This is a genomic window from Pantoea sp. X-Soil-YNGN-775 (assembly GCF_059730575.1).
In genome coordinates this window covers 345818-402488 of record NZ_AP035945.1, presented here as the reverse complement: position 1 = coordinate 402488, position 56671 = coordinate 345818, and the positions used below count along the sequence as shown (strand labels likewise).

General features: G+C 57.3%; 53 protein-coding genes, 1 tRNA gene and 1 pseudogene (2 of these 55 cut by a window edge). 27 read left to right on the top strand and 28 right to left on the bottom strand.

Going from position 1 to position 56671, the window contains the following annotated elements; genetic code table 11:
- Together rplM and zapE are read right to left on the bottom strand one after the other, a co-directional pair.
- Positions 1–169: the 5' end (the start) of a 50S ribosomal protein L13 gene (rplM, locus tag AC6I8I_RS01800; protein WP_008925400.1), read on the bottom strand. 260 nt of this gene lie to the left of the window's left edge; 169 of the gene's 429 nt are visible here — the first part of the coding sequence; the start codon lies at positions 167–169; the stop codon falls past the left edge of the window.
- 227 nt (positions 170–396) lie between these two features.
- On the bottom strand, positions 397–1524 hold the full coding sequence (gene zapE, locus AC6I8I_RS01795; RefSeq protein ID WP_312055308.1) for a cell division protein ZapE: 1128 nt from the start codon (positions 1522–1524) through the stop codon (positions 397–399).
- A 179-nt stretch (positions 1525–1703) separates the two neighbouring features.
- On the opposite strand from zapE, the gene zapG reads away from it, so the two are divergent.
- The 3 genes from zapG to degS all read left to right on the top strand — a co-directional run bounded on the left by zapG (position 1704) and on the right by degS (position 4740).
- Entirely contained in the window at positions 1704–2105 is a 402-nt protein-coding gene (gene zapG / locus AC6I8I_RS01790; RefSeq protein ID WP_031375461.1) for a Z-ring associated protein ZapG, read from the top strand.
- Positions 2106–2215: 110 nt separating this feature from the next.
- A complete protein-coding gene (gene degQ, locus AC6I8I_RS01785; RefSeq protein ID WP_312055309.1) occupies positions 2216–3589 on the top strand; it encodes a serine endoprotease DegQ in 1374 nt (457 codons plus the stop codon).
- Positions 3590–3678: 89 nt separating this feature from the next.
- Entirely contained in the window at positions 3679–4740 is a 1062-nt protein-coding gene (gene degS, locus AC6I8I_RS01780) for an outer membrane-stress sensor serine endopeptidase DegS (RefSeq protein WP_312057679.1), read from the top strand.
- 160 nt (positions 4741–4900) lie between these two features.
- Here the strand turns inward: degS and epmA are convergent, their stop codons facing one another.
- Complete coding sequence (epmA, locus tag AC6I8I_RS01775; RefSeq protein WP_031375464.1) at positions 4901–5878, bottom strand: elongation factor P--(R)-beta-lysine ligase; 978 nt, start codon at positions 5876–5878, stop codon at positions 4901–4903.
- Between the two features lie 135 nt (positions 5879–6013).
- Here epmA and AC6I8I_RS01770 point away from each other — a divergent pair, with 135 nt between their 5' ends.
- Positions 6014–6538, top strand: a complete 525-nt coding sequence (locus AC6I8I_RS01770; RefSeq protein WP_312057682.1) for a lipocalin family protein — start codon at positions 6014–6016, stop codon at positions 6536–6538.
- A 54-nt stretch (positions 6539–6592) separates the two neighbouring features.
- Here the strand turns inward: AC6I8I_RS01770 and AC6I8I_RS01765 are convergent, their stop codons facing one another.
- The 3 genes from AC6I8I_RS01765 to efp all read right to left on the bottom strand — a co-directional run bounded on the left by AC6I8I_RS01765 (position 6593) and on the right by efp (position 7578).
- Positions 6593–6727 (bottom strand): entericidin A/B family lipoprotein, encoded by a 135-nt coding sequence (locus AC6I8I_RS01765; RefSeq protein ID WP_031375466.1) that lies wholly within the window; start codon positions 6725–6727, stop codon positions 6593–6595.
- A gap of 103 nt (positions 6728–6830) precedes the next feature.
- Complete coding sequence (locus tag AC6I8I_RS01760) at positions 6831–6962, bottom strand: entericidin A/B family lipoprotein (RefSeq protein WP_031375467.1); 132 nt, start codon at positions 6960–6962, stop codon at positions 6831–6833.
- Between the two features lie 49 nt (positions 6963–7011).
- Positions 7012–7578 (bottom strand): elongation factor P, encoded by a 567-nt coding sequence (efp, locus tag AC6I8I_RS01755; RefSeq protein ID WP_031375468.1) that lies wholly within the window; start codon positions 7576–7578, stop codon positions 7012–7014.
- A gap of 43 nt (positions 7579–7621) precedes the next feature.
- Here efp and epmB point away from each other — a divergent pair, with 43 nt between their 5' ends.
- Positions 7622–8650: an EF-P beta-lysylation protein EpmB gene (epmB, locus tag AC6I8I_RS01750; protein ID WP_312056999.1), complete on the top strand. Its 1029-nt coding sequence runs from the start codon at positions 7622–7624 to the stop codon at positions 8648–8650.
- Between the two features lie 53 nt (positions 8651–8703).
- On the opposite strand, the gene AC6I8I_RS01745 is transcribed toward epmB, so the two are convergent.
- From AC6I8I_RS01745 to AC6I8I_RS01730, 4 genes are all read right to left on the bottom strand, one after another.
- Positions 8704–9051 (bottom strand): DUF4156 domain-containing protein, encoded by a 348-nt coding sequence (locus tag AC6I8I_RS01745; RefSeq protein ID WP_031375470.1) that lies wholly within the window; start codon positions 9049–9051, stop codon positions 8704–8706.
- 313 nt (positions 9052–9364) lie between these two features.
- Positions 9365–11014, bottom strand: a complete 1650-nt coding sequence (groL, locus tag AC6I8I_RS01740) for a chaperonin GroEL (RefSeq protein WP_003848314.1) — start codon at positions 11012–11014, stop codon at positions 9365–9367.
- 48 nt (positions 11015–11062) lie between these two features.
- Positions 11063–11356 carry a co-chaperone GroES gene (locus AC6I8I_RS01735; protein ID WP_022625257.1) on the bottom strand — a complete coding sequence of 98 codons (294 nt, stop codon included), beginning with the start codon at positions 11354–11356 and terminating at the stop codon, positions 11063–11065.
- A 240-nt stretch (positions 11357–11596) separates the two neighbouring features.
- Positions 11597–12058, bottom strand: coding sequence for an FxsA family protein (locus AC6I8I_RS01730; RefSeq protein WP_031375471.1), 462 nt, complete (start codon positions 12056–12058; stop codon positions 11597–11599).
- A gap of 328 nt (positions 12059–12386) precedes the next feature.
- Here AC6I8I_RS01730 and aspA point away from each other — a divergent pair, with 328 nt between their 5' ends.
- The 6 genes and pseudogenes from aspA (at position 12387) to AC6I8I_RS01700 (ending at position 18119) form a co-directional block, all read left to right on the top strand.
- Positions 12387–13823 (top strand): aspartate ammonia-lyase, encoded by a 1437-nt coding sequence (gene aspA, locus AC6I8I_RS01725; protein ID WP_312057002.1) that lies wholly within the window; start codon positions 12387–12389, stop codon positions 13821–13823.
- Between the two features lie 111 nt (positions 13824–13934).
- On the top strand, positions 13935–15236 hold the full coding sequence (locus AC6I8I_RS01720) for an anaerobic C4-dicarboxylate transporter (RefSeq protein WP_312057004.1): 1302 nt from the start codon (positions 13935–13937) through the stop codon (positions 15234–15236).
- 63 nt (positions 15237–15299) lie between these two features.
- Positions 15300–15615, top strand: a pseudogene (cutA, locus tag AC6I8I_RS01715) (divalent cation tolerance protein CutA).
- On the top strand, positions 15591–17294 hold the full coding sequence (locus AC6I8I_RS01710; protein ID WP_312057005.1) for a protein-disulfide reductase DsbD: 1704 nt from the start codon (positions 15591–15593) through the stop codon (positions 17292–17294). Before cutA ends, AC6I8I_RS01710 begins: the two are co-directional and overlap by 25 nt.
- Before the next feature lie 63 nt (positions 17295–17357).
- On the top strand, positions 17358–17936 hold the full coding sequence (gene dicD / locus AC6I8I_RS01705) for a division control transcriptional repressor DicD (protein ID WP_312057006.1): 579 nt from the start codon (positions 17358–17360) through the stop codon (positions 17934–17936).
- 107 nt (positions 17937–18043) lie between these two features.
- Positions 18044–18119: transfer RNA gene (locus tag AC6I8I_RS01700), tRNA-Phe, on the top strand.
- Positions 18120–18364: 245 nt separating this feature from the next.
- Here AC6I8I_RS01700 and AC6I8I_RS01695 read toward each other — a convergent pair.
- The 3 genes from AC6I8I_RS01695 to AC6I8I_RS01685 all read right to left on the bottom strand — a co-directional run bounded on the left by AC6I8I_RS01695 (position 18365) and on the right by AC6I8I_RS01685 (position 21644).
- Positions 18365–19534: a Gfo/Idh/MocA family protein gene (locus tag AC6I8I_RS01695; RefSeq protein WP_312057008.1), complete on the bottom strand. Its 1170-nt coding sequence runs from the start codon at positions 19532–19534 to the stop codon at positions 18365–18367.
- 10 nt (positions 19535–19544) lie between these two features.
- Entirely contained in the window at positions 19545–20468 is a 924-nt protein-coding gene (locus AC6I8I_RS01690) for a TIM barrel protein (protein ID WP_312057009.1), read from the bottom strand.
- Between the two features lie 150 nt (positions 20469–20618).
- Positions 20619–21644, bottom strand: a complete 1026-nt coding sequence (locus AC6I8I_RS01685) for a LacI family DNA-binding transcriptional regulator (RefSeq protein ID WP_312057023.1) — start codon at positions 21642–21644, stop codon at positions 20619–20621.
- A 335-nt stretch (positions 21645–21979) separates the two neighbouring features.
- Here AC6I8I_RS01685 and AC6I8I_RS01680 point away from each other — a divergent pair, with 335 nt between their 5' ends.
- The 4 genes from AC6I8I_RS01680 to AC6I8I_RS01665 all read left to right on the top strand — a co-directional run bounded on the left by AC6I8I_RS01680 (position 21980) and on the right by AC6I8I_RS01665 (position 25316).
- On the top strand, positions 21980–23017 hold the full coding sequence (locus tag AC6I8I_RS01680; RefSeq protein ID WP_312057010.1) for a Gfo/Idh/MocA family protein: 1038 nt from the start codon (positions 21980–21982) through the stop codon (positions 23015–23017).
- A gap of 24 nt (positions 23018–23041) precedes the next feature.
- A complete protein-coding gene (locus AC6I8I_RS01675) occupies positions 23042–23926 on the top strand; it encodes a sugar phosphate isomerase/epimerase family protein (protein WP_031375479.1) in 885 nt (294 codons plus the stop codon).
- Between the two features lie 221 nt (positions 23927–24147).
- Positions 24148–25011 carry a glutathione-dependent disulfide-bond oxidoreductase gene (gene yghU, locus AC6I8I_RS01670; protein WP_031375480.1) on the top strand — a complete coding sequence of 288 codons (864 nt, stop codon included), beginning with the start codon at positions 24148–24150 and terminating at the stop codon, positions 25009–25011.
- 11 nt (positions 25012–25022) lie between these two features.
- The gene (locus tag AC6I8I_RS01665; protein WP_312057012.1) at positions 25023–25316 is read left to right on the top strand and encodes a DUF1330 domain-containing protein; all 294 of its coding nucleotides are present in this window, start codon (positions 25023–25025) and stop codon (positions 25314–25316) included.
- A 59-nt stretch (positions 25317–25375) separates the two neighbouring features.
- On the opposite strand, the gene AC6I8I_RS01660 is transcribed toward AC6I8I_RS01665, so the two are convergent.
- Positions 25376–26470: a YncE family protein gene (locus AC6I8I_RS01660; protein WP_312057013.1), complete on the bottom strand. Its 1095-nt coding sequence runs from the start codon at positions 26468–26470 to the stop codon at positions 25376–25378.
- 184 nt (positions 26471–26654) lie between these two features.
- Positions 26655–27593 carry a LysR family transcriptional regulator gene (locus AC6I8I_RS01655; RefSeq protein ID WP_312057014.1) on the bottom strand — a complete coding sequence of 313 codons (939 nt, stop codon included), beginning with the start codon at positions 27591–27593 and terminating at the stop codon, positions 26655–26657.
- A gap of 64 nt (positions 27594–27657) precedes the next feature.
- On the opposite strand from AC6I8I_RS01655, the gene AC6I8I_RS01650 reads away from it, so the two are divergent.
- Positions 27658–28728, top strand: a complete 1071-nt coding sequence (locus AC6I8I_RS01650; protein ID WP_312057015.1) for a tartrate dehydrogenase — start codon at positions 27658–27660, stop codon at positions 28726–28728.
- A gap of 1 nt (position 28729) precedes the next feature.
- Here the strand turns inward: AC6I8I_RS01650 and AC6I8I_RS01645 are convergent, their stop codons facing one another.
- From AC6I8I_RS01645 to AC6I8I_RS01630, 4 genes are all read right to left on the bottom strand, one after another.
- The gene (locus AC6I8I_RS01645; protein ID WP_312057024.1) at positions 28730–30061 is read right to left on the bottom strand and encodes a glycoside hydrolase family 28 protein; all 1332 of its coding nucleotides are present in this window, start codon (positions 30059–30061) and stop codon (positions 28730–28732) included.
- Positions 30062–30164: 103 nt separating this feature from the next.
- Positions 30165–30980, bottom strand: coding sequence for a carbohydrate ABC transporter permease (locus AC6I8I_RS01640; RefSeq protein ID WP_312057017.1), 816 nt, complete (start codon positions 30978–30980; stop codon positions 30165–30167).
- Positions 30980–31852 (bottom strand): carbohydrate ABC transporter permease, encoded by an 873-nt coding sequence (locus AC6I8I_RS01635; protein WP_031377781.1) that lies wholly within the window; start codon positions 31850–31852, stop codon positions 30980–30982. The genes AC6I8I_RS01640 and AC6I8I_RS01635 overlap by 1 nt, the downstream gene beginning before the upstream one ends.
- A gap of 57 nt (positions 31853–31909) precedes the next feature.
- On the bottom strand, positions 31910–33241 hold the full coding sequence (locus AC6I8I_RS01630) for an extracellular solute-binding protein (RefSeq protein WP_312057018.1): 1332 nt from the start codon (positions 33239–33241) through the stop codon (positions 31910–31912).
- A 551-nt stretch (positions 33242–33792) separates the two neighbouring features.
- Between AC6I8I_RS01630 and AC6I8I_RS01625 the strand changes: the two genes are divergently transcribed.
- Both AC6I8I_RS01625 and AC6I8I_RS01620 read left to right on the top strand, forming a co-directional pair.
- Entirely contained in the window at positions 33793–34392 is a 600-nt protein-coding gene (locus AC6I8I_RS01625) for a GNAT family N-acetyltransferase (protein ID WP_312057019.1), read from the top strand.
- A gap of 13 nt (positions 34393–34405) precedes the next feature.
- Positions 34406–35497 (top strand): ABC transporter ATP-binding protein, encoded by a 1092-nt coding sequence (locus AC6I8I_RS01620; RefSeq protein ID WP_312057020.1) that lies wholly within the window; start codon positions 34406–34408, stop codon positions 35495–35497.
- A gap of 56 nt (positions 35498–35553) precedes the next feature.
- Here the strand turns inward: AC6I8I_RS01620 and AC6I8I_RS01615 are convergent, their stop codons facing one another.
- Both AC6I8I_RS01615 and AC6I8I_RS01610 read right to left on the bottom strand, forming a co-directional pair.
- Positions 35554–36669, bottom strand: a complete 1116-nt coding sequence (locus AC6I8I_RS01615) for an ROK family transcriptional regulator (protein WP_312057021.1) — start codon at positions 36667–36669, stop codon at positions 35554–35556.
- 45 nt (positions 36670–36714) lie between these two features.
- Positions 36715–37623, bottom strand: a complete 909-nt coding sequence (locus tag AC6I8I_RS01610) for a glucosamine kinase nucleotide-binding domain-containing protein (RefSeq protein WP_312057022.1) — start codon at positions 37621–37623, stop codon at positions 36715–36717.
- Positions 37624–37901: 278 nt separating this feature from the next.
- Here AC6I8I_RS01610 and AC6I8I_RS01605 point away from each other — a divergent pair, with 278 nt between their 5' ends.
- Positions 37902–39059: a Gfo/Idh/MocA family protein gene (locus AC6I8I_RS01605; protein ID WP_312056373.1), complete on the top strand. Its 1158-nt coding sequence runs from the start codon at positions 37902–37904 to the stop codon at positions 39057–39059.
- Positions 39060–39394: 335 nt separating this feature from the next.
- Here the strand turns inward: AC6I8I_RS01605 and AC6I8I_RS01600 are convergent, their stop codons facing one another.
- The gene (locus AC6I8I_RS01600; protein ID WP_312056372.1) at positions 39395–40636 is read right to left on the bottom strand and encodes an MFS transporter; all 1242 of its coding nucleotides are present in this window, start codon (positions 40634–40636) and stop codon (positions 39395–39397) included.
- A 398-nt stretch (positions 40637–41034) separates the two neighbouring features.
- On the opposite strand from AC6I8I_RS01600, the gene AC6I8I_RS01595 reads away from it, so the two are divergent.
- Complete coding sequence (locus AC6I8I_RS01595; RefSeq protein ID WP_497828252.1) at positions 41035–41634, top strand: hypothetical protein; 600 nt, start codon at positions 41035–41037, stop codon at positions 41632–41634.
- Positions 41635–41910: 276 nt separating this feature from the next.
- Positions 41911–44301: a glucose/quinate/shikimate family membrane-bound PQQ-dependent dehydrogenase gene (locus tag AC6I8I_RS01590; protein WP_312056368.1), complete on the top strand. Its 2391-nt coding sequence runs from the start codon at positions 41911–41913 to the stop codon at positions 44299–44301.
- Positions 44302–44357: 56 nt separating this feature from the next.
- Here AC6I8I_RS01590 and AC6I8I_RS01585 read toward each other — a convergent pair whose 3' ends face one another.
- The 4 genes from AC6I8I_RS01585 to AC6I8I_RS01570 form a co-directional block, all read right to left on the bottom strand.
- Positions 44358–45563: an MFS transporter gene (locus tag AC6I8I_RS01585; protein ID WP_312056366.1), complete on the bottom strand. Its 1206-nt coding sequence runs from the start codon at positions 45561–45563 to the stop codon at positions 44358–44360.
- A gap of 118 nt (positions 45564–45681) precedes the next feature.
- Positions 45682–46578, bottom strand: a complete 897-nt coding sequence (locus tag AC6I8I_RS01580) for a LysR family transcriptional regulator (protein WP_312056365.1) — start codon at positions 46576–46578, stop codon at positions 45682–45684.
- Between the two features lie 161 nt (positions 46579–46739).
- The gene (locus AC6I8I_RS01575; RefSeq protein ID WP_031377916.1) at positions 46740–47108 is read right to left on the bottom strand and encodes a helix-turn-helix domain-containing protein; all 369 of its coding nucleotides are present in this window, start codon (positions 47106–47108) and stop codon (positions 46740–46742) included.
- Between the two features lie 76 nt (positions 47109–47184).
- On the bottom strand, positions 47185–47505 hold the full coding sequence (locus AC6I8I_RS01570) for a hypothetical protein (RefSeq protein WP_312056364.1): 321 nt from the start codon (positions 47503–47505) through the stop codon (positions 47185–47187).
- Between the two features lie 302 nt (positions 47506–47807).
- Here AC6I8I_RS01570 and AC6I8I_RS01565 point away from each other — a divergent pair, with 302 nt between their 5' ends.
- The 3 genes from AC6I8I_RS01565 (at position 47808) to AC6I8I_RS01555 (ending at position 50960) form a co-directional block, all read left to right on the top strand.
- The gene (locus tag AC6I8I_RS01565; RefSeq protein ID WP_312056362.1) at positions 47808–48467 is read left to right on the top strand and encodes a response regulator; all 660 of its coding nucleotides are present in this window, start codon (positions 47808–47810) and stop codon (positions 48465–48467) included.
- Positions 48464–49816: a sensor histidine kinase gene (locus tag AC6I8I_RS01560; RefSeq protein WP_497819546.1), complete on the top strand. Its 1353-nt coding sequence runs from the start codon at positions 48464–48466 to the stop codon at positions 49814–49816. The genes AC6I8I_RS01565 and AC6I8I_RS01560 overlap by 4 nt, the downstream gene beginning before the upstream one ends.
- 277 nt (positions 49817–50093) lie before the next feature.
- Positions 50094–50960: a nucleoside-specific channel-forming protein Tsx gene (locus tag AC6I8I_RS01555; RefSeq protein WP_031377761.1), complete on the top strand. Its 867-nt coding sequence runs from the start codon at positions 50094–50096 to the stop codon at positions 50958–50960.
- A 91-nt stretch (positions 50961–51051) separates the two neighbouring features.
- Here the strand turns inward: AC6I8I_RS01555 and yjdN are convergent, their stop codons facing one another.
- Together yjdN and AC6I8I_RS01545 are read right to left on the bottom strand one after the other, a co-directional pair.
- Entirely contained in the window at positions 51052–51489 is a 438-nt protein-coding gene (gene yjdN, locus AC6I8I_RS01550; RefSeq protein ID WP_312056359.1) for a VOC family metalloprotein YjdN, read from the bottom strand.
- A 75-nt stretch (positions 51490–51564) separates the two neighbouring features.
- The gene (locus AC6I8I_RS01545) at positions 51565–52401 is read right to left on the bottom strand and encodes a LysR family transcriptional regulator (protein ID WP_497828630.1); all 837 of its coding nucleotides are present in this window, start codon (positions 52399–52401) and stop codon (positions 51565–51567) included.
- Between the two features lie 178 nt (positions 52402–52579).
- Between AC6I8I_RS01545 and AC6I8I_RS01540 the strand changes: the two genes are divergently transcribed.
- The 3 genes from AC6I8I_RS01540 to abgT form a co-directional block, all read left to right on the top strand.
- Positions 52580–53893, top strand: a complete 1314-nt coding sequence (locus tag AC6I8I_RS01540) for an amidohydrolase (RefSeq protein ID WP_497828251.1) — start codon at positions 52580–52582, stop codon at positions 53891–53893.
- Positions 53890–55332 carry a M20 family metallopeptidase gene (locus AC6I8I_RS01535; RefSeq protein ID WP_497828250.1) on the top strand — a complete coding sequence of 481 codons (1443 nt, stop codon included), beginning with the start codon at positions 53890–53892 and terminating at the stop codon, positions 55330–55332. Before AC6I8I_RS01540 ends, AC6I8I_RS01535 begins: the two co-directional genes overlap by 4 nt.
- 165 nt (positions 55333–55497) lie before the next feature.
- Positions 55498–56671, top strand: the 5' portion of a protein-coding gene (gene abgT / locus AC6I8I_RS01530) for a p-aminobenzoyl-glutamate transporter (RefSeq protein ID WP_312056354.1). It continues 344 nt past the right edge of the window; the window shows 1174 of its 1518 coding nt (coding positions 1–1174); the start codon lies at positions 55498–55500; its stop codon lies off the right edge, out of view.

The following is a 56671-nucleotide window of genomic DNA, read 5'->3' as shown; positions in this document are numbered from 1 at the left end:
GAACGATGATGTAATCACCCGTATCAACGTGCGGAGTGTATTCCGCTTTATGCTTACCACGCAGACGGCGCGCCAGTTCAGTCGCCAGGCGACCCAAAGTTTTGCCCGTTGCGTCAACTACAAACCAGTCACGTTGGACGGTTTCTGGTTTAGCTGTAAAAGTTTTCATCGAAAAGCTTACCCAAATTAAGTTACACGTTGGTGAAATCCCAAACGCTTAAGTAAACGATTGAGGCTCACACGACCATTTTGACCAGCAAGCCACCCCTTCGGATAGAGTTACTGGAACACAGAGGATTTGGGAAAAAAATCCTTTGCTGTAACGTGGGGTCGCAAGATTATAGAGAAGTCAGTTACAAAAATCGAACCCTATTTCACTATTTATCTGCTTTATTCTCACGGCAGGTGCGGCAGGCGCAGATACTCCTCGCTCTGCATCTCCTGCAGGCGCGACAAGCAGCGCTGGTATTCAAATTTCAGCCGCGTGCCCTGATAAATCTCGGTCAGCGAGGTTTCCGCTGCTACCACCAGTTTCACATGACGTTCGTAGAATTCATCGACCAGCGCCAGAAAACGACGCGCCTGATCTTCGGTCTTGTAAATCATCACCGGCACATCGTGCAGCAGGACGCTGTGGAAGCGACGCGAGAGCGCAATATAGTCATGCTGGCTGCGTCCTTCGCCGCACAGCGTGGTGAAGTTGATCGCCAGCACCCCGTCGCTGACGCCGAGCGTCGGCATCTGGCGATGATTAATCTCCAGTACCGGTGCCTGTTCCGGTTTACCGCCTGCCAGCGCCTGAAACATCCGCCCCATTTCAGCGTGGGTCTTGTCATTCAGCGGGTAGTTCCACAGATGAGCCGAGGTCAGCGTCCGCAACCGGTAATCGATGCCGGCATCAACGTTCATCACATCACAGTGGGTTTTGATCTGCTCAATCGCCGGCAGGAAGCGCGCACGCTGTAACCCGTTGCGATAGAGATCGTCTGGCGGAATGTTGGAGGTGGCAACCAGCGCGATACCGCGTTCAAACAGCGCTTCCATCAGGGTGCCAAGCAGCATCGCATCGGTGATGTCAGACACGAAAAACTCGTCGAAACAGAGGATATCGGTTTCGGCTTTAAAGCGGTCGGCGATGATCAGTAGCGGATCGCTCTGTCCCTGCAGTTGCGTTAGCTCTTCGTGTACCCGCAGCATAAAGCGATGAAAGTGCAGCCGCAGTTTGCGATTGCCAGGAATAGACTGAAAAAACAGATCCATTACCCAGGTTTTCCCGCGACCCACACCGCCCCACATATATAAACCGCGTAGCGGTGGCAGGGGGTCGTTTTTCTCTTTGCCGATCAGTTTCGACAGGCGACCCAGCAGGCCAGATGTCGCAGGCGCAGCAGTTTGCTGACGTGCGGCCAGTGCGTGCTGCAGCGCGTCTAAACGGGTAATGGCTTCACGTTGTACGTCATCGGGCTTGAATTCGCCCTGCGACAGCGCCTGCTCATAGCGGGCAAGCGGAGATGAGGTTTGCATTGTTCTCTCAGAGTCCCTGAATTTTGTCTGATTCATACAGCAGTTGTCGAAAAAAAGGCCGTTCTACACTAAGCCATGCCGCTCCAGAGTTCCACATCCATAAGATTAACGGGTATAGTGGCTACTAGTTGGAATGGTGCAATGCCCTACGGAACAACGGAAATAACACGGGAGTCATTATGACCTGGGAATACGGGCTAATTGGTTTAGTGGTAGGCATTATTGTCGGCGCAGTAGCCATGCGTTTTGGCAACAGGAAATTGCGTGAGCAGCGCAGCATGCAGTACGAACTGGAAAAATCGAAAGCGGAACTGGCGGATTACCGTCAGGAACTGACTAACCACTTCGCGCAAAGCGCGGAACTGCTGGACAACATGGCGCGCGACTATCGTCAGCTCTACCAGCATATGGCGAAAGGGTCGAATGATCTGCTGCCTGACCTGCCAGGCGAGAAAAATCCATTTGCTTATCAGCTGACTGAGGCTGAAGCCGATAACGACCAGGTCCCGGTACAGATGCCGCGCGACTACTCTGAAGGGGCATCTGGTTTACTGCGCGGCGAGCGCCCTGCCCGCGACTAATCTTTTTGGGGCGCAGCCGGTCTGCGCCCACGGTTTTTGCGAACCCTGACCTCAAACGACTGTCACACTGAGTAATTCCCCCCACTTTTTGCAGCGAGAGCGTTGTAGCAATGAAAAAACAAGCACGACTGTTTAGCGCATTAGCCTTGAGTATTGGGATGAGCCTTGCCGCCGCGCCAGACGCGATGGCGACGCTGCCAGCACAAATTGCCGGCCAGCCGCTGCCAAGCCTGGCACCCATGCTGGAGAAAGTGCTGCCCGCCGTGGTCAGCGTTCACGTTGAAGGTACCGAATCGGCCGATCAGGCGCAGGATATTCCTGAGCCACTGAAACGCTTCTTTGGCCAGATGCCCGGCGGCAATAATCAGCCACAGCCGTTTGAAGGACTGGGGTCGGGCGTCATCATCGATGCGGCCAAAGGATACGTGCTGACCAATAACCACGTGGTCAACGGCGCGGATAAGATCAACGTGCAGTTGGGCGACGGCAGTGAATATGAAGCCAAACTGATCGGTCATGATGAGCAGACTGACATTGCGCTGATTCAGATCCAGGGCGCAAAAAACCTGACGCAGGTTAAAGTGGCCGACTCCGATCAGCTGAAAGTGGGTGATTTTGCGGTAGCAATCGGCAACCCGTTTGGGCTGGGTCAGACTGCAACCTCCGGTATCATCTCGGCATTGGGCCGTAGCGGCCTGAATCTGGAAGGGCTGGAAAACTTCATTCAGACCGATGCTGCGATTAACCGTGGCAACTCAGGCGGCGCGCTGGTTAATCTCAACGGCGAACTGATTGGGATCAATACCGCGATTCTGGCCTCTAGCGGCGGTAATATCGGCATCGGCTTCGCCATTCCCAGCGACATGGCGATCAACCTCGCACAGCAGCTGATCAAATATGGTGAAGTGAAGCGCGGCCAGCTCGGCATTAAAGGAACCGAAATGACCGCCGACATGGCCAAGGCGTTTAACGTCGATGCGCAGCGCGGTGCGTTTGTCTCTGAAGTGTTGCCGCAGTCAGCAGCCCAGAAAGCGGGCGTGAAATCCGGCGATATCATTACTTCAGTGAATGACAAACCGATCACCAGCTTTGCCGAACTACGGGTGAAAATCGGCACCACCGCGCCAGGCGAGCAGGTTAAACTCGGTTTGCTGCGTGAAGGTAAGCCAGTCACGGTCACCGTTACGCTGGAGCAAAGCGCACAAACCACCGCCAGTGCCCAGTTGATGTCGCCTGCGCTGCAGGGTGCCACCCTGAGTGATGGCCAGACCAAAACCGGTGACAAAGGGGTTAAGGTCGATACCATTGAGAAAGGCACGCCGGCTGAACAGGTTGGTCTGCAAAAAGATGATGTGATTGTTGGCGTTAACCGCAATCGCGTTCAGTCGATCGCTGAAATGCGTAAAGTGCTGGAAGGGAAACCGCCGGTACTGGCGCTGAATGTGGTCCGCGGTGATGAAAGTATCTATCTGTTGTTGAGATAAACCTCGCATTATGGCGGACACAAGCACGTGTGTGTCCGCCGCTCTCATGCTATTCTGCCCAGCGATCTCCCCTGGCGTGATTTAACACCATGTTTCTTAAACTTTTGCGTGCCGTGGTGCTGGGCCTGATTGTGGCGGGTATTTTGCTCGCAGCACTGCCTGCACTGCGTATGGGCAGCGACGCCCTCTATAACCACGATGACAGTAACGACGAAACACCCTTTAGCTTTAATCAGGGGGTGCGCCGCGCCGTGCCTGCGGTCGTCAACGTCTATAACCGTAGCGCGCACGGTAATAACAATCGTGGCATCACCACCCTGGGTTCCGGGGTGATCATGAACGCAAAAGGCTACATCCTGACCAATAAGCACGTCATCAACAATGCTGACCAGATTATTGTGGCGCTGCAGGATGGCCGTTTCTTCGAAGCAACGCTGGTCGGTTCAGACGCAATGACCGATTTGGCGGTGCTGAAAATCACCGCCTCCAGCCTGCCGGTTATCCCGATCAATTCTAAACGTCTGGCTCATATCGGCGATGTGGTGATGGCGATCGGCAATCCCTACAATCTCGGCCAGACGGTTACCCAGGGCATTATCAGCGCCACCGGACGGGTTGGCTTAAGTTCGTCGGGCCGGCAGAACTTCCTGCAAACCGATGCCTCGATCAACCAGGGTAACTCTGGCGGCGCGCTGATCAACTCGCTGGGCGAATTGATGGGCATCAACACCCTGACCTTCGACAAAAGCAATGACGGCGAAACGCCGGAAGGCATTGGATTCGCTATTCCAACCGCGCTGGCCTCAAAAATTATGGATAAGCTGATTCGTGATGGCCGGGTAATTCGCGGCTACATCGGCATTACCGGCCGCGAACTGCCGCCGCTGCACGGTCAGGGCAGCAATCTGGATCGGGTTCAGGGCATTATCGTTAGCGTGGTGACCCCGGACGGTCCGGCCGATAAAGCCGGTATTCAGGCCAATGATGTGTTGCTGAGCGTCAACGGCAAGCCTGCGGTTTCCGCCCAGGAGACGATGGACCAGGTGGCTGAGATTCGCCCGGGGTCAGTGATTGATGTGCAGGTACTGCGAAATGATCAGAAGCTGACGCTGCCGGTAACGATTCAGGAATTCCCGGACAGTAGCCAGTAGCACAGCACATAACAGTCAGCGCCCGGTCAGGGGTGGTCCAGCCAATCGCAAAGAAGGCCGGCATCCCTGCCGGTCGGCCTCGCCATCCTGGCTCGGACGCTTTGCTCTTCGACCGGGCCACCCCTTCCCTGTCAAGTCAGCTGCCGTTGTTCCTGAATGGTTAACAGCGATCGACCGGGAAGGCGATCACTTCACTCAGTGACTCCGCTTTCAGCGCCAGCATAATCAACCGATCAACGCCCAGCGCCACCCCGGAACAGGCTGGCATACCGTGCGCCAGTGCATCCAGCAGGTTGGTATCAATCGGATGCTGTGGCAGGCCGCGCGCCGCGCGCCGACGGTTATCCTGCTCGAAGCGCTGACGCTGTTCGCGGCTGTCAGTCAGCTCACGGAAACCGTTCGCCAGTTCGATGCCCTTGTAGTAGACCTCGAAACGTTCTGCCACGCGGTGATCCTCGGTGCTGATCTCCGCCAGCGCCGCCTGGCTGGCCGGGAAGTGGTAAACGAAGCAAGGCTTATCCTGACCAATCTTCGGTTCCACGCCCAGCATAAACAGCAGCATCAGCAGGGTATCGCGATCCTCTTCCGCCCGCGCCAGTTCGCCTTCACCCAGCTTTTCCGCCGCTTCACGCAGCTGGGCCTTGTCTGCCGACAGCGGATCAATCTCCAGATGACGGATAAACGCCTGCTGATAAGAGAGCGATTCCGCGCTGTCGCACTCCAGCACCTGCTGCATCAGATCGTCGACTTCGTTCATCAGACGATACATGTCGTAGTGCGGCCGGTACCACTCCAGCATGGTGAATTCCGGGTTATGGTGACGGCCCGCTTCTTCATTACGGAAGCTGCGTGCCATCTGGTAAATCGGCCCGCTGCCCGCGGCCAGCAGGCGTTTCATGTGGTATTCCGGGCTGGTCATCAGCCAGAGATCGCGCCCTTGCGCGGCACCGGGTCCGACAAACCGTGTCTGGAACGGTACCAGATGAATGTCGGTAATGGTTGCCTGACTCATCGCTGGCGTATCGACTTCCAGTACGCCACGATCGGCAAAGAAACGACGCACTTCGGCTAAAATCGCCGCGCGTTTTAACAAATTGGCGATGGATGCGCTTGGTTGCCAGCTTGCCGTTTCGCTCATGGTGATGACTCCTGATACAAATAAGGGATGGAAGTCTACCTGCAATGCCTGCGGCAAACAATCTCGCGCCCGCGCTGCCAAAAACAGCGTTTCGGCTTCTATACTTAAGCAGTTAAATCACAAAGGAATCCCACTATGTCTCCATGGAAAACCGTTGTTGCCAGCCTGAGCGCCTTTCTCTCTGTCGCCTGTAGCACCACGCCGCCAAAGAACGTCACGGTGATCGAAAACTTTGACAGCCAGCGCTATCTCGGCCAGTGGTACGAAATTGCCCGTCTGAATCACCCTTTCGAACGCGGTCTTGAACAGGTGACGGCGAACTACAGCCCGCGTGAAGATGGCGGCCTGAAAGTGATCAATCGCGGTTACAACGTGAAGAAACAGCGCTGGCAGGAGAGCGTCGGCAAGGCCTACTTTACCGGCGACCCGCAACGAGCGGCGTTGAAAGTCTCCTTTTTCGGCCCCTTCTACGGCGGCTATAACGTGATTGCTCTTGATTCGGACTACCGCTATGCGCTGGTCTGTGGACCGAATCGTCACTATCTGTGGATTCTGTCGCGCACGCCGCAGCTGGAGCCAGGCGTAAAAGAAAAGCTGGTCAATCAGGCGCGTCGGGATGGCTTCCCGGTTGACGAGTTAATCTGGGTAAAACAGAAATAGTGCGGAAGCGAACAGCCGGTACGAAAAAGGTTTCGTACCGGTTGGAATAACGGGTTACTTCGTGCTGTTTTGAATCGCCTGACCACCCGCTTCTACGTCTTCGCCCACGCCACGTGTGGTATTACAAGCCGTCAGCAGTGAAGAGAGCACCAGTACAGAGAAGAAAGTGACAATACTTTTCTTTAACATAACAATGTCCTTTTTGATGGATGTAAAAGTACAGCGTTTTAAGCATAGCCGGATTTCCGCCGACTGCCGCTGACGATTCCACAAAATAGACGAAGGTTAACAGTCAGTTTGCCGCACGTGAAATGGCACCACCTAAGTGGGAGACATCTTCGCCAAAACCGTGGAAAGTGTTGCAGGCGCTCAGCGCAGAGGAGACCAGCAACGCGAATGCGATTAATTTTGCCAGTTTTTTCATTTTTTCACTCACACAAGAAAAAGGCGCATCTGAGATGCGCCTGCGGCACTTATTTTACGCGTGACACGTATTCGCCAGAGCGGGTGTCAACTTTGACCACTTCGCCCTCTTGCACGAACAATGGCACTTTCACCACTGCGCCGGTAGACAGCTTGGCTGGCTTACCGCCGGTACCCGCGGTGTCACCTTTCAGACCAGGATCGGTTTCAACGATTTCGGCTTCGATAAAGTTCGGCGGCTGAACGGCGATTGGACGGCCATTCCACAGCGTAACGATACATTCAGCGTTATCCTGCAGCCATTTTGCGGCATCGCTGACGGTTTTCTCTTCAACCTGGAACTGCTCGAAGCTTTCCGGGTGCATGAAGTGATAGAACTCACCGTCGTTGTACAGGTAGTTCAGGTTGGTATCCATCACGTCTGCGCCTTCGGCGGAGTCGGTGGATTTAAAAGTTTTCTCAACGCGAGAACCCGTCAGCAGGCGACGCATTTTAACGCGCGCGAATGCCTGACCTTTACCCGGTTTAACGAACTCACTGGATTCGATGGCATACGGCTCGCCTTCGAACATGATTTTAAGACCGGGACGGAAATCGTTGCTAGAATAAGTCGCCATGAAGGCCCTCTACGAAAATTGATACTGGTACTAAGCCAAAAAAATGGCACACATTGTAACCCTAAAAACACCTTCCAGAGAAGATTGGTTGCAGCAACTTGCTGATGTTGTCACTGAACCTGATGAATTACTGCGGATTTTAGCCCTGGATCAGCACACTGAGCTGGCCGACGGGGCGGAGGCGCGGCGTCTTTTCGCCTTGCGCGTTCCCCGTGCATTCATCAACCGGATGAAGAAAGGTGATGCGCACGACCCGCTGCTGCTTCAGGTACTGACTCAACGCCAGGAATTCATCGATGCGCCAGGTTATAGCACCGATCCGCTGGATGAACAAAGCAACGTTGTCCCTGGTTTGCTGCATAAATACCAAAACCGCGCCTTATTGCTGGTGAAAGGCGGCTGTGCGGTCAACTGTCGCTACTGCTTCCGCCGTCATTTTCCTTACCAGGATAATCAGGGAAATAAGCGTAACTGGCAGGCGGCACTGGACTATATCGCCGAGCATCCGGAGCTGGATGAGATCATCTTCTCCGGCGGCGATCCGCTGATGGCAAAAGATCATGAACTCGCCTGGCTGATTGCGGCGCTGGAGAAAATCCCGCACCTGAAAAGGCTGCGTATCCATAGCCGTTTACCGGTGGTGATCCCGGCGCGGATTACCGACGCACTCTGCCAGATGCTCAGTGAAACACGGCTGCAGGTGCTGATGGTGACGCACATCAACCACGCGCAGGAGATTGACGATGCGCTGCGTGAGGCGATGAGAGAGCTGAAGCGTGCAGGCGTGACGCTGCTCAATCAGAGCGTGCTGCTACGCGGCGTCAACGACAATGCCCGGACGCTGGCAACGCTGAGCAATGCGCTGTTCGATGCGGGCATTCTGCCCTACTACCTGCACGTGCTGGACAAGGTGCAGGGTGCCGCCCATTTCTTTGTCTCAGATGATGAAGCCCGTCAGCTGGTAAGGGCCTTACTGTCACAGGTTTCCGGCTATCTGGTGCCGAAGCTAGCGCGGGAAATTGGCGGCGAGCCGAGTAAAACGCCGCTGGATCTACAGCTGCGTCAGGAATAAAAACGGCCGGCGCAAGGCCGGCCGTCTGAAGAAGGCATGATGCCGGATTCACCTTACGGGCACTTGTAAACCTGGCCAGACATTTTACTGTCGAGTGGTGCGAACGCGGACAGCAGGTTCTGCGTCGGGCTGGTTGCGCCGTAAATCACGTTACCGCCCATTTCCGCTGCACGGTTGCGCAGGTCATTTGCTGCACCGCGCAGCGCGCTGGTTTCACCGCCTGCCCCGCTCAGCCAGTTACTCTGTGAGCCGGTGAGATTCCCCAGAAGCTGACACTCACTGCCGGGCTGCTGATCGGTAAAAGTCACGCGCTGGCCTGCCGAGGAGAGTTGAGTAGAGCTGCTACAGCCCGCCAGCAATAACGCGCCAGCCGTCAGTCCGAGCAAGAGGTTAATCCGCATTGTAATCCCCATTTATTATCATCAGAGTCGGGTGGCAGCGTAGCAGAAAAAAGTTTTTTCTTTCTGCACATTCATTGCCCTTATCCCGTTATATCGTCTCAATATTTCATGCCGCTTGCAGGCTGACAAGCATGCCGATCCTGATGGGCTGGTTTAAGCCAGTGGATCCGGCGGCGCAGCAGCAGACAGCGTGACATATCAAGAGGAAAGACGAACGATTGCGCCACTACTTATACTATTTTCCGCCCCAAAAGAAAAACCCCCGACCGTTTCCGATCGGGGGTTCCTGATGACTTAAGCAGTCAACGGCAAATTACATCATGCCGCCCATACCGCCCATGCCACCCATACCGCCAGCGCCGCCGCCTAAATCAGGTGCGTCGCCTTTTGGCAGGTCAGTGACCATACATTCGGTGGTGATCATCAGACCGGCCACAGAAGCCGCGTACTGCAGAGCAGAACGGGTTACTTTGGTTGGGTCCAGGATACCGAAGTCGATCATGTTGCCGTACTCTTCAGTCTGCGCGTTGTAACCGTAGTTACCGTCGCCCGCTTTCACGTTGTTAGCGACTACAGATGGCTCTTCACCGGCGTTAGACACGATCTGACGCAGTGGAGATTCCATTGCGCGCAGTGCAACTTTGATACCGACGTTCTGATCTTCATTCTGACCACGCAGATCGGCCAGCTGAGCTGCAACGCGAACCAGCGCCACACCACCACCAGCAACCACACCTTCTTCTACCGCAGCACGGGTTGCGTGCAGGGCATCTTCAACGCGGGCTTTCTTCTCTTTCATTTCAACTTCAGTTGCTGCGCCCACTTTCAGAACGGCAACGCCGCCTGCCAGTTTAGCGACACGCTCCTGCAGTTTTTCTTTGTCGTAGTCAGAGGTTGCTTCTTCGATCTGCTGACGAATCTGGGTAACACGGCCCTGAATCGTCGCTTCTTCACCCACACCGTCGATGATGGTGGTAGTGTCTTTGTTGATCACAACGCGTTTTGCCTGACCCAGATCTTCCAGAGCCGCTTTTTCCAGCTCCATGCCGATCTCTTCAGAAATCACAGTACCACCGGTCAGGATAGCGATATCCTGCAGCATGGCTTTACGACGGTCGCCGAAGCCTGGTGCTTTAACCGCAGCCACTTTCACGATGCCGCGCATGGTGTTAACCACCAGGGTAGCCAGCGCTTCGCCTTCAACATCTTCCGCGATGATCAGCAGTGGTTTGCCGGCTTTCGCCACGGCTTCCAGCACTGGCAGCATTTCACGGATGTTAGAGATTTTCTTGTCAGCCAGCAGGATGAACGGAGATTCCAGTTCAATCGCACCGGTTTCTGGTTTGTTGATGAAGTAAGGTGACAGGTAACCGCGATCGAACTGCATACCTTCAACCACATCCAGCTCGTCCTGCAGGCCGGTGCCTTCTTCAACGGTGATCACGCCTTCTTTACCGACTTTCTCCATCGCCTGAGCAATCAGCTGGCCCACGGTTTCATCGGAGTTAGCAGAGATGGTACCAACCTGCGCAATCGCTTTAGAGTCGGAGCACGGTACAGACAGCGCTTTCAGTTTCTCAACCGCAGCGATAACCGCCTGGTCGATACCGCGCTTCAGGTCCATCGGGTTCATACCCGCGGCAACGGCTTTCAGGCCTTCGGTGATGATAGACTGCGCCAGTACGGTAGCGGTGGTGGTGCCGTCGCCCGCAGCGTCGTTCGCTTTAGAGGCAACTTCTTTCACCATTTGCGCGCCCATGTTCTCGAACTTGTCTTCCAGTTCGATTTCACGTGCTACAGAAACACCATCTTTAGTGATGGTCGGTGCACCAAAAGATTTATCCAGAACCACGTTACGGCCTTTCGGGCCCAGGGTAACTTTTACTGCATCTGCCAGTACGTTCACGCCACGCAGCATTTTTACGCGTGCGTCATTACCGAATTTTACGTCTTTAGCTGCCATTTTAAATATCCCTTAAATTCGTTTCGTTCAGTGAATTACGCGAAAAAATTACGCTTCAACAACCGCCAGGATGTCGCTCTCAGAGATGATCAGCACCTCTTCGTTATCGATTTTCTCGGTTTTCGCGCCGTAACCTTCGCTGAAGATCACGATGTCGCCAACCTTCACGTCCAGCGGCTTAACGTCACCACTCTCAAGGATGCGGCCGTTGCCGACAGCCAGCACTTCACCACGGGTGGATTTGCCGGCTGCAGAACCGGTCAGCACGATGCCGCCAGCTGATTTAGCTTCAACTTCTTTACGCTTGACGATAACGCGATCGTGCAATGGACGAATTTTCATTTGATAGCTCTCCTTTGAGAAGTCCAATCATTCAGTTTTGGGGTTGAACACCGGGCTGCATGGCTTCCGGCCTCGTGACCTGAGAGATAGGGCCGCTACCATCTCCTTTCAAGGGGGCGGACAACAAATTTTTTACGCAGATGTGATGAGTGATGGCTTTTTGAGCAATCGGCAAAAAGATCGCCAGCCGAAACAAAAAACGCAACCCGAAGGTTGCGTTTTAACGTGGCGATAACGCCATTAGCGATCTTTCGGATCGTCATGGTGCTCAAGGCGATCGCTATTTTTGCGCTCGAATTCGCCATCCATGGTATAGCCGCTGTCGGGTCCGGCTCCCGGACCGCGCCAGACGCGCAAATGCGGCATCAGCTTCAGCGTCAGATGCTTCTGCACCGGTGGCAACAGCAGCAGCAGGCCCAGCAGGTCGGTAAAGAAGCCGGGCAGCAGCAGTAAAAAACCGGCGATGATCAGCGACACGCTCTTGATCATCTCTTTCGCCGGGCTCTCGTTACGCGCCAGCTTCTCCTGCATCAGCATGAAGTTTTTCATGCCCTGATTTTTGACCAGCGACACCCCGATGCAGGAGGTGAAGACCACCAGCAGCATGGTAAGCAGCACGCCCATGACGTGGGCGACCTGAATAAACAGTGAAATTTCAATCCAGGCCAGGACAAAAAAGACTAATAACGGTATCCAGCGCACCGTACTCTCCTGTAAGTGTGGGCCGATCGGCAGCGCGCCGCTCAGCAGAAAGCGTTCATCTTAATGATGATAAGAAAAGAGATGGGCACCCGTGTCACCATTTTCAACCGATCCTGTCAAATTTATCCCGCAGGGTTAATTTTGTAACCTGTTTCACATATCGTTAACCTGACGGCAGCGTTAAGTGATCTGCATGCGTGCATTTCTGATGCATCAGAATATGATCGTGCTCACCAGTATGAAGACGGATAAAATGTCGGTACGGGTGCACCACGACAAAATAAACACATCATCTGTGATGGTTAGCGGCGACAACAAGAAGGTTATCATGGCGAACAACATTCGTATCGAAGAAGACCTGTTAGGTATGCGCGAAGTGCCGGCGGATGCCTATTATGGCGTTCATACTCTGCGTGCGATTGAAAATTTTTACATCAGCAACAGTAAAATCAGCGACATACCCGAATTTGTCCGCGGGATGGTCATGGTAAAAAAAGCGGCGGCAATGGCCAACAAAGAGCTGCAAACGATCCCCCGCAACATTGCCGATACCATCATTCAGGCCTGCGATGAAGTGCTCAATAATGGCCGTTGCATGGATCAGTTCCCGGTGGATGTCTATCAGGGCGGTGCCGGCACCTCGGTCAACATGAACACCAATGAGGTACTGGCAAACATCGGTCTGGAACTGATGGGCCACCAGAAAGGCGAATATCAGTACCTCAACCCTAACGATCACGTCAACAAATGTCAGTCGACCAACGACGCCTACCCGACCGGTTTCCGCATCGCGGTGTACAGTTCGCTGCTGAAGCTGCTGGATGGCATCAGCCAGCTGGCCGACGGTTTTGAGCGTAAGGCTGACGAGTTCCAGACCATCCTCAAAATGGGCCGCACCCAGTTACAGGATGCGGTGCCGATGACGCTGGGTCAGGAATTTCACGCCTTCAGCGTGCTGCTGAATGAAGAGACCAAAAGCATTCTGCGCACCGGCGAGCTGCTGCTGGAAGTGAACCTCGGCGCGACCGCCATCGGTACCCGCCTGAATACGCCGGACGGTTATCAGCACCTTGCCGTGCAGCGTCTGGCGGAAGTCAGCAACCTGCCGGTGGTGCCGGCGGAAGATCTGATCGAAGCGACCTCAGACTGCGGTGCCTACGTGATGGTGCACTCGTCACTGAAACGCCTGGCGGTGAAGCTCTCTAAGATCTGTAACGACCTGCGCCTGCTCTCTTCCGGTCCGCGCGCTGGCCTGAATGAAATCAACCTGCCGGAGTTACAGGCCGGTTCGTCGATCATGCCAGCCAAAGTCAATCCGGTGGTGCCGGAAGTGGTTAATCAGGTCTGCTTCAAAGTGATCGGCAACGACATTACCGTCACCATGGCTTCCGAAGCCGGTCAGCTGCAGCTGAACGTGATGGAGCCGGTGATTGGCCAGGCGCTGTTTGAATCGATCAGCATCCTGACCAACGCCTGCTACAACCTGCTGGAGAAATGCGTCAACGGCATTACCGCCAACCGCGCGGTGTGCGAAGCCTACGTCTTTAACTCAATCGGCATCGTCACCTACCTTAACCCGTATATCGGCCACCATAACGGCGATATCGTCGGCAAAATCTGCGCCGAAACCGGTAAAAGCGTACGTGAAGTGGTGCTGGAACGCGGCTTGCTGACCGAAAGCGAGCTGGACGATATTTTCTCGGTCCAGAACCTGATGTATCCGGTTTATAAAGCAAAACGTTATACCGACGAAAACGAGCAGTAAGGTTTAACCGACGCTGGTTGACTAAAGGCACACCGCGATCAACACGGTGTGCCTTTTTCTTTGGTAAACAGCACAACTGATTTTCTCAGGTTAAATACTCAGGAGTGATGCATGTTTGTGGTTGAGCTGCTGGTCGTCTTACTGGCGATCTGGTTGGGTGCGCGCCTTGGCGGCATTGGCATTGGGTTCGCTGGCGGCATGGGCGTGCTGATCCTGACGCTGGGCTTTGGCCTGCCGCCGGGCATGATTCCGTTCGACGTGATCGAAATTATCATGGCGGTCATTGCGGCTATCGCGGCCATGCAGGTGGCTGGCGGGATGGATTATCTGGTCAGCCTCGCCGAACGGCTGCTGCGCCGCCATCCGCGTCACGTCACGCTGCTGGCACCGCTGGTGACCTATCTGATGACGCTGCTGGCCGGTACCGGTCATACGGCCTTCTCGACGCTGCCGGTGATCGCTGAAGTGGCGAAAGAGCAAGGCGTCCGCCCTTCGCGCCCGCTGTCAATCGCCGTGGTCGCTTCACAGATCGCCATTACCGCCTCGCCCATTTCAGCCGCGGTGGTGTTCTTCGCCACTCTGCTTGAGCCGCGTGGCATCAGCTACATTACGCTGCTGGCTATCGCCATCCCCTCGACCATGGTCGGCCTGTTTCTGGCCGCGCTGGTGACCAACTTCCTCGGCAAAGAGCTGAAGGATGATCAGATCTACCAGGCGCGGCTGGCAAAAGGTGACGTCACGCTGCGCGGTGCCAGCGTCTACCAGCCCACGCCGGGCGCGAAAAAATCGGTGCTGCTGTTTCTGCTCGGCATCATCGCCGTGGTGGTCTACGCCACTCTCACCAGCGCCAGCGTTGGGCTGATCGCCAACCCGCTGCTGCCGCGTAATGAAGCGATTGTGGTGTTTATGCTGACTATCGCCACCCTGATCAGCCTGACCTGTAAGCTGGATACCAGCGAGATCCTCAGCGCCAGCACCTTCAAGTCCGGCATGAGTGCCTGTATCTGCGTGATGGGTGTCGCCTGGCTGGGCGATACCTTTGTTAAAGCCCACCTGGCAGAGATCCAGATGGTGGCCGGCGATATGCTGAAAACCTACCCGTGGATGCTGGCGCTGGTGCTGTTCTTCGCCTCAATGCTGCTCTACTCGCAGGCGGCGACCACTAAGGCGCTGATGCCTGCCGCCTTACTGCTGGGCGTGTCGCCACTTACCGCCATCGCCTCGTTTGCCGCGGTTTCGGCGCTGTTCGTCCTGCCGACCTACCCGACTTTACTGGCGGCCGTGGAGATGGATGACACCGGATCGACCCGGATTGGCAAGTTTGTTTTCAACCATGCCTTTATTATTCCCGGCGTGATCGCCATTACGCTGTCGGTGATGGCGGGCTTTGTCTTTGGCGGGATGCTGTTATAGCCCGATAACCGCGTCGCTGACTGAGCGTGCTATCATCGGGCTCTTTTAAACAGGAGCATTACGATGAATGCCATCGTTGTCCTTTGCACCGCGCCCGATCAGGCGACGGCGCAACGTCTGGCCGCCCTGGCGCTTGAGGCCAGACTGGCGGCCTGCGTTACGCTGCTTGCCGGGTGCCACCTCGTATTACGTCTGGCAGGGCCAGCTCGAACAGAGCAGCGAAGTACAGATGCTGCTGAAATGCGATAGCGATCACCAGCAGGCACTGTTCGATCTGCTCAGGCAGGCGCACCCCTACGATGTGCCTGAACTGCTGGCGCTTCCGGTTCAACATGGAGACAGTGAATACTTGTCATGGCTGCACGCATCTCTCGCTTAATTACGCTGCTGCTGGTGCTGTTTATCAGCCTGCAGGCGCACGCATCGCTTTTTTCCAACCCCGCCAGCAGCCGCTTTGTCCCGGTCGATCAGGCGTTTGGTTTTGATTTCGACCAGCAGGGGGCGCAGCTCAACCTGCACTGGAAAGTAAAATCGGGTTACTACCTCTATCGTCAGCAGATCCACCTCACGCCGGCCAACGCCACGCTGGCACCGCTGACGCTGCCCGCCGGTCAGCCACATGAAGATGAATTCTACGGCAAGAGCGAGATCTATCGGCAGGATCTGACGGTGCCGGTGACGCTACAGCAGGCCGCCCGTGGTGCCACGCTCAGCGTCACCTATCAGGGCTGTGCTGCCGCCGGATTCTGTTATCCCCCTGAAACCCGCACCGTGCCGCTGAGTCCGGTAACGGCCAGCACTGCTGCGCCGCCGGTGAATACCGCGCCTGCACCCGCCACTCCGCTGCCGTTTTCGCCGCTGTGGGCGTTGCTGATCGGTATTGGCGTCGCCTTCACGCCCTGCGTGCTGCCGATGTACCCGCTGATTTCCGGCATTATTCTCGGCGGCCAGCGCCACTATTCGATCGGCCGGCTGTTCGCGCTGGCGATGGTCTATGTGCAGGGCATGGCGCTGACCTATACCCTGCTGGGTCTGGTGGTGGCCGCTGCCGGTCTGCGTTTCCAGGCGGCTCTGCAACATCCGTGGGTGCTGTCGGCGCTGTCGGTGCTATTTATCGTGCTGGCGCTGTCGATGTTTGGTCTGTTTACGCTGCAACTGCCAGCCAGCCTGCAAACCCGTTTAACCTTGTGGAGCAATCGCCAGCAGGGTGGCTCGCTGCCAGGGGTATTTTTGATGGGCGCGCTGGCCGGTTTAATCTGCTCCCCCTGCACCACCGCGCCGCTCAGCGCTATTCTGCTGTATATCGCCCAGAGCGGTAATTTGTGGGCCGGTGCCGGCACCCTCTGGCTCTATGCGGTCGGGATGGGCTTACCGCTGATCGCCGTGACCCTGTTTGGCAATAAGCTGCTGCCGAAGAGCGGACCGTGGATGCAGACGGTAAAAGAGGGCTTTGGTTTTGTTATCCTGGCGCTGCCGGTTTTTCTGATGGAGCGGGTGCTGGGCGACCTGTGGGGGCTGCGGCTGTGGAGCCTGCTGGGCGTGGCCTTCTTTGGCTGGGCGTTCAGCGTCAGCCTGCGCGCCAGCAGCGGCAAGTGGCGCGTGGTGCAGATTATCGTGCTGGCCGCCGCACTGATCAGCGCCCGTCCGCTACAGGACTGGGCATTTGGCAGCGCAGCGCAGCAGCAGCAGGCTGTCGCCCACCTGCCGTTCCAGACCGTTCAGACTCCGCAGCAGTTGCAGACGGCGTTACAACAGGCCAACGGCCGCATCACCATGGTCGATCTGTATGCCGACTGGTGTGTTGCCTGTAAAGAGTTTGAAAAATACACCTTTAGCGACAGCGCGGTACGCGATAGCCTGAGTCGGGTGCAGCTGTTACAGGCCAACGTGACCGCCAATAGCGCCAGCGATAATGCGCTGTTGCAGCATCTTCAGGTGCTGGGATTACCGACCATTTTATTCTTTGATGCGCAAGGCCACGAGATCGCTGACTCGCGCATTACCGGGTTTCTCAATGCCGCCGATTTCCGGGCGCATTTGCAGAAACTCACCCCGTAAACAACACTGGAGTCAGGCTTGTGCCCGGTGAACAGCCGGGCCTGCATACCAGAGGAGAGTCACTTGCAGCGTGAACAAATACTCGAGCATGCACTGAATGTGCTTGAACAGAACGGCCTCGCCGCCACCCTCTCATTGGAAACCCTGGCGGGCCAGACCGACCTTTCTCTCGATCAGCTCCGGCTGTTCTGGCCCGATCGTGACGCCCTGCTCTACGATGCGCTGCGCTATCACGCTCAGCAGATTGATACCTGGCGGCGTCAGATCATGCTGGATGAGACGCTGTCGCCGGAGCAGAAGCTAATGGCGCGTTATGAAGTGTTAAGTGAACATGTCAGCAAAGGCCGCTTCCCCGGCTGTCTGTTTATCGCCGCCTGCAGTTTCTATCCGCAGCCGGATCAGCCAATTCATCAACTGGCGGAACAGCAGAAGCGCGCATCATGGCAGTTTACGCATGAAATTCTGCTAGACCAGGCGCTGGATAACCCGAGCATGGTGGCCGATCAGATGGAGCTGATTCTGGAAGGCTGCCTGAGCAAGCTGCTGGTGAAGCGCAACGTGCAGGATGTCGCCACGGCTCAGCGGCTGGCGGAAGATGTTTACAGCATTGCGTTGTGCCGTAAAAACGGCGCGCTGGCCTGAGGCTTTACCCGCTTTGACTGAAAATCAGGCAATCAGTCACGTTTCCCGTGGTTTTTTGGTGAAAGCCGTTGACGCCCGGCGGCCTTTACGGTTTAATGCGCCCCGTTGCCCGAATAGCTCAGTCGGTAGAGCAGGGGATTGAAAATCCCCGTGTCCCTGGTTCGATTCCGGGTTCGGGCACCATCTTTAAAGAACCCGCCTCTGGCGGGTTTTTGCTTTTCAGAGCAACGAACCCGGCTTCGAAGGTTCGATGTACTCGCCACTTCCCTGTGGCTCGCCCTGCGGGTCTGCACGCCAGCGTGCGATGAAAAAATGCTCCCGGCATTTTTTTCCGGGTTCGGGCACCATATTTAAAGAACCCGCCTCTGGCGGGTTTTTGCATTTCAGCGCGGCGAACCCGGCTCCGAAGGTTTACTCCACGCCTTGCCTCAGCACTCAACCCATACCGCACCGGCATCCGCTGATTTCACGCACTGCGCCACCCAGCGCACGCCCATCAATCCGGCATGCACATCGGGATACCAGAAATCCTGCAGGAAGGCGCTGTCGCCACGATCGCTGGCGTCCATTGCCAGCGCGAAGCGACGGTAAAGGTTCGACCAGGCTTCGAACAGCCCTTCGGAATGACCGCCGCCGATACGGTCCTCCTCCAGTGCGCGCGGGCTGAGATACCCCATGCCACGCTCCAGAATCCGCACCGGTTCGCCCTGCACTTCATAACGCAGCTGATTTGGCTGCTCATCCCACCACTCCAGGCTGGCTTTAGCGCCCACCACCCGAATCTTCTGGCCGTGCATTGAGCCGGCATTCACCGCCGAGGCCCACAGCGTGCCAACCGCGCCGTTGTCATATTCCATCATCACAAAGGCGTTATCTTCCAGCGGCGCGCGGGTGGCGACAAAACTCTGACGAGAACAGAGCAGCCGCGTCACTTTCAGCTGTGGCAGCATCGTTTCTGCAATAAACAGCGGATGCGTAGCGAGATCGCCCAGTACATAGCTCGGGCCGACAAAGCGCGGATCGACCCGCCAGCGGGTGCTTTCACTCTGTAACTCCACCGCCTCGTTGTGGAAGCCGTGAGCAAACTGCATATTGACGATGCGGATCTCACCCAGCGCACCGGCGGCGATCATCTCGCGCGCCTGATGGACCAGCTGATGCCCGGCATAGCCGTAGGTCACGCCGACCACCTTCTGCTTTTGCCGGCTCAGCTGTTCCAGCTCATCCGCCTCTTCGACGGTAAAGCAGAGCGGCTTCTCGCACACCACGTGCAGTCCGGCGTTCAGCGCCGCGCGACAGATAGCGAAATGGGTGTTATTGGGCGTGGCGATCGAGACCGCTTCAATCCCGTCCTCCCGTTCGGCTTCTGCGGCAAACAGGCTGGCATAATCGGGATAACAGCGTTCTGACGCCACGCCAAGCGCATTGCCAAATTCACGCCCGCGTGCGGCATCAATATCAAACGCGCCCGCCAGCAACGAAAAGTTGCCGTCACGCAGCGCCGCTGAACGGTGGATATACCCAATCTGGCTGGTCCCGCCGCCGCCAACCATGCCCCAGCGCAACGAGCGATTCAGTGCTTTTTTACCGTTAATCATGATGCTCTCCTCAGAATCCGATTGAGCGCAGGTAGTGCAGGCTGGCGGTAACATCAGCCAGGCTGGTGTCGGCCTGGCGCGGGTCACGCTCCTGTTCGATGGTGATCCAGCCCTGATAGTCACGCTCTGCCAGCAGAGCGCGCACCGCCGGATAGTCGATCGCGCCCAGCCCCAGTGGGCACAGCACGCCTTCAGCGCAGGCGCTAAAGAAGTCGAGTCCGCGCGTAATGGCGTCGCGCCACCGTTGATGATGAACGTCTTTGAAATGCAGGTAGTCGATGCGCGCCCAGTAACGTTGCAGCGCGTCAATCGGGTCCATCCCGGCATAGTAGAGATGGCCGGTGTCGAGACATAAACCGGCCACCTGATGCGGAATATCGTTCACCAGCCGCGCCAGTTCATCGGCGAACTCAATACAGCCGCCCGCATGCGGATGGATCACCGCCCGCACGCCATACTCCTGCCAGGCGATCTGACTCAGAATGGTGATGTGCTGCATCATGCGTTGCCACGCCTCATCGTCGAGCCGCGGCGATTTTTCCGGCTGGCCGGCATATTTCGCCCGCTGCGGATTGCCAAAATCGATGATCACCAGATAAGGCGGCGGCGCGTTAACGCCTGCGGTTTTTGTTGCAGTCGGGACCTGCGCCAGGTTGCGGCACAGGTTGTGGGTTAGCGTCACCAGCGCCGGAAAATGCGCTTCACTGACTAAATCATCAAAAATGGTGCCCGCCACCAGCGACAGGCCATGGTAATTAAGCTGCCGCGTCAGCTCATCGGGATCGGTTGGCAGATAGCCCCAGGGACCCAGCTCGATACTGCGGTAGCCCGCCTGCGCGGCCTCCGTCAGCACTTTCTGGCAGGGCGGCAGCCATGGATTATTCGGATCGTCTACGCCCCAGCTGCAGGGCGCGTTTGCAATGTGTAGGGTCATGATACCTGCCTGTGCGATGAGAACTGCTGGCAGTATCAAATAAAAATTTCATCACAGACAACAATGAAAGTTTCATTTTTTGATAGCGATCGCGTTTAATACCTTCATTTTATGATAGGTTTTTATCATACGCAGATTAAGACTGCCGTTTTACAGGTTTTCGCGCGTCACCAGTTCGAACGGTACGGTCACCTGGGCGAAGTAATCGCGCTGTTCGCTCCCGCCGTTCAGGCAGGTGGCAAGCACCGCATCGGCCATCACATCAATCCGGTGCCGCAGCATCAGCGAGATGGTGCCGTCAATCAGCGCCAGCTCATCGCCCGGCAGCGGACCGTGGCACAGCAAATCAATCTGTCGGCGGCCGCTGTCTCGCAGGGCCTGCACCACCCCCTCAATACCGCCGCAGGGCGCATAAATCATCACCAAATCATCATGCTGCTCGAGTAACTGCCGGGTGGCCTGATAGCCACCTTCATTTGATTCATGGGTTTTTAACGGTTCAAGCACCCGCTGGCTGACGCCCGCTTCACGCAGATAGGAACGGAAGCTGATCTCGCTGCTCTCCTGACAGGTAAAGCGGTGGTCGCCAAGCAATACGCCGACGCAGCCCGGCTGACGCAGCAGATGTTGCGCCATCCAGGCGGCGGTTCGCCCTGCCTTCTGATTATCAATGCCAATAAAACCGGCGTGCTCGCAGGGCGAAAAATCTGACAACAGAGCGTAGACCCGCACGCCCAGCCGCGACACATCCTGGATAGCGTGACGGATTAAGGGATGATCCAGCGCCACCAGGCCAATCACATCGTTCCGCTGCGCGAGCTGGCGCAGAGAGCGGGCGACCACCTCCACTTCGTGAATGTCGTGCCAGCAAAATTCGGTTTCGCTGCCCGCTGGCTGATGCCCGCGCGCCCGCTGTTGCAGCGCCTCACCCAGCTGCTGATAAAATGAATAACGGGCCGGCAGCAGGATAAAACCAAAGCGCAGCTGAGCCGTAGCGGGTTGTGTCGCGGGCAGACTGTACGCCGCAGGCAGCCGATAACCGAGCTGTCGGGCCGCCGCCAGCACCTTCTGCTCGGTTACGCCGCGCACGGGTGCCCGGCGGTTAAGCACCCGATCGACCGTCGCCACTCCTACGCCTGCCGCGTCTGCAATTGCCGTCATGGTTACTTTTGACATCATTCTTCTCCCGCTATCGATCCTCAATTGCCGAAACGGGCGGTTCCCCTTCAGCGTTTCCCCTGCCGTGGTGCGACAGCAGTTAATCCTGTCACCACCCGGCGTATTTTCTCTCATTTTTTTGATAGAAAATACTTCATTACTTTGATCACCTTCGCAAAATGAAATTTTCATTTCTTTTTTGATTCTTTTTAAAACGTGCATTTGCTAAAACGGGTAAAAATCTGGCGTTAACTTCCCTGATGGAATCGCATCATCAAATGATTAGAGCGGTGGCAGCAGGCTTTCTATAGTGGGGTTCTGACTGGACCCTGCACGTAAAAGAAGGAATGGGTATGTTTCCCTCAACGCTTCCCACCCCACGCTTACCCGATGCCCGAACCCTGCCGTCGCTGCGCTGGGGCATTATCGGTCCCGGCTGGATTGCCGACCATTTTGCGCAGGCGCTGCGCCACCATACCGACCAGCAACTGACGGTTGTGGCGGGCCGTAATCCGGCTAAAGCCCAGGCGTTTGCCGAAAAGTGGTCAATTGCTTATGCCACCAGCAGCATGGATGCGCTGCTGGCGCGTGAGGATGTCGACGCGGTCTATATCGCCACGCCGCATAATCACCATTTTCCGGATGGCCTGCGCGCTATCGCGGCGGGAAAGCACCTGCTGATTGAGAAACCGCTGGCGCTGAATGCGCAGCAGGCAACCCAGCTGAAGCAGGCCGCTGCGGCCCGCAATCTGCTGTGTATCGAAGCAATGTGGTGCAACTTCGCAGCGAAATATGACGTCATCCGGCAGTTACTGGCGGATGGCGTGCTCGGCGAGGTTCACACCCTGATTGCCGACCACGGCGAATTTTTTACCGCGGATCACCGCATCTTTAACCACGATCTGGCGGGTGGGCCGATGCTCGATCTCGGCAGTTATCTGGTGGCGCTCAGCGTGTTTATCGGCGGTGGCGCGCCCGACAGCATCATTGCCAGAGGCCAGCCGGTGCCCGGTGGCAGCGTAAACGGTCAGACCTCAATGCTGCTGACACATCGCCACGGCATGCATTCGCTGCTGAATACCACGTTGTTCAGCAACACGCCCGGCGGCGCGGTGATTGCCGGCAGTGAAGCCAGCCTGGTGCTGGAGGGGCAGTTCTATGCGCCAGGCAATTTCCGCCTCACCTCCAGCGAGGGTCGCCACAGCCTGTACTGGGAAGAACCCGCCAACCGCTATCTGCAGCTGTGTCATGAAATCAACCACTTCGCCTGGTGTATCGGGCAGAACCTGACTGACTCGCCGATCCATCCGCTCGACCAGGCGATTACTACCCTGGCCACGATAGACAATATCAGGCAGCAGATCGGCGTCACTTTTAATGAAGAACAGTAACGTTAATGTTTCCGGAGCAGACAGATGAAAATCGCTTTTGATGTGGATGTGATTAAAGACCTCGGCATCACCCGTATGGTCCATCAGGTGGCTGACTGGGGGTATAAATATATCGAACAGTCGCCGCATCCGCAGATCAACCCGTTTTATAAGCATCCCAAAGCCAGCCGCGAAATCATGACTGAATATAAAAACGCGCTGCGTGCCACCGGGCTGGAGATCTCCTCGTTTATCGTGGTCTATCGCTGGTCCGGTCCGGACGAACTGCGTCGCCAGGCCGCGGTGAAGAACTGGAAACGGATGATTGAAATTGCGGTTGAGATGGGCGTGCAGGTGATCAACACCGAACTCTCCGGCACGCCTAACGAGCCGGAGATCTGTGAAGAGATGTTTTATCGTTCGATGGAGGAGCTACTGCCGATTATCGAACGTGAGGGGATCCGGGTCGAGATTCAGGCGCACCCGTGGGATTTCTGCGAAGAGAACAATGAAACGGTGGATATCGTGAAGTCGTTTCGCAGCGATAACGTCAAGTATATCTACAGTGCGCCGCACACCTTCTTCTATGACAAAGGCAAAGGCGATGTAAAACCGATGCTGGAGTATGCCGGAGACGATCTGTCGCACATGCTGATCGCTGACACCATGAACCACACCAAACATTGCCGCTACATCGTTAACCCGCCCGGCGTTGATGCCACGATTCACCAGCACGTCGGCGTCGGCGAAGGCGAAGTCGATTTCGATACCCTGTTCCAGACGCTGCGCGACACTAACTTTGCCACACGCAGTTACAAAGTGGGTGGCGAGCCGATTATCGCCGCCTCGCTGTTTGGTTATCCGGAGAAGATGAAGGTTCAGGCAGTCCAGACCCGCGAATTGATCGAACGCGAGTTACTCAGCAAATAACCTTGCGCAGCCGCAGCCGGCCGCGCTTTGCCGCCTCTCTGCCCGCCTCGCCGCCTGCGCGGCGGGCACGGTTTACCCTTTCGTCTATCGCAATTCCCGCAGCCTACCCCCCGCATCGCCGGTCATTCACCTGGCCGCGATCACCGCCAGCAGAGTTAAACCGGCTTTTATCCACCTGCTACACTCCAGACAAACATCACACCACAAGGCGAACCTTCACTATGTCGGAAAATGCATATCAGCCCGCAAAAGTCTGGAGCTGGGATCCCGAAGCAAAAGGCAACGGCGCAAAAACCAATCGCCCGTTCGCTGGCCCTACCCATGAAAAAGCGCTGCCGGTCGGCAAGCATCCTTTGCAGCTCTATTCGCTCGGCACGCCGAACGGCCAGAAAGTAACCATCCTGCTGGAAGAGCTGCTGGCGCTTAACGTGATTGATGCCGAATATGATGCCTGGCTGATCCGCATCGGCGAAGGCGATCAGTTCTCCAGCGGTTTTGTTGAGGTTAACCCTAACTCCAAAATCCCGGCGTTGAGTGATCACTCCGCCACGCCGCCGATTCGGGTGTTTGAATCGGGCAATATCCTGCTCTATCTGGCGGAAAAATTTGGCTACTTCCTGCCAAAAGATCTGGCGCAACGCACCGAAACGCTCAACTGGCTGTTCTGGCTGCAAGGCTCAGCGCCTTATCTCGGCGGCGGTTTTGGCCATTTCTATCACTATGCGCCAGAGAAAATCGAATACGCCATCAACCGCTTTACCCTTGAGGCCAAACGTCAGCTCGACGTGCTGGATCGTCAGCTGGCTGACAATCGCTATCTCGCCGGTGAGGATTACACCATCGCTGACATCGCGACCTGGCCGTGGTACGGCAATCTGGTGCTGAATGACCAGTATGGCGGCGCCGAATTCCTTGATGTGCAGTCCTATAAAAATGTGGTGCGCTGGGCGAAAGAGATTGCTCAGCGTCCTGCCGTGATCCGTGGCCGCAAGGTGAACCGTGTAATGGGCGACCCGGCCGATCAGCTGCATGAGCGTCATGATGCATCTGACTTTGATACCCAGACCCAGGATAAAAAAGCTTAAGGAGACACTCTGTGAGTGCATACGTTGTATTTATTCGTGATAACACCCTGAACCAGGACGAAATGGCGATCTACGCCGAGAAAGCGGGCCAGGCACGCGGCGATCATCCGATCAACCCGCTGGCTTTTTATGGCGAACTGGAAACGCTGGAAGGTCAGGAAGCGGAAGGCGTGGTGATTCTGGAATTCCCGAGCCGTGAAGCAGCACACGCGTGGTATGACAGCCCGGAATATCAGGCGGCCAAAGTGCATCGCCTGAAAGGGGCAAACTATCGCGCGATCCTGGTTCAGGGTATCGACAAATAAAAAAAGGGACGCTGCGGCGTCCCTGAACTTTCAGGCGGCAGCCCTGCCGCCTGCGTCGGTTATTCCAGTCCGATCCGCACCACGCTGTCCGCTCCCTGGCTGCTGTGATCCGCATTAAAGCCCTGCTTCACCGTCACATACAGGGTCTGACCATCGGGTGATACCAGCAGGCTGTTGGGATGACTGTCAAACGACCAGCTGTTTTTCACCGCATAGCTGGTGCCATCCAGCTGCAGCACTTTCTTCGACTCACGCTGACTGATGTAGATCTCATTGCGCTTGCCGTTAAATTTAATCCCCAGTGAATCCCCGAGATCCAGACGCTTAATCACCTTGCCGCTGCGCTCATCAAACACCAGCGTATTTTTAGCTTTTGAATTATCGGTGACAAACAGCCGGCCGGTCGCCGGATCTTCGGCCATATTAAGGAACAGATACTCTTTGCCATCGCCCGCGGTCAGGCGCTGTTCAATTTTGTTATTGCGCGGATTGATCACCAGGATTTCGCCGCTGCCGTTGGCCGCATAAATCCGATCGCTGACCGGAGAATAGATGATGCCGGTGACCCATTTGCCGGCATTTTTAATCCGGGTTTTCAGCGTCAGGGTTTTCGCATCGACCACCCAGATCAGGCCGGGATCGCCGACGCCGCCGACATACAGCAGCCCGTCGTGCAGGAAAATTTCACGCGCGCCGAACGGTAGCCCTTTTTCATTTTTCTCACTGAACATCAGGCGTTTCAGCACTTTGCCACTTTCCGGATCGATGGCCGAGATGCCGCCATCCAGCGAATTGGTGGTGTAGAGCACGCTGCCATCAGGCGCACTGATCAGACCGAAGTTCTTCAGGTCATAATGTCCTTCGCCGGTGGTCTTCAGCGTGGTGGCATCCAGCCGATAGATCATCCCGCCGCTGACGTCTTTAAAGCCCTGCGCACTGGCTACATACAGCGCATTTTTTGCCGGCAGGTAAGCCATTTCATACAGGCCTTCACCCAGTTCGCGCTGGGTCAGATGGCCCTGGCCGGTGGTTTCTACCGTAACCGGCGTGCTGGCGTCTGCTTTTCGGGCCGGCAACTGACACGCGGTCAGGCTGAAGGTGGTGACAATCGCCAGGGCGAGTGCCGCTTTGCGCGGGCTGAATAAGGTTTTCATTCTTAACTCCAGTAAGGGGCGAACGGCTTCCATCAGGCCGCAGCACGGCGGGAAGACACAGAATAAAAAGAATGAGAATCATACTCATTAGTAAAAAAGATGTAAACGCAGCGGTAAACAGGTGCTGGCTCAGCGCCGCGTGTCGCAGGCTATCTCCGGCCGTCGACGACTAGGCTGTCAGAGATCACGGCCCGACCTGCAAATGCTGTTGCAGAAAGGTGACGAAGGCGCTGATGCGTACGGGCAACTGCCGTTGCGCCTGCCAGACGGCAAAAATATCGCCATCCGGTGCCTGCCAGTCCGGCAGCACCGGCAGCAGATCGCCTGCGGCAATGCTGTGCTGCGCATCCCACCATGAACGCAGCAGAATGCCGTGTCCATCCATCGCCAGCCGCATCGCCACTTCACCATCATTGGTAATCAGACTGCCCCGCACCTTCTGACTGACGCTCTGCTCACCGCGCGTCAGCCGCCACAGGGTGAAATCGCTGTCGTGCTGACGCAGCAGAATGCAGTTGTGCTGCGCCAGATCGCGCAACGTCTCCGGCAGACCATGCCGGGCGGCGTAGGCCGGAGAGCAGCAGAGGATGCGCGGATTGGTGCGTAACTTGCGCGCCACCAGCCGGGAGTCAGGCGGTTCGCCGACCCGGATATCGATATCCATGTGCGCATCCAGAAAATTAAGCGGCTGACTGGTGAGCTGCAGTGACAGGGAGAGCTGCGGATGCAGCGCGGCAAATGCCGACACGCAGGGAGCGATATGACGGCGGCCAAAACCAAACGAAGCGTTAATGTTAAGCGTGCCGCGCAGCTGCGCCGTTTCGCCGCTCACCGCCTCTTCCAGCGCCGCCAGCTGGTCCAGCAACGGACGCGCGCCCGCCAGATAGCGCCGCCCTTCCGGCGTCAGCTCCAGCCGGCGGGTGGTACGGCGCAGTAACTGCACGCCGAGCCGCTGCTCCAGCTGGCTCAGTCGTTTGCTGACGGCCGCCAGCGACAGCCCGAGTTCACGGGCGGCGGCGGTCAGGCTGTCCAGTGCGGCAAGCCGTACGAAGAAAGCGAGGTCGTCGGTTGAGGTGCGTGATTCTCTACTTTGATTCAACACTGGATTGCGTTTCAGGCTCATTATTTCCCCGGAATCGACAGTTATACTGCCTGCACAATTCGAACATCAACCGGAAAGGTGCCCTGTGACTAATAAAATCCATCGTATTGCGGTAATTCCTGGCGACGGTATCGGCAAAGAAGTGATGCCGGAAGGCGTGCGCGTAATGAATGCGGCGGCGGAAAAATTCAATATTCCACTGCGCTGGGAGTGGTTTGACTACGCCAGCGCCGACTACTGGCAGCAGCATGGCAAGATGCTGCCTGACGACTGGTTTCCGCAGCTGAAAGCGTTTGATGCTATCTACTTTGGTGCGGTTGGCTGGCCGGACGTGGTACCCGACCACGTTTCCCTGTGGGGCTCGCTGTTGCAGTTCCGCCGCGAGTTCGATCAATATGTCAATCTGCGTCCGGTGCGCCTGATGCCCGGTGTTAAAGCGCCGCTGGCCAACCGTCAGCCGGGCGATATCGACTTCTACGTAGTGCGCGAAAATACCGAAGGCGAATACTCCAGCGTGGGCGGAACCATGTTCCCGGGCACCGAGCGTGAGGTGGTGATCCAGGAAACGGTAATGACCCGCACCGGCGTCGATCGCATCCTGAAATTTGCTTACCAGCTGGCGCAGAGCCGCCCGAAAAAACACCTGACCTCCGCCACCAAATCGAACGGTATTGCGATCACCATGCCTTACTGGGATAGCCGGGTTGAGGCGATGGCTGGCCAGTTCCCCGAGGTGAAGGTCGACAAGTATCATATCGATATCCTCACCGCCAATTTCGTGCTGCATCCGGACTGGTTTGATGTGGTAGTCGCCAGTAACCTGTTTGGCGATATCCTGTCGGATCTCGGTCCGGCCTGTACCGGCACCATCGGCATCGCCCCCTCCGCTAATATCAACCCGGAAGGCCACTTCCCAAGCCTGTTTGAACCGGTGCACGGCTCTGCGCCAGACATTGCTGGTAAAGGCATCGCCAACCCGATTGGACAGATCTGGTGCGGCGCGATGATGCTGGAGCATCTGGGCTATAAAGAGGCAGGTGATGCGGTGTTAGCGGCGATTGAGCGTACGCTGGCCGCAGGTGAGCACCTGACGCGCGACCTCGGCGGCAGCGCCAGCACCGAACAGCTCGGCAGTGCCATCGCCGCCGCGCTGTGAGTTATTCCGGCAGCGCTACCACGCTGTCGGGGTGCCAGCCTGGCGGTAACGGCTCCGGCCGCACGATGGCCAGGTTGTGCAGCTGCAGATTCTCAACGCCGCGCGCAAACAGTCCCGGCAATCCGCCGGGATAGCGCTCAACTCCATATGCCTCACCGGTTTTTGGATCGAGCTTATAGGCGTTATCCAGCCCCATGCCGGTCGGTGAGTCAGGGTTACACGGCGGCCGGATGTCATACTGCCCCTGCGCCACCGACGCCACACTTTGCCGCAACTGCACCTGACTGATTAACACGTCGCGGATCGCGCCCGGCTGCGCCGCATGCAGGTTAATCGCCCCTTCCGCTACGCCCGTCACGTTAGTGAACTGCACCTGCTCTACGCGGCCCGGCGCAATCGCCGGATCGCGACTGCGCACCGAGATAAACAGCGGATCGGCTTTGCCCCAGTGGCACGGCGGCGCATGGTGGCAGGCAAAGGTCAGATTGCTGAACAGCAGCCGCCGCATCGCCCCGCCGTCGCGTGACAGAATGCCGATGGCGCGGTTGGAATCGAAAATGGTGCAGCCGGTGACCGTCACATCTTCCACATCATCCCAGCTTTCGGTGCCGATTTTAAAGGCGCAGCTGTAACTGCGTAGCAGACAGTTGGTGATCATAATCTGGCGGGCCGGACGTCGCAGCGCCGCAGGCTTGTGGGTGGTTTTAATGCAGATAGCATCATCGGCGGCGCTGAGGTAGCTGTTGCTGACAAACACGGCTTCGCAGCTGTCGATGTCCAGCGCATCGGTGTTCGGCATGGTCATGGCGTTATCAATGGTGAGATGGTCGATATGCACATGACGGCAGCTCACCAGATGTACGGTCCACATCGGGGCCTGCACGATGGTAAAATCTTGCAGCCTCACCTGCTCGCAATCTTCAAAAACGATGATGCGCGGTCGGTCGGCGCGCGGCAGACGATAGCCCTGCTCATCACGTTCGGTGGCAAACCAGGCTTCGCCCTCGCCATCAATGCGGCCGGTGCCGCTCAGGGTGATATTGCGCTGACCAAGGGCGTAGAGCAGCACGTTGTGTGACTTCTCGGCGCTGCTCAGCGCCTGGACCGGCTGGTAATCGGCCAGCCGCTGGCTGGCGATCAACACCGCCCCCGCCTCCAGGTGCAGTTCAAAATCAGAGGGCAGATTCAGGCAGCCGCTGCGGTAGCGCCCGGCAGGCAGCGTCAGGCGGCCTCCGCCGGCGGCGGCAATCTGATCCATCGCGCGTTGCAATAGCGCGGTATCCAGCGTTTCGCCGTCGGCGGCAGGATGAAAATCGGCAAGGGAAAGGTGCATCATGCGTCTCCCGCAAGAGTGAGGAGGAACAATTGCAGCACGTTCCGGTGCCGCAAACCTTTGTCTGGTCGCCACTGCCCCGTTCCGTGCCGGCGATCACAGATTACTTCACGGCGCCTTCGGTCACGCCGCTGATAAACTTGCGCTGGAAAATCAGGAACACCGCCACCAGCGGCAGGATGACAATCATCGCGCCCGCCATCAGCACCGGAATGTCGATAGTGTTTTTATTCTGAAAGAACATCATGCCGATCGGTAAGGTACGCAGCTCATCTTTATTGACCAGAATCAGCGGGATTAAAAACTCATTCCAGGTCCAGATAAACAGCAGCAGCCCGAGCGTCGAGAGCGTCGGCCAGATGGCCGGCACCAGGATGCCCCACAAAATTTTGACCCGCGAGGCACCATCCATCACCGCCGCTTCCACCAGCTCTTTGGGCACCTGCTGAAAGGCACTGGCGATCATCAGGGTTGTAAACGGCAGCGACAGGGCAATCTGCGGCAAAATCAGCGCCAGATAGGTATTGGTCAGCCCCATCCAGCGCAGCTCGTGGTAGAGCGGGATGATAAACGCCTCGCTCGGCAACACCATGCCGAGCGCCAGCATCGCCGCGATCGCTTTTTTACCGGGGATCTTCAGCCAGGCGAAGCCAAATCCGGCCAGAATCCCCAGCAGCACGCTGCACAGCACCACCGGGATGACCACCAGCACCGAGTTGAGGAAGTAGACGTTAAAATGTCCCTGCTGCCAGGCGGTGAGGTAGTTTTTAAAATTCAGCGAGGCGGGCAGCGTGAATACCCCCTGGAACAGCTCCATCTGGGTTTTGAACGAGGTCATCAGCGCCATCAGAAACGGCAGAATGGTCATCAGCGCCACCATCCAGATCAGCGTGCGTGAAATCACCGGCGTACTACGCATCAGTATCGCTCCTTTAAGGCCAGGTGAATCAGGTAGTTAATCCCTAACACAATCAGCATGCTGAACACCGCCACTGACGACGCATAGCCAAAGTAGTGCAGGTCAAAACCCTGCTTATACATAAAGATATTGGTCACCATGGTGGAGGTGCCCGGCCCGCCCTGGGTCATCACATAGACCAGGTCAAAGGCTTTCAGGCTGGCAATCACCGTCAGCAGCAGCGCAATCCGCACCTCAGGCCGCAGGGCCGGCAGGGTAATCCGCATAAACTTCTGACGACGCGACGATCCATCCAGGTCGGCCGCTTCCAGCAGCGAGGGATCCATTCGCTGCAGGCCCGCCATAAACAGCACCAGACAGAAACCGAAGAAGTACCAGGTGGCGACCAGGCCGACAGCCGGCAGCGCCCAGGTAAAATCGCCCAGCCATGACATCGCCAGCTGCGGTAAGCCAATGGCGCGCAACAGCTGATCGATCGGGCCAAACGCCGGGTTATATAACCAGCGCCACACCACGCCCAGCACCGCCATCGGCATGATATAAGGCAGAAAGAAGAGGATGCGCAGCACGCTGCGTTCGCTGTTGTTGCGCGTGTCATACAAAAAACTGCACAGCAGCAGACCGATGCTAATCGGCAACAGGGTGTAGAACAGCATCAGGATGGCGTTATTGCCCAGCGCTATCCAGAACACCGGATCGCTGAACATCCGCAGATAGTTGCTGACGCCGCTGAATACCGGCAGCGAGGTGCCGTCCCATTCGGTAAAGCTGATACCGAGCGAGGCCAGCAGCGGCAACAGCAGAAATACCGCATAGACCAGCACCGCCGGCAGAACATAAAGGAAATTACGCCAACCGCTTAAATTCAACATAACCGTACTCGTGGCTCAGAACGACGCTCAGGCCCGGCGATGCGCCGGGCCACCGGCTTAATGTTTCAGGGTTTTCAGGTAACGCTGATAGTTGTTGTCGAAATTGGTGACCATCTGATCGGCAGTCTGACGGCCGGCCAGCAGCAACTGGACGTTCTGATTCAGTTCGGCATTCATGGTCGGCGTTGCCCAGTCTACGTAGTGGCCTAAACCGTCATAGTCATTAAGCGTCAGCCACACCTGATACGCTTCGGCCAGCAGCGGATTGTCCGCCGGCATTTTCGCCGCTTTGTTGGTGCTGGCCGGCAGGAAGCCGACCTTCAGCCAGCGGTCAGCCATCGCATCTGACACCATATAATTGATGAATTTCGCCGCCGCATCCTGCTGCTCTTTGCTCTTCGCGGTGCTGGTCACCGAGAAGGCCAGATCGGTGCCACCGACCATCAGCGGTTGTTTCACCCCCTCGCCGGCCGGCATCGCGGCAAAGTGGATATCTTTGTTATCTTTAAACTGGCCGAGATACCAGGTGCCGCTCACCAGGAACGCCGCCTGATTGTTCTGAAACAGCGTTGCGGCATCATCGTGACCGATGCCCTGGAAGCCAGGGAAGAAGTAACCTTTATCGGTCCAGCTCTTCATCATACTGGCGGCCTTGACCAGTTTGTCATCTTTGAAACTGCCGCCAACGTCGTAGATCAGATTATCCAGCGTCTTGCGGTCATGGCTTTCAATCTGCGCCTGCCACAGCGTGCTGAGCAATTGCTGGCCCATGTTGCCATCCAGCAGGCCGAGCATCATCGGCGCGGTGCCCTGCTGCTTTAGCTTCGCCATCGCGCTTTCCAGCTCGGCCAGCGTTTTGGGAACCGCAATGCCGGCTTTATCCAGCAGAGCCTTGTTGTAGTAAAGCCCGACCATCTCTCCGAGGCTGGCAACGCCGTACAGTTTGCCGCTGCCGAACTCGCCGCTGTCTGACCAGCGGTTACGCTTGAGGATCGAGTCGGGGAAGCGCGTGGTCCAGCCATCGGCGCTGGCGTAGCTATCCAGCGGTAGCAACAGCTTATCTTTTACCAGCGATCCCATATCACCGCCGCCCTGGTTTACCTGGGCAATCTGCGGACCGTCGCCGGCGGTCAGCGCCAGCTTGAGCGGAATACGTGTATCTTCAAACGAGTGAACCGAACGGTTAATCACGATGCCCGGATTCTGCTGCGTGAACGCTTTGATACCTTCATCCACCGCCGCGGTCTGCTGCGGATAGTTATAGATATCCCACTCATTCAGGCTAACGGCAGCCTGCGCGGCGTGGGCAACGCTGCCTGCCAGCAAGCCCGCCGCCAAAAGCCGACCCAGACTGCGAACCCGGAACGAACCAACTGAGGAAACAGACATTATGCTCACCTTCTTCAGACCAGCATCGGCATCCCTTCATCTCACCGCCTGCCATCCCGCAGACTGAAGCCGCATAAAAATGCACTCACTCATACTTACTTTAATAAAAAAATAAAGTCAAACAGGCCGCCGGTGAAATTGCAACGCTGTGAGCACGCGCAAATAAACAGCGACCTGCGGGTAAAAACAGCAGACTTCGCTGGACAGTCGGCTGGCCACCGCGGCGGAACAGCCTGAACCGGCGCTTCCTCAGCACGATCTGCCAGACCGATTGTCGCAAAATAACCCCCTGATAAAACATATGAAAATCCTATTACGCTCACAGTTTGTCGTTTTTTCTGGCGGTAAGGAGCGAGGCAAGCGGCGTGCGCCGCGCGTGTTGGCGATCACAGTTGTGAAACGAGAAACCGGTAAAGATTGCTGAACCGCCGGGGTTAGTGCAATAAGGTAATTATTCTATCTTGAAAACTAAGTCCACTTTCATTAACGTAACTTTTCATCGGCGGACCGCGTCAGTGACGGTCCCCTCCATCCACTCACGAGAATTCACCATGGCGAATCAAGGTGTCATTCGTCCGGCGACCCCGGCGGACTATCCGGCGCTCTACCGCATCTGCCTGGAAACGGCGGATGCCGGCGGGGATGCCCGGGCGCTCTACTCTGATCCTGACTATCCCGGCCAGCGGTTTGCCGTGCCCTATGCGCGTTTCGCCCCGGATTTTGCTTTTGTGCTGGAGATAGACGGTGAAGTGCTGGGCTATGTGGTGGCCGCGCCGGATACCCGTGCCTTTGAAGCGCAGTTAGCTGCGCAATGGTGGCCACAGTTACAGCAGAAATATCAGCAACGCAGCGCCGACGCGCCGCTCGACGACAAGATACTCGACGCCATTCGCCACCCTGACGCTGCGGCTGAGGCGCTGGTGAGCCGCTGGCCGGCTCATCTGCATATCAATCTGCTGCCGGCGGCGCAAAAAGGTGGCTGGGGCCGCAAAATGATTGAGCACCAACTGGCGGCGCTGCGGGCAGCGGGCGTCAGCGGCGTTCACCTTGGCGTCAGCCTGCAAAACGAGCAGGTCTGCGCCTTTTATCAGCGCATGGGTTTCACCCCGATCCTGCGCAGCAACGCCATTTACATGGGCCAGTTACTCTGAGTGAGGTAGTCCGATGACCAGCCTGCGCTTGCAGAATGTGAAGAAGTCTTACGAGCACGTTAACGTGATTCATGGCATCGATCTGACGATTAACAGCGGGGAATTCGTGGTCTTTGTCGGGCCATCCGGCTGCGGCAAATCGACGCTGCTGCGGATGATCGCCGGGCTGGAGGAGATCAGCAGCGGAGAGTTGCTGATTGAGGAGCAGGACATGACCCGGCAGCCCGCCACCGAGCGCGGCATTGCCATGGTGTTTCAGTCCTATGCGCTCTATCCCAACATGACGGTGCGCGGTAACCTCGCCTATCCGCTGGAGGTGATGAAGAAGTCGAAGGCGGAGATCGCCCAGGCGATCGAGCAAACGGCCGCCCGTCTGCATCTGACCGAACTGCTTGACCGGCTGCCGCGCGCGCTGTCGGGCGGGCAGCGTCAGCGCGTGGCGATTGGCCGGGCGATTATCCGTCATCCGCGCATCTTCCTGTTCGATGAACCGCTCTCTAACCTTGATGCCGAACTGCGCCTGCAGATGCGGATTGAGATCGCCCGGCTGCACGCCTCGCTGGGTAACACCATGATCTATGTGACCCACGATCAGCTGGAAGCGATGACGCTGGCGGACCGGATTGTGGTGCTGCGCCAGGGCCGGATTGAGCAGGTTGGCGCGCCGCTGACGCTGTATCACGATCCAGACAACCTGTTCGTTGCCGGTTTTATCGGCTCGCCGAAGATGAATTTCCTGCAGGCGGAGATCGCCGCGGTCGGTGAAGGTGAAGTGCAGCTGCGGCTGCCGGAGCTGAAGATTGATGGCCTGGTGCTGAAAATTGCCGCCCCGTGCCACGAGGGACAAACCGTGACGCTCGGCATCCGTCCGGAACACTTCCAGCCCGCCAGCCAGACGCCGGAAGCGCTGCGTTTTCAGGGTGAGCTGTCGTTTGGCGAAATGCTCGGCCACACCAACTATCTCTATCTCGATATTGGCCGGGAGCAGATGCTGGTGGTGGAAGAGCGTGAGGCGCATCAGCGTGAACTGGGGACGCAGGTCGAACTGGGGATTTCCGCCGCGCACTGCCTGCTGTTCGATCAGCAGGGATTACGCCTGCGTTAGGGCGTGCAGGGTAAGGTTAGCGGGCGCTTCGGCGCCCGTTTTGCTGGCAGGAGCACTCAGGTGACTGGCTCTTCATCCGCCTGGGCGGCCAGCAGATCCAGCAGACGGTTAACCGCAAAGCCCGCCGCACCGAGTGCCCACATCCGGTTGGATTCGGTCAGAAACTGCAGCGGCGTCATGTGCGGCGTCAGTTTCAGCCGGTAAGCCTGAAAGCTCTGGGTGATGTGATCGAGCAAAATGCGTGACGCCATATGCGGCTCCATCGCCAGATAGACCACGTCCGGATCGTAGGCCACCGACAGGTTGGCCAGCGAGATACCCAGTTCACGGCCCGCCTCTTCCAGCGCCGCCAGCACCTCAGGCGTCGGACGCTGATCCAGCGCCTGTAAGGTCAGCGTGATCGGTTCGTCTGCCGCCACCCGTTGCAAAATAGCGCGCGAAGAAGCGACATCTTCCAGCAGGCGCAGCGAGCCATCACCGACCAGCCCGTTGCCAATCTCACCCGCTTTACCGTGGCGACCGCGATAGAGCTGACGATTGAGGATAATCCCGGCGCCGATCCCTTTACCGTAGGTGGCAATCACCGCCGACTGCGCGGTGCCAAGCTGGCCAAACACCAGCGCCGCCATCGCCATCGCGTTGGCATCATTTTCGATAAACACCGGCAGCGAAAAGCGTTCCTCCAGCTGGCGGGCAATCGGAACGTTATCCCAGTCGAGCACCTTTGAGCGGATGCAGTAGCCATTTTCGGCATCCACCAGCCCCGATAAGGCCAGCCCGATGGCTCCGACCCGCTTCTCTTCCACGCCGCGCAGGAATTTCGCCAGCGCATCGCCAAGCTGACGTGGCGTCAGGGTGCCCGGCGGCATCTGCTGTTCACCGAGCAGGTTGCCACTGAGATCGGTCATGACGATCAGGTTGCGTTCTGCATTGAGCTGGATGCCGATCACGCTGGCGCGATCGGGATTGAGTCCGAGCAGGGTTTTTGGCCGCCCCATCGACACGCGACGCAGTCCCAGCTCCTGCACAATCTCTTGTGCCAGCAGCCGATTGGTCGCTTGCGAAACCGTCGACATGCTCAGTCCGCTGCGTACTTTCAAATCGGACTGGCTAATCGGCGCGTTTTCAACAATCAACCGCAGAATGCGCGCGGTCACGTTGGGAGCGGTCATAAATTCCTCGGGTTGACGCACTGACGCTGGGCAACAGGCTTCAGGTCAGTGACGGGATAAAGGGATCGAGCGGGGCTCCGGCACACCGCCAGCCTGCGTCCGGGCGAGCGTCAGTGCCCCGCTCAGCGCGTCACCCAGCGGCGTGACCAGCCGGGTCTGAATATCGGCTGCCAGCCAGCGGTAAATCGGCACGGCCAGTCCGCCCATCAGCGCCACGCGTCCACTGCTCAGCGCGGTCAGACGACGCACCATCATGCCAATATCAGCCGCGGTCTGTTGCAGCAGCGTCTGCGCATGGCCGTCACCGGCGTCGGCCGCAGCAAACACCTGCGGCACCACGCGCGCCCAGTCAGCAGGCGCGGCGGTGCGGGTCCACAACAGCATGGTTTCCGGGCTGTGATCAAACTGCGCCATGAGCTGATGGGTCAGCGGGCTGTGTTCGACCATCGCTTCATGGGCCAGCAGCGCCAGACGCAGCGCCCGGCGGCCCAGCTCAGCGCCCGATCCCTGATCGGAAAGCGCAAAGCCCCAGCCGCCCAGCAGGGTAAAGCGTTCGCCATCCCAGGCCGCGCCCTGACTGCCGGTGCCGATGATAAATACCGCACCAGGCTGGCCCGCGTGCGCACCTGCGCAGGCGATTTCCACATCGCTGACCACCTGCAACGCGGCACAGTCCGGTTGCCAGTCAGACAGGCGCGCCTGCACCGACGCGACGTTGGCACCGGCTAATCCGGCCACCAGCGAGGTCTGCGCCAGCGCCTGCGGCGCTAAGCCGGCCTGTAAAAATACCTGATCGATCAGCTGTGTGACGCAGCTCAGCGCCGCCTCATACTGCGACCAGACGTTGGCGGGTCCGCCAGTGGCTTCCGCCAGCACCGTACCGTGAAGGTCGGTTAACCGCGCACGACACTGGGTGCCGCCGCCATCAATGCCAAGGAGATAGTGTGAGTGCACGCGCTTCCTCCCGCCTCCACTGATTCAGAGTTGTCGCCATAATCAGCGAACGATAGGGTAAAAAAACTTAAATCGCAATAACAAATAAATATGGCAGTTAAAGATATCCTGTTTTGCTTTGTTTTACATAAAGATAACAAAAAACGCCTTCGCAAAACATGCAGGCTGATATTGACATTAGTTTTTCCATCGTAATAAGTTGGTGGTCAGATTATCAACAGCCACGCCTGGCTTTGGGCGGGTTCTGCGTTATCCGATTTCAGGATCAGGGGTTTAACATGAAAGTAGGCATTATCGGTCTCGGCTTTCGTCTGTCCCACGTTATCAAAGAGTTCAACAACGCCGACGACGCCTTCTCCGTGGTAGGTTATTACGATCCGGCCCCCGCCGGACTGCCCAATCTGCACAGTTTTGCTATCGATCCCGGCCAGTCGTTCGATTCGATTGAAGCCCTGCTGCAGCACGGCGGGATGGATGTGGTACTGGTCGGTTCACCCAACTTTTTGCACCTTGAGCATGTCGGCCAGGCGCTGGCTGCGGGCTACACCGTGTTTACTGAAAAACCGGTGGTGATCAACGAACAGCAGACCATGGAGATGGCGAAGCTGGTGCGTCAGTATGGCGAGGCGCGCATTCTGGTCGGTCTGGTACTGCGCTATTCACCGCTCTATCACGATCTGCTGGCGGCGCGTGACGCCGGCCGGCTGGGCGAGATCACCTCAATTGAAGCCACAGAACATATCAAGCCTTATCACGGCGCCTTCTTCCAGCGCGACTGGCGACGGCTGGAAAAATATGCCGGCCCTTATATTCTGGAAAAGTGCTGCCACGACATCGACCTCTATCAGGGCTTAATGCAGCAGCGCCCGGTGCGGGTCGCCAGCTTTGGCGGCCGCAAATCCTTCACGCCAGCCCATGCGCCACAGGGCGCGGTGACCGCCGACTCAGAGGTCTATCACATTAAGCCCAGCGGCTGGTCCAGTACCGACGCGGTATTCGACAGCGATGCCGACATTGTCGATTACCAGACCGCGCTGATTGAGTATGCCGGTGGTGCCACCCTCGCCTTCCACGCCAACCTTAACGTGCCGGATGAGTTCCGTCGCTTCTGCGTGATCGGCACTGACGGCATGGCTGAGGGCGATTTCGTCCGTAACTACTTCCGCGTTCACAATGCGCGCAGCGGCGAGAAAGAGGTCGATACCGCCTACAGCGGCAATGCATACGATGGCCACTACGGCGCTGATGCGTTAATGGCGGAAGAGATCGTGAAACACATTAAACAGGGAACGCCGCTGAAGGTCTCAGTGGTGGACGCGCTGGAAGCGGGCCTCACCGCCATAAAAATCGATGAGGCCCGCAAAACCCGCAGCGTAGTGGATATGCGTGAAAGCTGGCTAACATTTGACGCCAACCTGGGAAAAACCGGAGCCTGATGGCCCCACCTGCGGGTCAGCTTCCCCCTCTGACCCCGTGATTTGAATGGCAGTATGACTGGTCGCTTCCTGAACTGGCCTTCGGGCCAGTTACCACTTCGCTTACGGAGATCATTTTACCTCCAGATTTTCCTGCCTTATTTAAAGACTCTCAAGGGGCGCAGATAGGTTCTGGACACAAACAAACTCAAAGCGAGGGGAACATACGCCTGCAACAAAGCATCGCGGCCCAGGGATGGCGTTTCTTGCGTCTTTGCGAACGGCGTATGTTCCCTGAGCCTGCGCCGTGGTCCACCACCGCACAAACCCCCCTCACCTAATCCCAACGCCAGTGATTAGACCGGATCGACCTCATTCTCCAGCTTCTGACGCCGGCGTAAATGCGGGAACAATTTCATCCACAGCGCCACCACCACCAGCGTACCGATACCACCAATCGCCACCGCCGGTACTGCACCCAGCCAAGCCGCCAGCATTCCCGACTCAAATTCGCCCAGCTGATTAGAAGTGTTGATGAAAATGGCGTTAACCGCATTGACCCGCCCGCGCATCGCATCCGGCGTATCGAGCTGCACCAGCGCTCCGCGGATCACCATGCTGACCATATCAAACCCGCCCAGCGCGGCCAGCGCCAGCAACGACAGCCACAGCTGGCTGGAGAGCGCGAACACCAGCGTAGCGACACCAAACCCGGCCACCGACCCGAACATAATCATCCCGACATGCTTATCCAGCTTGTGACGACTCAGCCAGATACCCACCAGCAGCGCACCCACCGACGGCGCACCGCGCAGCATGCCTAATCCCCACGGGCCGGTATGCAGAATGTCTTTAGCAAAGATCGGCAGCAGCGCGGTGGCCCCGCCCAGCAGCACCGCAAACAGGTCAAGCGAGATCACCCCCAGCACATCTTTGCGCTCACGGATGAAGTGAATACCGGCAAACAGGTTCTTCATGTTCATCGGCAGCCGCGGCTGGCTGGGATGCTGATAGCGCAGCAGGCTGACCAGCGTCAGCGAGATAAAGTAGAACAGCCCGGAGACGCCATACACCACTTCCGGGCCTGCCACGTAGAGCAGGCCGCCAAGGGTCGGTCCGACAATCACCGCCGCCTGTCCGCCGACTGAATTCATCGCCATAGCGCGCGCCAGAATGCCGGGCGGCACCAGTGACGGCAGCATTGAGGACATGGCGGGCCACTCCAGCGCTTTGGCGACGGCAATCATAAACACCAGCCCCCACAAGGCGGTTTTATCGACTGAATGAAACAGCGTCAGCACCACCAGCGCCAGCAGGGCGGCAAACTCCACCAGCTGGCCGAACAGCACGATACGACGCCGATCGTACTGATCGGCCAGGTGTCCGGCAGGTAATGCCAGCAGCACCGAGGGCATAAACTGCATCAATCCGATCATGCCTAACGCCAGCGCACTGTTGGTCAGGGCGTAAATCTGCCAGCTGATCGCCACTGAAAACATCTGAAATCCAAATGACGAGCAGGTGCGGGCCAGCCAGAACGCGACAAACGTCCGGTGTCGCCACAGCGACTCTTCTGCAGCAGGTGCCATAAATCCCATGTTCTGTTCCATTTAAAGTGATGATTCCCGCGTCGTTGCGCGGTGTTGAGGGTGCCGACAACCTGGCCTGATTGCGCGATGGGCTTCAGGGTGCGGTGACTGACCGTGCCGGCCTTCACTGCCGGTGCGGCCAACGGGTTGAGCCTGGCGACAATCCGTTGATACGGGCATGATTATTATCCGCCTATTGGTCCTGACTGATGAATATATTCCAGGAAATCATCAGATGCCAAAGGAATAATTTTCTCTTTCATAGCGGCTTTATTTACTTTTCCAGCGTATAAAGAGGTGATTTAGAATATGCAGTTGATCTATATTTATTCACGCATTCAGAAAAGTGCGAATTTTTATATCCCTGATTATCAACAACACCTTTTATATTGCATTTCATAGAGATAATGAAAAATAGCTTATATAACCCCTATGTTACGGAACCTATCCATCATGTTGAGCGACACGTCGCTGGCATTTGCTATAGCGTTCCTTATCTTCAACCCAACCAGGACAGCAGCAATATACTTAATAGCCACAACATTATTTCATTACACAATCACATTGCCACTGAAGCAGCATTAATGGTTATTCCGGTCGGGGATATTCGATTACAGGGAATGATTGCGGTGCCGGATGCCTATTTGCATTTACAGGATGCGCGGGTGCGGGTCGGAATTAATTATCGTAGTTTAGTGACGCACGGCGCGGCATTGCTTGAATTGGCAAAGAAATTTAGTTTCTGGCTGTATGACTTTGCTCCACCCGGTGCCGACTGGCGATTAATGGAATCGTTCCCATTTTCCGGTATTGTTTTAAGCGAATCGTTCTTTAACAACAATTATCAAAAATTCACCTTTCCTTATTTTATGGCTGCGTTTCGGGAAAAAGGCGCGGAAGTGATCGTGCGCAGTGAGTCGCCTTGTTTAACTGCGGAGCAATTTGCTGAGATAAATATCAGCGGCTGGCAACAACAACGCTCGGATGGCGAACTTATTAGCTGCTGATGCACAAATCCTGCCTTCCGGCGTTAAGGGCACATGGCGGTGCGCTTAACGTCTCATAAACCCTCATAAAATGTCGTATTACTTCATATGTGAAGCGCTTTGAGCTAAAAAAATCAAAACTTGATCTATTTTTGCTATAACATTTAACACAAAGGGATCGTCTGACTTAGTGGAAGAGTGATTTAAGAACACCCTTCATCATTTGTACTTGATAACTGAGAACAACCTATCTGGTTGTTTTCGTGTGTTTTATGGCAACGAAACGAGGTCGATATTATGGGGAAAAACTCCTCATCTTTTGGCGTAATTCGTTTCCTGACGGTGCTGTTCGCAGTGCTGACGGGCGCGTTTATGCTGATTGGCGGTATTTGGTTAGCCGCCATTGGTGGTTCCTGGTATTACATCGTCGGCGGTGCAGCGATGCTGATCACCGCTTTCCTGCTGTGGCGTCGTAACAGCGCCGCGCTGGTGGTTTACGCCCTGCTGCTGCTGGCTACGCTGGCATGGGGTGTCTGGGAAGTCGGTACTGACTTCTGGGCACTGGCACCGCGTACCGATGTACTGGTGATCTTCGGCGTCTGGCTGGTGCTGCCGTTTGTCTGGCGCAGCCTGCACAACGTTGGCAAAGGCCCACTGGGTGCAATGGCCGTGGCGCTGGTTGCCAGTGCTATCGTGCTGGCTTATGCGGTGTTTAACGATCCGCAGGTCATCAACGGTACGCTGCCAGAAACCGCTGACAACGCGCCGCAGGCACAGCCGCTGAGCAACATTCCGGACGGTGACTGGCCGGCTTATGCTCGCGATCAGCAAGGGACCCGTTTCTCTCCGCTTAAACAGATTAATCACCAGAACGTCAAAGAGCTGCAGGTCGCCTGGCAGTTCCAGACCGGCGACTTAAAAACCGCTAACGATCCGGGTGAAATCACCGATGAAGTGACGCCGATTAAGATCCGCGACACGCTCTACCTCTGTTCGCCACACCAGATCCTGTTTGCACTGGACGCGGCCACCGGCAAGCAGAAGTGGAAATTTGATCCGGGCATGAAGGTCAACCCGACGTTCCAGCACGTGACCTGTCGCGGTGTCTCTTATCATGAAGTTCCGGCCGCTGCCGATGCAGCCAACAGCCAGCCTGCGCTGTGCTCACGCCGCATCTACCTGCCGGTCAACGATGGTCGTCTGTTTGCGCTTGATGCGGAAACTGGCGAACGTTGCCCGTCCTTCGGCGTTAACGGCGAGCTGGATCTGCAACACAAACAGCCTGTAACTACCCCAGGTCAGTATGAGCCGACGTCACCGCCGGTGATTACCAACACCACCATCGTGATGGCGGGCGCAGTCACCGATAACTACTCAACCCGCGAGCCGTCAGGCGTGATCCGTGGCTTTGATGTGAATACCGGTAAACTGCTGTGGGTGTTCGATCCGGGCGCGAAAGATCCGAACGCAATTCCGGCCGATGAGCACACCTTCACCATGAATTCCCCGAACTCATGGGCACCGGCGGTCTACGATCCGAAACTGGATACGGTCTATCTGCCGATGGGCGTCTCTACACCGGATATCTGGGGCGGTAACCGCACGCCAGAACAGGAACGTTATGCCAGCAGCGTGCTGGCGCTGAACGCCACCACCGGCAAGCTGGTATGGGCTTATCAGACCGTTCACCACGACCTGTGGGATATGGACCTGCCGTCGCAGCCGACGCTGGCTGATATCACCGATAAAGATGGCAACACCGTACCGGTGATTTATGCGCCAGCGAAAACCGGTAACATCTTTGTGCTGGATCGTCGCACCGGTAAACCGGTCGTTCCGGCCCCGGAAACGCCGGTGCCTCAGGGTGCGGCGAAAGGCGACCACGTCTCTGCCACTCAGCCCTACTCTGAGCTGACCTTCCGTCCGAAACAGAATCTGACGGACAAGGACATGTGGGGCGCGACGATGTATGACCAGCTGGTGTGCCGCGTGATCTTCAAGCGCCTGCGCTATGAAGGTCCGTTCACCCCGCCGTCTGAGCAAGGAACGCTGGTGTTCCCGGGTAACCTCGGAATGTTCGAATGGGGCGGGATTGCCGTCGATCCACATCGTCAGATCGCGATTGCTAACCCGATGGCGCTGCCGTTTGTCTCGAAGCTGGTACCGCGTGGTCCAGGCAACCCGATCGAACCGCCGAAAGGCGCTGAGGGTGGTTCCGGTACTGAAACCGGCGTTCAGCCGCAGTACGGCGTACCGTACGGCGTTGAACTGAATCCGTTCCTGTCACCGTTTGGTCTGCCGTGTAAACAGCCAGCGTGGGGTTACATCTCTGCGGTGGATCTGAAGACCAACGACGTGGTGTGGAAACAGCGTATTGGTACGGTACGTGACAGTGCGCCAGTGCCACTGCCGTTCAAAATGGGTATGCCGATGCTGGGTGGTCCTGTCACCACCGCCGGTAAAGTGTTCTTTATCGGCGCGACCGCTGACAACTACCTGCGTGCTTTCAGCACCGATACTGGTGAGCTGTTATGGCAGGCCCGTCTGCCAGCCGGTGGCCAGGCCACGCCAATGACCTATGAAGTGAATGGCAAGCAGTACGTTGTCATCGCAGCCGGCGGTCACGGTTCGTTTGGCACCAAACTGGGCGATTATGTGATTGCCTACGCCCTGCCAGACCAGAAATAACCCCCCTCCTCAGGGGCTGACTTCAGGCGGACTTCGGTCCGCCTTTTTTGATCGCGCTACTTTTTCATCGCGCGCCAGTTGAGCCATCCGCACAGCAGCATTACCGCGCTGGTGGCCAGAAAAACCGGCCGCATGCCAAACGTTCCCCCGACCAGGCCGCCAAACAGCGGGCCCGTTACCTGGCCGATATACTGGGCCGACGTCGAATAGCCCAGCATCCGACCGACCTGTGATCCCGGCACGCTATGCCGGATAATGGCGGTGATGCACGGCAGCAGCCCGCCCAGCGCCATTCCCATCAGAAAACGCAGCAGCACCAGTTGCCAGGCGGCGGTAATAAACGCCTGCGGAATCAGCAGCAGCGCACTCAGCAATAAACCCGCCGTCAGCACCCGCCAGTGACCAATGCGGTCCGCCAGCCGTCCGAGGCGCGGCGCGGCAATCACCGTTCCCAGCGCGGCCGCCGACATCGCCAGCCCGGCGATCAGCGTAATCTGGTGATTACCCTGCACAAACTCGCCGACGTAGAGGGTGATAATCGGTTCAATCGACATACTGGCGAAGATCAGCAGCATGCCTGAGAGCCACATCAGCCGCACCAGTCGCTGGTTCACCGGCGGTGTCGCGGGTGCTGAGGCTGGATTTTTACCAGGCGAGGCGGCAGCACGCGGCTGCTCTTTCAGCAGAAAGGTGGTCGCCAGGAAGGCGAGAAAAATAACCGCGCCGGTTAACCAGAAGGTCTGGCGAATACCGATCAGCGGCGGCAGCACGCCGCCCAGCAGCGGCCCGACCACGTTGCCAGCCATAATTCCGGAGGACAACACGCCCAGCGCCCAGCCGGTCTGCCCTTTGGGGGTTTGCGCCGCCACCAGGATGGTCGAGCCGGAGGCGTAACCGCCCAGCAGGCCCGCCAGCAGACGCAGCGCCACCAGCTGCCAGGGTGCAGTCGCCATACCGATCAGCGACATGGCGATGGCCATTCCGAGACTGGCGCGGATCAGCATCAGCTTACGGCCATAGCGGTCGGCCAGCCGGCCCCACAGCGGCGCGGTCAGCGCTGCGCTGAAGAAGGTAGCGCCGTAGGCCAGCCCCGACCAGCGTGCAATGGCGGCCGGCTGCTGCACGCCAAGTTGCTGAACATAGAGCGGTAAAAACGGCAGCAGCAGCGTCATGGCCACAATGGTGCTGAAAGAGCCCAGCACACAGACCCATAAGTTGCGCTTCCAGTGCTGAAATTCTGCGTTTTCTGCTGTCTGTTGCATAAAGATATCCCGTCATTAATCAGGGATACAGGCTAACCAGGCGCGTCAGATAACAACAGTGGCGGCGCGATAGTTACTTAGTGGCGCTGATTGTTGCAGTGGTGCAACAATGCAACAATCAGCCGCTGACCAGCGCCGCGATCAGCGTATCGCATAATAAACTGACCGGCGAAGCGGGTTGCAGCGTCTCACGCAGCAGCAGATAGCTCTGAAGCCGATCCATCTGCCACTCCGGTAGCAACTGCTGAATATCACCGCGGCTCACCGCCTCCTGCGCCATATAGGAAGGCAGATAGGCGATGCCGCTGCCCGCCAGCGCCGCATTCAGCAGCGCCATGCTGTTGTTGGCGCGAAAACGGCTGCGGACATCCAGCGCCAGCCGCTGCTTGTCGCGTCGGAACGGCAGCGCGGCGGTGTGTGCCGGCCCGTGAAACAGCAGCAGATCGTGACGCGGCAGCATCTCAGGATGGTCGATAGCGGGCCGCTGCGCCAGATAACCCGGTGCCGCATACAGGCCCCACTCAATATCGCTGAGCACCCGGAAATTGCCCTGCTGCGGTGGCCGGGATCGAATGACGATCGCCACATCAACCTGATCGTCCAGCGTATCGCGATTACGATCGGTCAGATCCAGATCGACGTTGATGTGCAGGTGACGGCGCAGAAAGCGATTAAGCACCGGCACCACGCACTGACAGCCGTAGGTCACCGGGGCCTGTAGCCGCACGTTGCCGGCCGGTTGCTGATGCAGCTGCTGGACAAACGCATCTGCCCGCTGCACTTCCGCCAGCATGCGTACGCAGTAGGGATAGTAAGCCTGGCCGAGTTCGGTCAGTGACAGCCGCCGGGTGGTGCGCTGCAACAGCCGGATGCCCAGCCGCAGCTCCAGACGGGCAATTTCCCGGCTGACATGGGATTTGGACCAGCCAAGTGCCCGCGCCGCCTCACTGAAACTCTGCAGTTCCACCACCCGCGCAAACACCAGCATGGCGGTTAAATTGGCACTGTTTTCCATGCGTTACCGCTCCGATAGCCTGAGGATTCTGGCATCAAACTAGCATGTTCGGGGCAGCTTACGGCGACGGATCGGCAAAAAAGAAGGGGGAAATCAGACAGCGGCGCGGCGCGCATCGACCTTCCCGCACTTTTCACCTGGCGGGAAGGTCATCGCCGGCCTCAACTGGCCATCGCCAGTGGAAACAGTAACCGATCCGGCTCTACCCGCCGCTGGCGGCGTAACTGGCCTGGCGTCACCATAAAATAGTTTTTGAAGGTGCGGGTGTAGGCTTGCTGGGTATCGAAGCCATAGTTCATCGCGACCTGCAATATCGCTTCATTGCTGCTCAGCAACGTCAGCGCAGATTCAGTTAAGCGCCGCTGGCGAATATATTCAGCCAGTGAAAATCCGGTATGCTGGCGAAACAGCCGTTGCAGATGCCAGCGGGAATAGCCAGAGCGACGCGCCACCTCATCCAGATGCAGATCGTGTCCTAGATTGTTCTCTATCCATTCCAGCAAACTGCGAATAAACTCGCGCTGATTCATGGGTTCCTCCTGGTTTACGCTGATGTGCAGTGAACCCACTTTACCCGGTTAAATTTATCCCTTAATTAGCAGAAAATTAGCGCAGAATTAGCAACCGCCAGATTTGGGCCTGCGGCTGGCATTTACCCGTCAGGAAACGGTAGCAACGCATCTGAATAATAAGCGTTAAGTGACACCGGCCTTCCGGTAAAATAATTTGTGTTAAATCACGCCAGCGTCCATTTAAATATTTTGTGTTAGGCCATAGCGGCCACAATTTAAATGATTTGCGTTTAGTCACGCCTGGGTCCGTCAGGCAAATTTGTGTTAAATAACGCCAGAGTAATTTACGTTGCAGCAAGCCGACCAATGCAGCCAACGCTGCTACAGCGCGAAGTATGACGGCGGTTTCCGCCAAAATAATTCGTGCTACAGCAAGGCGGCAAACGCAAGAGTCCCTGGGAGCTGACATCAGTCAGTGACCAGGGCGAAAAAGTGCAGCCAACGCGGCTGTAGTACGAAGAATGAAGGCGGTTTCCGCCAAAATAATTCGTGCTACAGCAAGGCGGCAAACGCAGGAGTCCCAGGGAGCTGACATCAGTCAGTGACCAGGGCGAAAAAGTGCAGCCAACGCGGCTGTAGTGCGAAGTATGAAGGCGGATAATTCTGTGCTAACTATCCGGGCATAAACTGCTCCCATCTTTCCTGAGGAGATCAGCCATGCGCGTGTTATTGGTTGAAGATGATGAAATGATTGGCGCGAACCTGCAGCAGGCTTTAGAGGGCGCGGGCTGGTCGGTAGATTGGGTACGCGATGGCGTTTTTGCCCATAATGCCTGGAGCGAAGGCGGCTACAGCTGCGTGTTGCTGGATCTCGGCTTGCCGCGTGATGACGGATTGCAGGTGCTGCGCCGGGCGCGCGGGCGCGGCGATTCCACGCCGGTACTGATTCTGACGGCACGCGATACCGTGGCGCAGCGGGTGCAGGGGCTCGACAGCGGCGCTGACGATTACCTGCTTAAACCGTTCGATTTACAGGAAGTGCTGGCCCGGATGCGGGCGATTACCCGACGTCGCCACGGTGCGGCCGACTCGGTGCTCGGCAGTGGCGACGTGCAGCTGGATATGATGACCCGTGAAGTGCTGTATAAGGGCCAGCGCGAGCAGCTGACCGCGCGTGAATATGCCCTGCTTTATGCTCTGCTGGAGCGTCCGGGTGCCATTCTTTCTCGCGAGCAGCTGGAGAATCGCATTTACGGCTGGGGCGACGAAGTGAGCAGCAACGCGGTCGATGTGCTGATTCACGGGATGCGGCGCAAACTGGATAACGACGCGATTCGTAACGTCCGCGGACTGGGCTGGCGGGTGCCGGCAATATGAAATCGTTCCCCTTTATGCGCTCATTGCGCAATAAATTACTCAGTACGCTGCTGATTATTCATCTGCTGATGATCGGCGGCGTCACCTGGTATTTCTTCAGCTGCTACGGCGATATGATGGGCACCATGAAGGACGATCAGCTGTCGAAAATCGCTGATGCCTGGTCCACCAACAAACAGATGCCGGCGCTGACACCATTGATCACGCCTGATAAAGCCAAGAGCGCCTTTGTGGTACAGCTGTGGGATAACCAGGGCCGGCTGCGCGCCAGCTCATGGCCGGAACTGCACGCGCCGCTGCAAACCCAGCGCGGTTACCGTGATGTAGACGTAGGGCACTGTGATGACTGTGAATGGCGCATCTACACCCGACCGGGCCAGCCTGGCAGTGAGATCAAGACCATTCAGGTGATGCACAATCTCAGCTACATGAAAGCGCTGATGGTAAAACGGGCGCTGGCGGCGATCATTCCGTTGATCCTGATGATGCCGCTGTCGCTGCTGGTGATCTGGCTGGTGGTCCGCAAGATCACCCGCGATCTGCAGGTCGCCTCGCGGCAGATTGCGGCGCAGGAGACGCACCATCCGCACAATGTCTCACCCGAAGGGCTGCCGGATGAGATCCTGCCGCTGGTCGCCGCGTATAACTCGTTGCTGAACAAGCTGCGTGAGGCCTGGTCGTCGCAGCGGCAGTTCCTCGAAGATGCCGCCCATGAACTGCGTACGCCGGTCACCGCTGTCACGTTGCAGCTGGAGAACCTGCGGCAGCATATTCAGCCTGGCGAGGCCAGCCGGCAGTTCAGTCAGCTCGAAGCGGGCGTGACGCGCACCCGGCATCTGGTAACCCAGTTACTGAACGTGTCACGTCAGGAAGATCAAAGTGTGGTCGCCAGCATTGAGCAAATTGAACTGGAAGATCTGCTGAAAGAGAGCATTGAACAGTTAATGGTGGTGGCGGATAAACGCGGCATTGATATCGGCTTTAATGGTTCGACCCAGTATCGTCTGCAGGCCAGTCGGTCTGAACTGCGCAGCCTGTTTGATAACCTGATTGGTAACGCCATGTTGCACACCCCGGAAGGCAGCCTGGTGGATGTTCTGCTGCATCGGGTGGCGGGCCGGACGGTGGTCGATATCGTCGATAACGGACCGGGAATGCCGGAAGCCTTTATTGAACGCGCCTTTGACCGATTCACCCGTTCGCCTGACGTTAAGGCGCAGGGCAGCGGCCTCGGCTTATCGATTGTGCGCAGCGTCGCGCAGAAGCATCAGATTCAGGTCGCCCTCTCCAATTGCCTGACGCCACAGGGTGCCATTTGTGGTTTGCAGGTCCGCGTCACTTTTCCCTGATCCCGCCCATTTGATCACGAACCAGACAACGTAAACGGTTGCCTGGTTCCGTTCGCTTACTGCCATTATTGTGAAGCGCATCACATTTTCACTGAATTGTAATGCAACACTTTTTGACAAACGTGAGCAAAATCTATTTTCTATCGCTGTGTTGCAGGCACGCTACGCGAGCTGAAAACTGGCTGTTTTGTCCTGAATAACTCACTCCCCACCCAGGGATCGACTTCTCTCTGACTGCGCCTGCTGTGCAGCGGTCAAAAGCATGTGGTTAATGATAATGAAATTCAAAACGTTGATAGCAGGTGCCGTGCTGGCATGTTCCTGGACAGGTGTTGCGCAAGCCGCTGATAGCGATCCGCAATACCTGTCCGACTGGTGGCATCAGAGCGTAAACGTGGTGGGCAGCTACCACACCCGCTTTGGGCCACAGTTCAACAACGACGTTTATCTGGAATATGAAGCGTTTGCCAAAAAAGACTGGTTCGATTTTTATGGTTATCTCGATCTGACCAACTTCTTCGGCGTCGGTAACAGCAACGCCAACGGTATCTTTGACCACGGTTCTCCGATGTTTATGGAGATTGAACCACGCTTCTCAATCGACAAACTGACCGGTACCAGCCTGGCGTTTGGACCGTTCAAAGAGTGGTATTTCGCCAATAACTACATTTACGACATGGGCCGTAACAGCGATAACCGCCAGAACACCTGGTACATGGGTCTGGGCACCGATATCGATACCCACAGCGATGTGGGCCTGTCACTCAACGTTTATGCCAAATATCAGTGGGAAAACTACGGCGCTGCGAATGAAAACAGCTGGGATGGCTATCGCTTCAAGGTGAAATATTTCGTGCCGATCACCACGCTGTGGGGCGGTAACCTTGGCTATGTAGGCTTTACCAACTTTGACTGGGGCTCCGATCTTAACGAGAAAGGCGGATCGTCGCGCACCAGCAACTCTATCGCCTCCAGTCACATCCTGTCGCTGGGTTACGATCACTGGCACTTTTCGGCCGTGGCGCGTTATTTCCACAATGGCGGTCAGTGGGCGGATGGGCAGGAGCTGAATTTCGGCAACGGTCCGTTTGAAGTGAAATCGACCGGCTGGGGTTACTATCTGGTAGCGGGTTACAACTTCTGATAAGCACGTGGCTGGCTGCAAAGCTGGCCACAGTGACTGTGACCTGAAAACGGCGCCGCTGTTGACGGCGCCGATCGGCTAAACCACGCAATTATTCCTGCGGTTTCACCACGTTAATGCGCCATGGAATGCCGAATTTATCGATAAACATCGCAAATCCATTCGACCAGAACGTCTCCTGCCACGGGGTCGTCACTTTACCGCCCACTGACAGTTTCTCAAACCAGGTTTTACCCTGCTCCGCGTCAGTGGTGGCGAGGCTGACCGCGTAACCAGCATGATCGGACGCAGGCGGCTTCTGGGTGTTACCGTCGCTCAGCATCAACTCTCCCTGACCGATGCGCAGATGTGCGTGCATGATTTTTTCCGGCGGCTGTGGCGGCGCGGATTGATCGCCGACCTGCTCGCCCTGCTCTGGCATGTCGCCAAAGGTCATTTTCTCCAGCAGTTTCCCGCCTGTGGCCTGCAGGTAAAACCCGATTGCCTCTTCACAGCGACCATAGAGAAACAGATATGGACAGACTTGCATCGTCACCTCCGATTGTGGGTTGAACTCACGTTTACGCGAATACACCAAGTGTAGACGATGAAAGAACGCTGCCGCTCAGCGCTGGCAATAACGGCGAAATAACTGCGCCATATAACTGCTCATCGGGGTCAGCGCAGTATCCTTACGCTGAATCAGATAAAACATCGCTTTGGGCAACGGCTCATCCAGCGTCAGCGCCACCAGCGACCGGCCGAGAATCGGATCGTCGATCACATCCACCGATAAAATACTGATGAAATCGCTTTGCGCCACCAGGCTGGTACAGGCCATAAAGGTTTCGCAGGTCACCACGATTTTCGGTGCCATGCCGCGTTCGTCGAACAGATCGTGCAGCAGGCGATAATAGCTGCCCTTGGGCGTCGGCATGGTCCAGTCAGCCTGCTGTAATTCGGCCAGCGAACGGGCTTTTTCCAGCGGATGGCCCTTACGCACCACCACTTTGTACTCACGCTCCATCATGCGTTCATACATCAACTCCTGATCGAGATGGCTTTGATCGTAAGTATTGATGGTGAAATCGAGCGCGCCCTGCCGCAGCTCATGTACCATCGACACCAGCTGCCCTTCGACGATGCGCACCTTCACCAGCGGGTATTCACGATGAAACTGGTTAATCACCTGCGGCATGATGGTGCGTGCCACGCTGCCGCCGACGCCAATGTTCACCTGACCGCCGCCCAGCCCCAGCCGCTGCTGGATATCCTCCTGCGCCACCCGCAGCTCGGCCAGAACCAGACTGGCATGACGAAAAAAGTTATCACCGATGTCGGTTAAGACCACGCCCTGCTGACGACGGATAAACAGCCGTGCGCCAAGTTCACGCTCCAGTTCCTGAATCGCTTTGGTTAATGCTGGCTGCGAAAGCCCGGAAAGACGGCTCGCCGCACGGATACTGCCCTAGCGCGCCACGTCGACAAAGGCGCGCAGCTGATGAAGCTTGAGGTTGGCAGACATAGATTTTGTGATAACCGTTGTTTATCAGTCACAAGATATTCGCATCTTATGCCGGTTATTACCATTGTGTAGATTCGAAGCAGTGCGTAAAAAACCAACAGTAAGGATCCTGCCGATGAATACCCTTTCCGACCATATCAGTGCCCGGCTGGCGCAGTTAAAAAGCTGGCGACGGGAGTTCCACCACTATGCCGAATCTGGCTGGGTCGAGTTCCGCACCGCCACCCGGGTGGCTGACGAACTGCACCAGCTGGGTTATCAACTGCAACTGGGCCGTGAGGTGATAGATGCCGACGCGCGCATGGGCTTACCCAGCGAAGACGTGCTGAAGCAGCAGGAAGCCCGGGCGCTAGAACAGGGGGCTTTACCGCAGTGGATCAGCCACTTCTCCGGCGGATTTTGCGGCATCGTGGCGACGCTGGATACCGGCCGTCCCGGTCCGGTTATCGGCTTTCGGGTCGACATGGACGCGCTTGATCTCAACGAGAGCCAGGCCGCAGATCACCTGCCACAGCGTGAAGGCTTCGCCTCCTGCAATCCCGGCATGATGCACGCCTGCGGTCATGATGGTCACACCACCATCGGCCTCGGTCTGGCGTCGGTATTAATGGCGATGAAAGATCAGCTGAGCGGCACGATTAAACTCATTTTCCAGCCGGCCGAAGAGGGCGTGCGCGGTGCCAAAGCGATGGTGGCGGCAGGCGTGGTGGATGATGTGGATCTGTTTACTGCCATTCATCTCGGCACCGGCGTGCCGGCGGGCGAACTGGTGTGCGGCAGCGACAGTTTCCTCGCCACCACCAAACTCGACGTCAATTTTACCGGCGTCGGCGCGCATGCCGGTGGCCGACCGGAAGAGGGTCGCAATGCCCTGCTGGCGGCGGCCCAGGCCACGCTGGCGCTGCACGGTCTTACCCAGCACAGCGGCGGGGTGGCCCGGGTTAACGTTGGCGTATTGCAGGCCGGTACCGGTCGTAACGTGGTACCCGACTGTGCGCTGCTGAAAGTCGAAACCCGCGGCATTACCAATCAGGTTAATGATGACATTTACCAGCAGGCGCTGCGGGTCATTGCCGGCGCGGCGGCTATGTATGGCGTTGAACATCAGGTGCAGCTGATGGGGGCTGCGCGCAGTTCTACCCCGACCCAGCCGTGGGTGGACTTCATCCACCAGCAGGCGGATGCGCTCGGGATTTTCGATTCGGTGGTCGATCGCAAAGCCCAGGCGGCCGGTTCGGAAGATGCCACCTACATGATGGAGCGGGTTAAGCAGCGCGGCGGTCAGGCCTCATACGCCATTTTCGGCTGCGATCTGGCCGCGGGACACCACAACGCGAAGTTCGACTTTGATGAACAGGTGATGCCGGTGGCGATCGCCCTGCTGGCAACCCTGGCGCTGAATCAGGCGCAGTTTGGCGGTGGCCGATGATGGAAGCCTTCATTGCTGATTATATCGACCGCCATCAGGCACGCTTCAGCGCCCTCAGCGATGCCATCTGGGACACGCCGGAAACCCGCTTTGCCGAAACCCGCTCGTCCGCCCTGCTGGCCGATGCGCTGGCAGATGAAGGCTTCAGCGTGGCGCGCGGCGTCGGCGGCCTTGATACCGCCTTTATCGCCAGCTTCGGCAGCGGTAAACCGGTGATCGCCATCCTCGGGGAGTTCGATGCGTTGGCGGGTCTGAGCCAGCAGGCCGGATGCGCCCGACCGCAACCGCTGGAGGCCAACGGCAACGGCCACGGCTGCGGCCATAACCTGCTCGGCACCGCAGGCGTGGCGGCGGCCAGCGCGGTAAAAGCCTGGATGCAGCAGCATGCAACCGGCGGAACGGTGCGTTTTTACGGCTGTCCCGGCGAAGAGGGCGGCTCCGGTAAAACTTTTATGGTGCGTGAAGGGCTGTTTGATGATGTGGATGCCGCCGTGACCTGGCATCCCGAAGGCTTCAGCGGGATGTTTAACCTGCGCACCCTCGCCAATATCCAGGCGGCGTTCAGCTTCAAAGGGGTGGCGGCGCACGCGGCCAATTCTCCTCATCTGGGCCGAAGCGCCCTGGATGCCGTCACGCTGATGAATACCGGGGCCAACTTTCTGCGTGAGCACATCGTGCAGGAAGCGCGGCTGCACTATGCGGTCACCAACAGCGGCGGCGTCTCGCCGAATGTGGTGCAGGCCGACGCGGAAGTGCTCTACCTGATCCGCGCACCGGAACTGCAGCAGGCGCAGGATATTTATCAGCGGGTGATCAATATTGCCCGCGGCGCGGCGCTGATGACCGACACCACGCTGACGGTGCGTTTTGATAAAGCCTGCTCCGATTATGTGCCTAATCGCGCGCTGGAAGCGGTGATGGAGCGTTATTTGCATCAGTTTGGTCTGCCCGCCTACAGCGACGAGGAGCGGGCGTTCGCAGCAGAGATACGCGCCACCCTGACCGCCGACGATCTGCGCAATGCGCGGCTCAACGCAGCCCGAACCGGCGGCGAAGCCGGCCACGCCTGGGTTGAGCAACTGGGTGACAAGCTGTTTATGGATCAGGTGGCGCCCTATGCGGTCACGCGTGAACTGCTGTATGGCTCGACTGATGTCGGGGATGTCAGCTGGGTGACGCCGACCGCACAGTGTTTTGCACCCTGCTTCACCTTCGGTACGCCGCTGCATACCTGGCAGCTGGTGGCGCAGGGCCGCACCAGTATCGGGCACAAAGGGATGTTTCTGGCGGGCAAAGTGATGGCGGCCACGGTGCTAACGCTGTTAACGGATCAGCAGGCGCTGGCCCGCTGTCAGGCCGAGTTCAACCGGGTCCGCGCCACACAACCTTATCACTGCCCGATCCCTGCCGGGATCACACCAACAAAACTGGCCGAATGAGCCAACGGCCGCGTCACCGGCGCGGACCGCTATAAAAAATATTATTGCAAACACCTTCTCTGATTCCGCCGTGCCGCAGGTGAATGTATTGCCGGACGCCTTACTCAACGTCCGGTATCGCGCGCGCTGCCGTGGATGACGGGACACAAGATGAGACCAGAAACTATGGAAGCAACATCAGAGAACCGCAGCCCTGGGCGACTTTTTAGCTGGGTTGAGCGGGTGGGAAATAAAGTCCCCAATCCGTTTTTACTGTTTGTCTATTTGATTGTGGTGCTGATGGTGGCCACCGCCATTATCAGCGCGCTGGATCTGGCGGTAAAAAACCCCAGCAACGGCGAACTGGTGCGGGTAAATAACCTGCTGAGCGTCGCCGGTATTCAGTGGATCCTGCCGAATATCATCAAGAACTTCAGCAGCTTTACTCCGCTGGGATCGATTCTGGCGCTGGTGATTGGGGCCGGTCTGGCGGAAAAAGTCGGCCTGTTGCAGTCGCTGATGGTGAAGATGGCGTCGCGCGTCAGCCGTCGCTACGCCAGTTACATGGTGCTGTTTATCGCCTTCTTCAGCCATATATCCTCGGATGCCGCGCTGGTGGTGATGCCGCCGCTCGGCGCGCTGATCTTTCTGGCGGTGGGACGTCATCCGGTGGCGGGACTGCTGGCGGCAATTGCCGGTGTGGCGTCAGGCTTTACCGCCAATCTGCTAATCGTCACCACCGACGTGCTGCTCTCCGGCATCAGTACCGAAGCGGCCAAAGCGGTCAGCGATACGGTACACGTCAGCGTCATCGATAACTGGTTTTTTATGGCCACCTCGGTGATTGTCCTGACCTTTGTCGGGGCGCTGCTGACCGATAAATTTGTCGAGCCGCGCCTGCCACAGTGGCAGGGTAACGGTGAAAGGCTGGCCCCGCTCACGCCGCTGGAGAACCGTGGCCTGCGGGCCGCCGGGATTGCTGCGCTGCTGTTTATCGCCCTGATGGCACTGCTGGTGGTGCCGGAGAATGCCCCGCTGCGTAACCCCACCAGCGGGGCGATCATTCCCTCGCCGTTTATTCAGGGCATTGTGCCGATCATCATCCTGTTCTTCTTTGTGGTGGCGATTGCCTATGGCGTGGTCACCCGCCAGATCCGCCGCCCGGACGATATTCCGCAGTTGCTGGTCGATCCGATGAAAGGGATGGCGGGCTTTATCGTGATGGTGTTTCCGCTGTCGCAGTTCGTGGCGTTCTTTAACTGGAGCAACATGGGCAAGTTTATGGCGATTGGCCTGACAGATGTGCTGGAAAGCGCGGGAATCAGCGGAGCGCCAGCCTTTCTCGGGCTGATGTTCCTGT

What these genes read in the sequence shown, in the direction of transcription:
- AC6I8I_RS01685 (WP_312057023.1), bottom strand. Translation starts at nt 21,644, where the DNA reads ATGTCAAAAGTAACCATGACGGCAATTGCAGACGCGGCAGGCGTAGGA.
- AC6I8I_RS01680 (WP_312057010.1), top strand. Translation starts at nt 21,980, where the DNA reads ATGTTTCCCTCAACGCTTCCCACCCCACGCTTACCCGATGCCCGAACC.
- AC6I8I_RS01645 (WP_312057024.1), bottom strand. Translation starts at nt 30,061, where the DNA reads ATGCACCTTTCCCTTGCCGATTTTCATCCTGCCGCCGACGGCGAAACG.
- AC6I8I_RS01760 (WP_031375467.1), bottom strand. Translation starts at nt 6,962, where the DNA reads ATGAAAAAACTGGCAAAATTAATCGCATTCGCGTTGCTGGTCTCCTCT.
- groL (WP_003848314.1), bottom strand. Translation starts at nt 11,014, where the DNA reads ATGGCAGCTAAAGACGTAAAATTCGGTAATGACGCACGCGTAAAAATG.
- AC6I8I_RS01630 (WP_312057018.1), bottom strand. Translation starts at nt 33,241, where the DNA reads ATGTCTGTTTCCTCAGTTGGTTCGTTCCGGGTTCGCAGTCTGGGTCGG.
- AC6I8I_RS01735 (WP_022625257.1), bottom strand. Translation starts at nt 11,356, where the DNA reads ATGAAAATTCGTCCATTGCACGATCGCGTTATCGTCAAGCGTAAAGAA.
- AC6I8I_RS01580 (WP_312056365.1), bottom strand. Translation starts at nt 46,578, where the DNA reads ATGGAAAACAGTGCCAATTTAACCGCCATGCTGGTGTTTGCGCGGGTG.
- AC6I8I_RS01635 (WP_031377781.1), bottom strand. Translation starts at nt 31,852, where the DNA reads ATGTTGAATTTAAGCGGTTGGCGTAATTTCCTTTATGTTCTGCCGGCG.
- epmB (WP_312056999.1), top strand. Translation starts at nt 7,622, where the DNA reads ATGGCACACATTGTAACCCTAAAAACACCTTCCAGAGAAGATTGGTTG.
- AC6I8I_RS01620 (WP_312057020.1), top strand. Translation starts at nt 34,406, where the DNA reads ATGACCAGCCTGCGCTTGCAGAATGTGAAGAAGTCTTACGAGCACGTT.
- AC6I8I_RS01655 (WP_312057014.1), bottom strand. Translation starts at nt 27,593, where the DNA reads ATGAGCCTGAAACGCAATCCAGTGTTGAATCAAAGTAGAGAATCACGC.
- yjdN (WP_312056359.1), bottom strand. Translation starts at nt 51,489, where the DNA reads ATGCAAGTCTGTCCATATCTGTTTCTCTATGGTCGCTGTGAAGAGGCA.
- AC6I8I_RS01640 (WP_312057017.1), bottom strand. Translation starts at nt 30,980, where the DNA reads ATGCGTAGTACGCCGGTGATTTCACGCACGCTGATCTGGATGGTGGCG.
- AC6I8I_RS01720 (WP_312057004.1), top strand. Translation starts at nt 13,935, where the DNA reads ATGTTTGTGGTTGAGCTGCTGGTCGTCTTACTGGCGATCTGGTTGGGT.
- AC6I8I_RS01540 (WP_497828251.1), top strand. Translation starts at nt 52,580, where the DNA reads ATGAATACCCTTTCCGACCATATCAGTGCCCGGCTGGCGCAGTTAAAA.
- degQ (WP_312055309.1), top strand. Translation starts at nt 2,216, where the DNA reads ATGAAAAAACAAGCACGACTGTTTAGCGCATTAGCCTTGAGTATTGGG.
- AC6I8I_RS01690 (WP_312057009.1), bottom strand. Translation starts at nt 20,468, where the DNA reads ATGACCCTACACATTGCAAACGCGCCCTGCAGCTGGGGCGTAGACGAT.
- AC6I8I_RS01535 (WP_497828250.1), top strand. Translation starts at nt 53,890, where the DNA reads ATGATGGAAGCCTTCATTGCTGATTATATCGACCGCCATCAGGCACGC.
- aspA (WP_312057002.1), top strand. Translation starts at nt 12,387, where the DNA reads ATGGCGAACAACATTCGTATCGAAGAAGACCTGTTAGGTATGCGCGAA.
- yghU (WP_031375480.1), top strand. Translation starts at nt 24,148, where the DNA reads ATGTCGGAAAATGCATATCAGCCCGCAAAAGTCTGGAGCTGGGATCCC.
- AC6I8I_RS01555 (WP_031377761.1), top strand. Translation starts at nt 50,094, where the DNA reads ATGAAATTCAAAACGTTGATAGCAGGTGCCGTGCTGGCATGTTCCTGG.
- AC6I8I_RS01710 (WP_312057005.1), top strand. Translation starts at nt 15,591, where the DNA reads ATGGCTGCACGCATCTCTCGCTTAATTACGCTGCTGCTGGTGCTGTTT.
- epmA (WP_031375464.1), bottom strand. Translation starts at nt 5,878, where the DNA reads ATGAGCGAAACGGCAAGCTGGCAACCAAGCGCATCCATCGCCAATTTG.
- AC6I8I_RS01695 (WP_312057008.1), bottom strand. Translation starts at nt 19,534, where the DNA reads ATGATTAACGGTAAAAAAGCACTGAATCGCTCGTTGCGCTGGGGCATG.
- AC6I8I_RS01615 (WP_312057021.1), bottom strand. Translation starts at nt 36,669, where the DNA reads ATGACCGCTCCCAACGTGACCGCGCGCATTCTGCGGTTGATTGTTGAA.
- AC6I8I_RS01575 (WP_031377916.1), bottom strand. Translation starts at nt 47,108, where the DNA reads ATGAATCAGCGCGAGTTTATTCGCAGTTTGCTGGAATGGATAGAGAAC.
- AC6I8I_RS01605 (WP_312056373.1), top strand. Translation starts at nt 37,902, where the DNA reads ATGAAAGTAGGCATTATCGGTCTCGGCTTTCGTCTGTCCCACGTTATC.
- degS (WP_312057679.1), top strand. Translation starts at nt 3,679, where the DNA reads ATGTTTCTTAAACTTTTGCGTGCCGTGGTGCTGGGCCTGATTGTGGCG.
- zapE (WP_312055308.1), bottom strand. Translation starts at nt 1,524, where the DNA reads ATGCAAACCTCATCTCCGCTTGCCCGCTATGAGCAGGCGCTGTCGCAG.
- efp (WP_031375468.1), bottom strand. Translation starts at nt 7,578, where the DNA reads ATGGCGACTTATTCTAGCAACGATTTCCGTCCCGGTCTTAAAATCATG.
- AC6I8I_RS01560 (WP_497819546.1), top strand. Translation starts at nt 48,464, where the DNA reads ATGAAATCGTTCCCCTTTATGCGCTCATTGCGCAATAAATTACTCAGT.
- AC6I8I_RS01600 (WP_312056372.1), bottom strand. Translation starts at nt 40,636, where the DNA reads ATGGGATTTATGGCACCTGCTGCAGAAGAGTCGCTGTGGCGACACCGG.
- AC6I8I_RS01595 (WP_497828252.1), top strand. Translation starts at nt 41,035, where the DNA reads ATGAAAAATAGCTTATATAACCCCTATGTTACGGAACCTATCCATCAT.
- AC6I8I_RS01565 (WP_312056362.1), top strand. Translation starts at nt 47,808, where the DNA reads ATGCGCGTGTTATTGGTTGAAGATGATGAAATGATTGGCGCGAACCTG.
- AC6I8I_RS01625 (WP_312057019.1), top strand. Translation starts at nt 33,793, where the DNA reads ATGGCGAATCAAGGTGTCATTCGTCCGGCGACCCCGGCGGACTATCCG.
- AC6I8I_RS01660 (WP_312057013.1), bottom strand. Translation starts at nt 26,470, where the DNA reads ATGAAAACCTTATTCAGCCCGCGCAAAGCGGCACTCGCCCTGGCGATT.
- AC6I8I_RS01590 (WP_312056368.1), top strand. Translation starts at nt 41,911, where the DNA reads ATGGGGAAAAACTCCTCATCTTTTGGCGTAATTCGTTTCCTGACGGTG.
- AC6I8I_RS01675 (WP_031375479.1), top strand. Translation starts at nt 23,042, where the DNA reads ATGAAAATCGCTTTTGATGTGGATGTGATTAAAGACCTCGGCATCACC.
- AC6I8I_RS01745 (WP_031375470.1), bottom strand. Translation starts at nt 9,051, where the DNA reads ATGCGGATTAACCTCTTGCTCGGACTGACGGCTGGCGCGTTATTGCTG.
- AC6I8I_RS01770 (WP_312057682.1), top strand. Translation starts at nt 6,014, where the DNA reads ATGTCTCCATGGAAAACCGTTGTTGCCAGCCTGAGCGCCTTTCTCTCT.
- AC6I8I_RS01765 (WP_031375466.1), bottom strand. Translation starts at nt 6,727, where the DNA reads ATGTTAAAGAAAAGTATTGTCACTTTCTTCTCTGTACTGGTGCTCTCT.
- zapG (WP_031375461.1), top strand. Translation starts at nt 1,704, where the DNA reads ATGACCTGGGAATACGGGCTAATTGGTTTAGTGGTAGGCATTATTGTC.
- AC6I8I_RS01585 (WP_312056366.1), bottom strand. Translation starts at nt 45,563, where the DNA reads ATGCAACAGACAGCAGAAAACGCAGAATTTCAGCACTGGAAGCGCAAC.